This is a genomic window from Brevibacterium ammoniilyticum (assembly GCF_038429965.1).
Classification (GTDB): Bacteria; Actinomycetota; Actinomycetes; order Actinomycetales; family Brevibacteriaceae; genus Brevibacterium; species Brevibacterium ammoniilyticum.
In genome coordinates this window covers 170,768-228,438 of the sequence record NZ_BAABNP010000002.1, presented here as the reverse complement: position 1 = coordinate 228,438, position 57,671 = coordinate 170,768, and the positions used below count along the sequence as shown (strand labels likewise).

The following is a 57,671-nucleotide window of genomic DNA, read 5'->3' as shown; positions in this document are numbered from 1 at the left end:
CAGCTCATGCGCACGAAACCCAAGATCGGTCTCGTCCAGCCTCGAGTCGAGGAGCCGGGCGGACCGGCCTCGCCCAAGCGGTGGATTCCCCGCCTGAAGAAAGGCGAGGCTGATCACTCCTCGAACGTTTTCTCCGTGTGGGAAGGCGCCGTGTGCATGCAGCGCAAGGCGTTCGACGAGTGCGGGGGCTGGCCGGCGACGTTCTGGTACGCCCATGAGGGCATCGAGCTTGCGTGGCGCGTCTGGGACGCCGGATACTCGGTGTGGTACATGGGCGACCTCGCAGTCGCACACCCGGTGATGGACCCGAGCCGCCACGACGAGTACTTCTACATGAATGCCCGCAACAGAGTATGGCTGGCCAGGCGGAATCTGCCGTGGCCGTTCAACTGGATGTACGTCGGGTCCTGGACGCTCATGCAGTGTCTGAAATGGGCGAACAAGCCCGACCAGCTGCAGCCGTGGTTCGAGGGCTGGAGAGCCGGGTGGCGGGACGACCCATGGGACAAGCACGAAACACCGCATAAACTGTCCAACCGTGGAGTTCTGCGGATGGCCAGGCACGGTCGGCCACCGATCGTGTGATCCGGGTCCGGCGGTCTTCGTGAAGTACTCCATAGAGAAGTCGGCGAACCTGCCGACTCGCGAATGTGTACACGGCTGAAGCCGACGGCTTCGAGCCACGATCGGTCATCTGCAACCCACTGAAGGAAGAGAGCGCACGTAGGACATGGTTCCGGACAGAGCTGAGTCGGGAGTACTCGACGTCTCGGTGATCATCCCCGTCTACAACGTCGAAGACTATCTTCGCGAATGCCTCGACTCCTTGGTCAATCAAGCCTTGGGCTCATTCACTGCGGAAGTGATCGCAGTCGACGACGGATCCACTGATGCGAGTGGGTCGATTCTCGACGAGTACGCGGGGAGATATGACTTCGTCCGTGTCATCCACCAGGAGAACTCCGGGTGGCCAGGACGGCCCCGGAACGCCGGCCTCGATGTGGCTCGGGGACGGTACATACTGTTCTGCGATCCGGATGACTACCTTGGTGAGGAGTCGCTACGCAGAATGCTCACCTTCGCAGATGAGTTCGACGTCGACGTGCTGCTGCCGAAGTTGGTCGGAGTCAACGGCAGATACATCCGCGGATCCATCTACCAAGAGACTCAGGTGGACGCAGATCTCTTTCGTGCGTCAAGAAGCACCAACGTCGTCAAATTGATCCGATCACGAATACTGCAGGAGAACGGCATTCGCTTCGATGAGGGAAAAGTCCTCATGGAAGACGCCATGGTCGTGTTCAAAGCCATGACTCATGCTTCACGGGTCTCGATTCTCGCGGACTACGACTACTATCACGTCCGACTTCGGGATGATCGATCGAATATCAGCTTCCAACCCACCGACCCGTACGCGTACGCATCGTCAATGACGAAGGTAATGTCGATTGTTCGAGACGGGTTCGACGATTCCGACCTGGCAACCCGGATCAATCTCGAGATCTTCCGGCGAATCGGCCTCAACAAGTACGAGGGGTGCGTTTCCAAGAACCGAGTCACTGCGCTGGTCGACGCACACTGGCCGGTGATCGACGAGTTCATTCCCAAAGGTGAGGAGCTGGACCTCGGGTTTCCCGCAAGAGAGCGACTTGGGCTGATCAGGGAGCGAAGAGTCGAAGACCTGTTGGAGATGGCAGAGTTGGGCGATGAGCTCGAACTTGCCGCCGTGTTGTCCAGCGCTGAGTCTTCGCCGACGGAACTGCTGCTCGATTTCCGGCTCTCCGTCGAAGGGCAGAGCCGGCGGATCAACAATGCGATCCTGGAGGTTCGTTCACGAGACAATCAGGAGTCCCTTGCGGTCAATTGCGAGTTGATTGAGTCCATCGCGAACGGGGAACTGTCGATCGCACCGAGCAGCGTCGTCCACAGAGCCCGGCTCAATACCGCCGAGCTCCTTCGGCCCGGTATGAAGTACGACTTCTCTGTGTCAGTGTGTCTTGGCGGCGATGTCGCGACTTCTCGACTGCGAGACAGCGATATCGAGGGGGACGCCGTGAAAAGCGCGCCGGGTCTTTTCGTCACCAAGTGGGGCAACCTGAGTTACAAGCGTGCCAGCGGCGATCCTGCGGTTCAGTCGAAGGTGACCGTCCGTGAACGCCTTCTTCGAATCGACCGGAAACGGTTGTTGCGAAGGGCGCGCAGATTGATCGGAGGCAATCGTGAGTGACGTCGTTGTCGAGCGGATCGTTCCCGACGAAAGCGGCCGAGCTGTCGAATTGAACCTGTTGTGGAGCGTCGACGATCTGAGTTCGTCGCCATCAGGATTCGTCCAATTGTCGTCGCGGCGCGGAGACGGAATCTGGGCCTATCCTCTCGTGATCGCGAAAGGCGGGCAGACCGGTGATTTGGAACGATCCACGCTGAGCTTGGACTGCCGTGCCCAGATCGGACTTGCTGCCATTTCCGCTCTCGGTAATGGAACCTATGATGCTCGCTTGGTCGGCGTTATGGCGGGACGTCGAGCCAAGCTCCGCATTGCGAGTCGAATTCAGGGTGACCTATACACGACCCGAATCGGATCATCGATAGTTCGGCTCTACGCGACGGCGTTCGGAAACCTCAGCATTCACTGCCGACCGATCCACTAATTCGGCGACGCGGAAAGAGATCCGCTGTGGATCCGGTCGGTGAACCAGCGCCATGTGGGTCGTGTACGACTCTGCTCACTCGCTTGATTCGGCGTTCGAGCCTGCGTCTCTGAATCCCGCGAGATCGGCCGACCGCTGCGCGATGAGTTCGGAGACCGCGGCAGTGAACAGCCGGGTCGACGTGCCCCTCGCGCCCTCGCCGAAGTAGAAGGTGCGAAGATCGCGGCGTGCTGCCGCCGTCTCATCGTGGTTCATCGCCTGTTCGAGGATGTCCTGCGCATCCTGCACCGTTCTGCCGTCGATGACAGGGGTGGCGCGGCTGATCGGGGCGTCGTCATGCAGCTGCTCGGGATCGTCGCGCCGGTCGGTGAGTACAAGGGGCTTCTCGGGGTGCATGTAGAGGAAGTCGAGGCCGACGCTCGAGATGTCCGTGACCAACAGGTCGACAGTGTCGAACATCCCGAGGATGTCACCCTGCATGAGGATCTGATTCTGCAGTGAGTGGTCGTGGATCGATTCGTTGGCCGCATCGAGCAGTTCCCGGATCCGCGCATCGGCCGCCTGCATGTTCGGATCCTCCGATGTCTCGACCCGCGGGTGTGGTTTGTAGATGACGCGTGTGCCCGGAAGGGCGAGGGCGGCTTCGACGATGGCAGGCCCGTACAGATCCACCGACGTGTAGTTGTTCGCGTCGTTCTCGCCCTCCCACGTCGGGGCGTACATGATCGTGCGCGCCGAGGACGGCTCGAGCTCCGCCTCGCGGTCGATGTCGAGCTGGGGCCGGCCGACCTTGATCAACGAGTCCTCGTCGAAGTCGATGAGCGCCCTCCGGTGCCGTTCGACGGCTGCGTCGCCGGCGACGAACACTCGGTCGTAGGACTTCGCCTGGTTCGACACCATGCTCAGCTTGTCCGACTCGCCGTGATTGACATGGACATGGACCATCGGCGCGAATCCCAGGGACTGGAAATTCGTCATTCCGTTGTTCACGTAGAGGGCGAGCTTGAAGCCGTTGGCGTGATAGAAGGTGTGCAGTGGGTCGAAGCGGCGCTTGAGCACGAGCGGAAGCCTGGTCACCTCCCGCGCTGCGAGCAACGCCGATGGGCGCCTGAGCACGATGACGACTCTGTGCGTGCGATTGAGCTCTTCGAGCACGGGGATCCACTGACTGAGCTGATAGAACTTGGACTTCGCATCGCCGAAGTAGACGACGACCTCAGCGTTGACGTAGTCCCCGTTGTACTCGTCCTCGAGCTGCACCCAGCGTTCGGTTCCGCGGATCCACCTGCTGGTCTTCTTCCAGGCAGGTGAGCGGACTGTGGCCAACGCTGCGGCTTGGAGGGGATTGTTCACGGTAGGGAACCACTTTCAGCGACAAGATCGGTTTTCGGAACTGGTGATGTAAATCGTGTCACCGAATCACGCCCAATCAAAACCGATGTGTCGTCGATCGCGCCGAACGGCGCACGTCATGGGTGTCGACCGCCGGAGACCTGATCGAGACCGACCGAAACTGTATTGTGTCCAAGTAACTCTTGCCATAATCGCAACACTTGTGCAGACTGGGGTGGTGTTCGGCAGCAGAGAGGCAGCGAACGGCGACCGCGCCGGTCTCGGGACTCGTGTGCGCGCTGCCATCAGCCGGGCAGGCATCAACCACAGCGAAGTCGCCCGCAGCATCGGGCTCGAACCGAGCAAGCTCTCGAAGTCACTCGCCGGGACGAGGAAGTTCCGCATCGAGGAGATCACCCGCATCGCCGAACTCACCGACGTCACCACCGACTGGCTCACGCGCGGCAGCGGCCGGATCCCGGGCCGGACACTACCTCGGCGCACGATCAGCGCGGTCTCGAGCGCGCACATGATCTCCGACGGAGAGCTCCCCGCCGGTGCAGGCGGTGCCGCGGACACCCCGTGCAGAGCCGACAACGGGGAGTGGATGTCGAAGGGCACCCGCAACCGGCGACGGATCGTCGCAGCCGCCTGGGAGCTCTACGCCGACCGCGGCATCGACGCCGTGCGCGTCCACGACATCGCCGAGGCGAGCGGTCTGTCGGCCTCGGCGATCACCTACCATTTCCGCACGAAGACCCAGCTGCTCGAAGCGGCACTGCGGTATTCGCTCGAGATCATCGCGACCGCCCGCGACCTCCTCGAACCCGACGATCCCGTCGACGTGCTGCGCCGGTTCGCCCGCGTCCACGCCGGTGTCGACCCCTCGGTGCGGCGCGTGTGGTCGATCTGGATCCAGAGCTGGGCGCGCGCGGTCGTCGACGAGCAATCACGCCTCAACCTCACCGCCGTCTACAGCGAATGGCTCGACCTCATCACCGGCGTCATCGTCGCCGGGCAGCGCTCGGGTCGGGTGCGCGCCGGCGACACGGACCTCATGGTCAAGACCCTGAGCACGTTCATCGACGGCCTCGGCATCGCCCGCAGCGCCCGCCAGATGACGGTCAGCGACGATGACGCCGCGCTGATGATCGAAGCATTCCTCGACGCCCACATCCTCGCCCCCGCAGACTCCGCGGAATCCTCACCCCCTGAGGTCCCAACGCCTCAGCCGTCCAGTCGTCCGCCCCAGGACGAAGCGTCCCAGGAAGAAGGCACATGAGCACACCGAACCGAAGACAAGCACTCGGAGCCGGCCTGTCGCTGACGGCGCTCGCCGGCCTGAGCGCATGCGGCGGGGGAGCCGTCGGCGCGATCAGCGCCGGTGACCCCGTGCGCGGGGGCACCTTACGCGTGGGCGTGACCGGCGGCAACTCCGCCGACACCGTCGACGCCCACATCCCCGTCAACTCCGGCGACATCGCCCGCACCGTCAACCTCTACAACTGCCTGCTCTCACGCACCGACGACTACAAGATCCAGACCGAGCTCGCCGAGAAGTTCGAACCCAACGCCGACGCCACGGTGTGGACGGCGACGCTGCGACCGGGCATCAAGTTCTCCGACGGGCGCGACATCACCCCCGACGACGTCGTCTTCTCGTTCGAGCGGATCAACGACCCCAACGACCCGAAGACCGCGGCGGCGAGCTTCACGATGCTCGACGAGGTCGTCGCCACCGGTGACCGCACCGTCGAGTTCCGGCTCAGCTCACCCAACGGCCTCCTCAACGACTCGGTCTCCGAGTACACGACCGGCATCGTCCCCCGCGACTACGACCCTGCGAAGCCCGTGTCCTCGGGACCGTACAAGCTCAGCTCACACACCCCGGCGGTGTCCACCGTGCTCGAGCGCAACGAGTACTACTGGCGCAAGGACGGCAACTGGCTCGACGCCGTCAACCTCCTCAACTTCAACGACTCGGATGCCCTCATCAACGCCCTCCTCTCCAGCCAGGTCGACGCGATCGGGCAGATCCCGCTCGCCCTCGTCGAGGTCATCGGCGCCGACGAGCGGATGGCGATCCTCAACTCCGAGACCGGCATGTGGCTGCCGTTCACGATGCGCGTCGACCGGCCTCCGTTCGACAACGTCAAGGTCAGGCAGGCGTTCCGGCTCGTCGTCGACCGCGAGCAGATGATCGAGCAGGTGCTCTCCGGCTACGGCACGATCGGCAACGACATGTTCGGGCCCCTGAGTGAGAACTACCCCGACTTCCCGCAGCGCACCCGTGACGTCGAGCAGGCGAAGAAGCTCCTCGCCGAGGCGGGGCACGAGGGCGGCCTCGACGTCGAGCTCGTCACCGCCCCCATCCAGTCGGGAGTCGTCGAGGCCGCGCAGGTCTTCGCCCAGCAGGCTGCCGACGCCGGCATCCGAGTGAAAATCCGCCGCGTCGACGCGACGACGTTCTTCGGGGAGAACTACCTCAAATGGGACTTCGCCCAGGACTTCTGGTACACCCGCGACTTCCTGCCGCAGTGCGTGTCCTGCGTGATGCCGGAGTCGCCGTTCAACGAGACGAACTGGAACGATCCGAACTTCACCTCCATCGTCCAAGAAGCCCGTGCCCTGCCCGATCCGAAGTCCCGGCGGGATCTCGAACACGAAGCCCAGAAGATCCTCTACGACAACGGCGGCTACATCATCTGGGGCTTCGCCAACCAGGTCGACGCCTACCAGAAGTACGTCGGCGGTCTGCGGCCCAACGCCACCGGCCGACCGCTGGGCGGGTGGCGCTTCGACCGTCTCTGGATCGGAGAGGTGTGACATGTTCGCCCAAGTCATCATCCGCAGGCTGATCTTCTCCGCCTTCATCCTCCTCGCCGTCTCCCTCCTCGTCTTCGGCGCCACCCTGCTGCTGCCCGGCGACGCGGCCCGGGCGATCCTCGGCCAGCAGGCCACCCCGGAGCGCATCGCCGCCCTCAACGAACAGCTCGGCCTCAACCTGCCGGCCTGGCAGCGCTACCTCGAATGGCTCGGCGGCCTCTTCGTCGGCGACTTCGGCACCTCGACCGCCACCGGCGGCCCGGTCTCCGACCTCCTCGGCGAACGCATCGGCAACTCCTTCATCCTCATGGCCCTGGCCGCGATCATCTCGGTGCCCCTGGGCATCGGCCTCGGCGTCTACTCCGCCCTGCACCGCGGCACCCGCCGGGACCAGGCGCTGACCGGCATCAGCCTCGTGCTCGCCGCGATGCCCGAGTTCGTCATCGGCATCGGCCTCATCGCGATCTTCGCGACCTCGGTCTTCCAGATCCTGCCCGCCGTCACCCTCGCCCCACCGGGCCAGCCGGTGTGGATGATCCCCGCCCAGCTCGTCCTGCCGACCGCGACCCTCGTCCTCGTCGTCACCCCCTACATCGTGAGGATGATGCGGGCGACGATGATCGAAGTCCTCGACTCCGGGTTCGTCGAGATGGCCCGCCTCAAAGGAGTCCCGGAGCGGCGCGTGATCCTCCGCCACGCCGTGCCCCACGCCCTCGGTCCCGTCGCCCAGGTCATCGCCATCCAGCTCGCCTGGCTCGCCGGCGGCGTGGTCGTCGTCGAGTTCCTCTTCCGCTACCCCGGCATCGGCCAAGCCCTCATCGACGCCGTCACCTACCGCGACGTCCAGGTCGTCCAGGCGATCTCGATGCTCGTCGCCGCCGTCTACGTCGTGGTCAACCTGGCTGCCGACATCGTCGGCATCCTCACCAACCCGAAACTGAGGAGCGCAGCATGAGCAGCAGCCTCGACGACATGAAGTCCTCCGCGATCGAAGCCGCGGAGATCCCCAAGGAATCCCAGACGACCTACGTGCCGTTCCTCCGGCGCGTGATCGCCCAGAAGCAGGGGCGGATCGGGCTGACGCTCACGGCGATCGTCGTCCTCTTCGCCTTCTGCGGACCGCTCCTGCTGCCGTGGGCGACGGGATCGACCGCGACGGAGTTCGTCGGCAAGCCGTTCTCCGCCTACGGCATCTTCGGCACCGACAACCTCGGCCGCAGCGTCCTCTCCCGGTTCCTCGCCGGCGGGTTCACCCTCATCATCTACTCGGTCCTCGCCACCGCCCTGGGCATGGTCCTCGGCGCCGCCGTCGGCATGCTCGCCGCCTACGTCGGCGGTCGCTTCGATGCGATCATCATGCGCCTCAACGACGTCCTGCTCGCGATCCCGCAGCTCGTCTTCGCCCTCCTGGCGATCACGGTCCTCGGTCCGCAGGGCTGGGTGCTCATCACCGTCATCGGCATCACCCACGCCCCGCGCATCGCCCGGGTAGCGCGGTCGGCGACGCTGAACGTCATCAACGAGGACTACATCCTCGCCGCGGAGATGTACGCGATGCCGCGCACGAAGGTCCTCGTCCGCGAACTGCTGCCCAACATCACCGGGCCGCTGAGCGTCGAGGCGGGCCTGCGCCTGACCTACTCGATCGGTGCGATCGCCTCGCTGTCGTTCCTCGGACTCGGCCTGCAGCCGCCCGCCGCCGACTGGGGCCTGATGATCAACGAGAACCGCATCGCCCTGAGCATCCAGCCCTGGGGCGTGCTCCTGCCGGTCATCGCGATCGCCCTGCTCACGATCGGCACCAACCTGCTCGCGGACTCCTTCGCCCGGGCCACCGCTTCGACCACTGTGGAGGAATGATGACGACGACCAACGACACGGTTGCCATCGAGGACCGCGCCCCCAACGAGAGCATCGTCCTGCGCGTCTCGGATCTGCGCATCGACACGTACGCCGGCGACGAGATCCTCCACGGGGTCAGCTTCGCGCTCGCCCGCGGAGAGATCCTCGGCCTCGTCGGCGAGTCCGGGTCCGGCAAGACGACCGCGGGCCTGGCCTGCATGGGCCACTTCCGCTCCGGACTCAAGTACGCCTCGGGGTCGGTGAGCCTGTGGCCGCGCGGTGAGGACACCGCGGTGGAGGTCCTCGACCTCGACGAGGTGGCCGTGCGCTCCCTGCGCGGATCCCGCATCGCCTACATCCCCCAGGACCCGGCGCTCTCCCTCAACCCCGCGATGCGGGTGGGTGAACAGATCCGCGAAGTCCTCGACATCCACGGCTTCGGGTCCTCCGCGGCCGAACGGGAGGCGCGGATCACCCAAGTGCTCGCCGATGTCGGACTGCCGGGCGACAAGGCCTACCAGAACCGGTGGCCGCATCAGCTCTCGGGCGGCCAGCAGCAGCGCATCGGCATCGCCATGGCCTTCGCGATGTACCCCGACGTCCTCATCCTCGATGAGCCGACGACCGGTCTCGACGTCTCCACGCAGGCCGTCGTGCTCGACACCATCCGGCAGATGACCGTGGCCAACGACGTCGCCGGCCTCTACATCACCCACGACCTCGCGGTGATCAAGGACATCTCCGACCGGGTGGCGGTCATGCTGCGCGGCGACCTCGTCGAAGAGGGGCCCGTCGGCGAGGTGCTGACGAACCCGCAGCACGACTACACGAAGATGCTCCTCGCCGCGGTGCCCGACCTCGCCGGGGACAAGAGGATCGGCGACGAATCGAGTGCCGCGACCGACGTCTACCTCGGTCACTCCGCTGACGGCGCCGAGGCGGCCCCCGCCTCGGCGAGCACTGCGGCGGTCCCGGATCCGGCCGAGGATTCCGGTGCGGGACCCGTCCTCCTCGAGGTCGCCGACGTCGCGCTCTCCTATGGGAAGGCGCAGATCCTCGACGGCATCAACCTGCGGCTCGAACCGGGGGAGTGCACGATGCTCCTCGGCGAATCCGGGTCGGGCAAGACGACGCTGTCGCGGTGTGTGGCCGGACTCAACGACGACTACACGGGAGCGGTGCGGCTGCGCGGGGTCGAACTCGCCCGATCGACGCGCAAGCGCACGAACGATCAGCGCATCGGCATCCAGTACGTCTTCCAGTCACCGTTCTCCTCCCTCAATCCGCGCCGCTCGATCGGACAGTCGCTGACGGTGCCGCTCGAGATGAGCGGGGAGGGGACCGCGGCGAGTCGGAAGGCGACCGTCGAGGAGGCGCTCGACGCGGTGCGGCTGGGCCGCAGCTTCTACCACCGGCGCCCGGGAGACCTCTCCGGCGGTGAACGGCAGAGGGCGGCGATCGCCCGAGCGCTCGTCAACGCACCCGACGTCCTCGTCTGCGACGAGATCACCTCGGCGCTCGACGTCAGCGTCCAGGCCTCGATCATCGGGCTGCTGCGCACCCTGCGGGCCGAACGTCAGCTCGCGATGCTCTTCGTCACCCACAACATCGCGCTCTCACGCCATATCGCCGATAACCTCGCGGTGCTCAACAAGGGCAAGATCGTCGACTACGGGTCAGCGGACTCCGTGCTCGAGAACCCGCAGCACGCCTACACGCGGTCCCTCATCGACGACGTGCCGACGTTCTGAGCAACGGGGTCTCCCGTGCCGGACGGCTGCCCGGCATGGGAGATGCCTGCAGTGGCTGTCGATGTCGCCGGGAGCTCAGCTGCTCGTCGAGTAGACCTGCTGGGAGCCTCCGGTACGCGAGCGGTTGCGCTGCCGGGTCTCCGCCGTCGTGCCACGCGCCTCCGAGCTCCGGCGGGCACCTCCCTGGCGCGGAGTGCTCGTGGCCGACTGGCTGCGTCGCGACGCCTCACCGCGGGACCGGCTGCCGTCGGACGAACGGTTCGTACGGCGCTTCGCGCCGCCCGAGCGTGCGCTGCCTGTGCGTCCGCCTCCGGACTGGGCAGCGCCGGAGCGCTCGCCACCGGAACGCGGGTTGTTCGCCTTCGCACCACTGCCTCGGGAACCTGTCGTCTCGCGGGAACCGGCCGCATCCCTCGAGCCGGTCGCCTGGCCACTGCCCGCCTGACCGCTGCCCGACTGGGAGCCGGCCCCGCGCCGTCCGCGGCGGCGACGCGAGGAGCGCTTCTGCGACGGAGACTGCACGGGTGGGACCGCCTCGGTGCCGGGAACCCGCTCCGGATTGCCCGCCTGCGGCTCGACGAACTCGGCGACCTCGCCGACGAGCGGGGTCACCAGCGCGGAGTCGGCGGTGACCTTCTGCGGCTTCACGGAGATCTTCGCCTTGCGCAGCAGGGCGAGCGTGTCCTTGCGCTCCTCGGGCGTCATGATCGTGACGACGTCCCCGGCGCTGCCGGCACGTGCGGTGCGACCCGAACGGTGCAGGTACGCCTTGTGCTCGGTGGGCGGGTCGACGTGGACGACGAGTTCGACGGCGTCGACGTGGACTCCGCGGGCGGCCACATCGGTCGCGACGAGCACCTTGACTCCGCCGTCGGCGAACGCTGAGAGGTGGCGTTCGCGGGCGGACTGGGAGAGATTGCCGTGCATGTCGACGGCAGGGATGCCCTGCTTCGTCAGCAGCCGCGCGAGCCGCTTCGCCCGATGCTTCGTGCGCGTGAAGAGGATCCGGCGCCCGGACCCGGAGGCCAAGCGGTGGACGAGGTCGTTCTTGTCCTCGGGGGTGACTTCGAAGAGGTGGTGCGTCATGGCATCGACGTGCGAACTCGGGTCGTCGACGGAGTGGAGCACCTGATCGTGGAGGAACCGGCGGACCAGTTTGTCCACGTCGTTGTCGAGGGTGGCGGAGAAGAACATCCGCTGACCCCGCTCCGGAGTCTTCGCGAGGATGCGGGTGACACCGGGCAGGAACCCCATGTCGGCCATGTGGTCGGCCTCATCGAGGACGGTGACCTCGATGTCGTCGAGGGAGACGAGACCCTGCTGGAGCAGGTCCTCGAGGCGGCCGGGGCAGGCGACGACGATGTCGACGCCGGAGGCGAGTGCGGTCTCCTGACGCTTCTGCTTGACCCCGCCGAAGATCGTCGTGGTCGTCAGCCGGCTCGCCTTCGCAAGAGGTTCGAGCACAGCGCTGATCTGTGTGGCCAGCTCCCGGGTGGGGGCGAGGACGAGTCCGCGCGGCGCGCGACCGCGGGCCGGACGCTCCGGCTGAGTCGCGGAGAGCCGGGCGACCATCGGGATGGAGAAGGCGAGAGTCTTGCCCGAGCCGGTCTTGCCGCGGCCGAGCACGTCGCGACCGGCAAGGGTGTCGGCGAGGGTGTCCGCCTGGATGGGGAAGGCCTCGGTCTTGCCGTCCTTCGCAAGCTCGTCGACGAGGGTCGTAGGAACGCCGAGGTCGGCGAAGGACAGGGCGGAGGTGGTGGATGCGGTGATGGGGTGGCCTTTCGACGCGCCGGCGCGCACTCCGCATCCGCATTCGAGCGGAGGAGGCTGCACATCCCGGCAGGGTGTCCGAACGCGGGTCCGCGTTCTGGTTCGCCGAGAGGAGAGGATCATGAGCCGTGAGTCGATGCTCGCGAGCACAGAGTGAGAGTGTCCTGACGACGCAGGGATCCCCGCACGGGGATCACAAGGCTTCCCAGGATACACCCCGCGGCCGACCGTCGTTCTCAGGCAACGATTCGGCTCCGGTGACGATCGACTTCGGCGCCGCCCGTCGGCAGGGCTTCAACCTCGTCGATCGAAGTGCGAGGCGGCGAAGTCCGCGGCCGATGCGAGGGCGGCGTTCGCCTCGTCGAGCATCCGACCGAAGTGGAGGAACGAGTGGAGGACGTGCGGGTATTCGACGAACTCGACCTCGGTGCCTGCCCTGCGCAGGAGCGCGGCGAGGGCTCGGGAGTCGTCGCGGAGCGGATCGAGCCCGGCCGCTGCGACGAACGTCGGAGGCAGTCCGCCCAGATCGGCGCCGAGGTGGTCGACGTAGGGGCTCGCTGCATCGGCGGGTGTCGCGTAGTGGAAGGCGGCGATCGAGGTGAGGGCATCGGGGCCCATCCCGTCCCACTCCCCGCCGAAGAGCCTCCGGCTCGTCGAGTCGGTGAGACCGTGAGCGCCGTAGAAGAGCAGCAGGGACGTGATCGAGGAGAAGCCCGGGTCGGCCCGCACGCGTTCGGGTTCGTCACGGAAGATCCGTTCCGGTTCGTCTCTCAGGAGCAGCGCGGCACCGAGGGCGAGCATGGCCCCGGCGGAATCCCCGGCCACGGCCAGGCGGGTCGGATCGATTCCCCACGCCTCGCCGTGGCGGGCAAGGTGGTCGATGACGCTCGCGCATTCGTGGAGAGCCTGCGGGAACACGGCCTCGGGGGAGAGCGAGTAGTCGACGGCGATGACCGCTGCGCGGGAGCCTGCGGCGATCACCCGGGCGATCCGCTCGTGCGTGTCGAGGTCGCCGAGGGAAAAACCGCCGCCGTGGAGGAAGACGATGCCGGGCAGGACAGCCTCGGCGGTGGGCCGGTGGATGCGCACGGGCACGGCGACGTCCCCGACCTCGATGCGCCCGTCAAGGGTCTGCGCCATAGTCGGCCCACCCTCGTTCCAGTGGGCGCGTTCGGCACGGTACTCGGCGCGTGCGGCGACGAACTCCGGCGGCGTGGGGGAGTTCTCGCGCGAAGCCGGACTCGCCTGCGCCTGATCGGCGAGTGCGCTGGCGGCGGCGTCCCGACATTCGGCTGCGCGCGCGGCTTGGACCGCGAGCACGTCGATCATCTGCACCGACAGGGCGCTGCGGATGTCAGTGGGAATCGCAGCGAGGACGGCTGCCTCGTCGCTTCTCGAGTGCGGGGTCTCGTCTGTCATCGCGTCCTTCCCTGCGCGGCCACGGGCTGCGCACCGCTTCAGCGTACCCGCGACCTGCGATGCGGGCCGCAGTGGTTCGGCACCTGGAACCGGGTTCGCCGCTGGGACTACGAGAACGCGAGAAGGCCGCGGTTCGGGAATAAGCGCAGGCTCCCGGCGTTGTCATCACTGGACGCGCGGGACGTGCCGCAGTACCCCGCGACGCAACCGCGACCGGCAGGGTCAGCGGCCGAGAGACGGAGGAACCAGGTGAGCGAGCAGACGCGGATCGAGCAGATGCGCCGACATGAGACCGACCACGAGGTGCCGTGGTCGCTGCCCATCGTCGTCCGGAAGTCCAAGTCGGCGCCGGCCCGTCACATCGACGTCCTCGAATCCACTGCGCGAGCGGTCGTGACGTTCCTCGACGACCCGCGGACCCAGCCGGGAGGCGAATGGTCCGAAGCCGTCGAATACTGGCGTGACGGGGCGATCCGCAAGGTGGTCCGACGCGGCGACGGGAAGAAGCTCGACGATGCGCGTGCCCTCGGCAGCGTGACCGTCTCCTTCGGCGGCACCGCGGACTTCGCCCCGGCCGAGGCCTCGGTCTTCCCTCCCGGCCCCGTCTCCCCGCTGCCCCCGCAGCTGTCGAAGCTGCAGGTCGGAGGCACCGAATTCCCCGATGAGGGTGAGACCTCGGTTCCGGCCGCCGAGGCGGTCGTGACGATCGAACTCTCACCCCTGGTCACGCTGACGACTGGCAAGGCCGCCGCCCAGGTCGCCCACGGTGCGCAGCTCGCCTTCGAGCAGATGCCCGCCGAGGTGCGCGAAGCCTGGCGGGCCGGCGGTTTCGCCCTGCGCGTGGTCACCCCGACGGAGGAGACCTGGGCGGAGAACAACCGCCCGGTCAGCGTCATCGACGCCGGCTTCACCGAAGTGGACGGACCGACCGAGACCGTGCGCGCCTGGTGGTGAGGCTCGGCGCCTGGTACGCCGGCGGGTTCAGCTGCTCTCGGGCAGCTCGTCGTCTTCGCCCTCTTCGAGCGGCCGCGTCTTCGTGCCGTTGCCGAACTCGTCGAGGATGATCCTCCGTTTGACCATCTCGCCGGTCTCTTCGTCGAGCACCTCGATGATGTCGCCCGGGTGGGTCGACGGCTGATAGAAATCCTCATTGACTCCGCTCATCGGAACCACCTCCTGTAGTGTCCTCTGACCGTACTTGAGTGTGACGTGAGTCTCAAGCATTGTTCGCCGAGGTGGTGTCGCCGCCGTGGTCGCTACGATCGGAGGCCATCGGGTCCCCTGACCAGTTGGGATCCGCGACACCGCGAGAGGACGAGCGGCCATGAGTGCGAGGAAGCGACACGCCGTCATCGGTGCCGGCATCATCGGCGCCGCCGTCGCGCGTGAGATCCTCCGCCGCGATGATCGTGCCGAGGTCACCCTGTACGAGAAGGAGGACCGGCCGGCCGCCCATCAGACCGGTCACAACTCCGGGGTCGTCCACGCCGGTCTCTACTACGAACCGGGCAGCCTCAAGGCGACCCTGTGCCGTCGCGGAGTGGCGCTGCTGCGCGAATTCGCCGCCGCCCACGACGTCGCCGTCGACGAATGCGGCAAGGTCGTCGTCGCGACGACCGAGGCCGAAGCGCAGCGCCTCGAAGCGATTGCCGCCCGCGCCCGCGCCAACGGCGTCCCTGACGTCGCGATGCTCGACGCGCACGGCCTGGCCGCCGTGGAACCGGGCGTCACCGGCCTGACGGCGCTCCACTCCCCGCACACGGCGATCATCGACTACCGCGGACTCACCGAGGCCCTCGTCGCCGATGTCCGCCGAGGCGGCGGCCGGGTCCGCTTCTCCACCCTGGTCTCCCGCATCGAGGCCCGCCGAGGACCCGCCGGGGAGCGGGCGATCGTGCGCACCGCCCACGACGCCCACGAATTCGATCGGGTCATCGTCTGCGCCGGTCTCCAATCCGATCGCCTCGCCGCCCGGTCAGGGGAGAGCAGGCAGCCCTCCATCGTCCCGTTCTTCGGCCAGTACTTCATCCTCGACGATGACCACGATGACGCCGTGCGCGGACTCGTGTACCCCGTGCCGGATCCGAAGTACCCCTTCCTCGGCGTCCACGTCACCCGCCGCATCGACGGCGGCCTGATGATCGGACCCAACGCCTTCCTCTCCTTCTCCCGCGAGGGCTACTCGGGTCTCGGCCTCAACGTCCGCGACTCTCTCGCCGTCGCCGCCGACCCCGGGTTCTGGCGGTTCGCGGCCGGGAACCTGCCCATGGCGGTGCGGGAGATCGGGGGAGTGCTCTCGACCGAGCGCTTCGTCGCCGAGGCGGCTCGTTACGTCCCGAGCCTCGCCGGCGCTCGCGGCCGGCGGGCGACCCGCGGAATCCGCGCCCAGGCGATGAACCGGGACGGGTCGCTCGTCGACGACTTCGTCATCGACCGGGCAGGGCCTGCGATGTTCGTCCGCAACGCCCCCTCCCCGGGAGCCACCTCGGCGCTGGCCATCGCCGAACACCTCGTTGCGGCCGCTGCGACGACATCCGGGTAGGGGGCGCTGCATTCAGCGATGCTCAGTGGGCCGCGAAGTTAAGCAAACTTCAGAGTAGGATGCTGACTTCCCAGAGGGTGGCCATCATTCGGATCAGTGAGCTTCGAACACTGTGTGTCGGTTGTCCAGAGCATCCCTCAGCGCGAGCGCGCCATACCCGAGTGGGACGCTCATGATGGACCGGGTGTCTTCATCCGGTTCGATGAGGTCAGCGAGTTCGATCCACCTGGTGCGGCGGGTGTAGTGAGCTTCACTCCGGGAAACCGCCCCACGCCGCTCCTCGATGTTTGCCGCCGAATCGTTGAGCAAGGTCACCGCGAAGAACTCAGGCTTCGCTCCACGCTCCAACCACCTGCCGAATCCAATGAGATGTGAGGTGCGAATCTGGTCATCCGTGATGCCGGTCTCCTCGAGAAGCTCCCGGTTCGCGCCGTTGAGGATGAAAGGCGCGAGACTGACGCTGTGATCCTCCGGCTCCAGGCTCCCTGAGCCGGATGGCGCCAACAGGCCCTGGCTCGAATGGTTGCGGGCAGTCTGTTCGACGATCAGCACCTTGTCGTCGGTGCTCAGGGCGAAGGTTGAGACGCCGATGACATTGGCCAATTCGCTGCTGGCCAGTGGGATCAACCGTCGTTCGGAGTCGTACAAGTACCTCTGCGGCAGATCCCAGGATTCCTCTCCGCGCCGCAGGCGCCACCGCATGAGTTCATTCGAGCAGAGATGGTCGAAGAAGCCGGCTTCTCGAAACGGGATGACGAGCGCCCCGTCGGTCCTCAGATCGCCTGCCATGCCCACGCAAGGACCATTGAAATGCCAGCTTCCGGCGGTGGTCCTGCGTAGGATGTACGGCGCGATCTCCTTGAGATCTCGGGGCAGTCGGTAACGTGAACGATACTGAATCTCTATTTCGAGATCATTCAGAAGCGACGAATTCAGGTCACGGTCGTAGACGATCGACCCACGAGGCGAGAAGAAGCGATCAGGAAGGTCGTCGTCATGGGGCAGGACCTGCCCGAACACAGGATTCCTTTCGACCAGCTCGTGCGCGCGGAATCGACGATTCAGGCTCGAACCCTCCCAGTAGAGGGCGATGATTCCGATGAGAACACCGAGCAGGCTCAACGCGAACAACAGGTATCGCGGAAGCCATGGCACCATCGGCACAAGGCCCGCGATGACTCCCACGACTGCGATGAACAGAGCTCCATGTGATCTTGCCTGCCAGAGCACCTGGTCGCGGATGCTGACCAAGAAGATCTTCATGTGTCACTCACACTTCCCTGACGGCGGCAGCTGTCGACGATTCGCGACCTTCCCGCGAAACCTCCTACGATGGGCTCACCGACGAAGTCTAACCGAGAGGAAATATTGTGAACCTGGTGGTAACCGGTGGTGCCGGATATATCGGTTCGGTGGTCGTCTCTCAGCTGCTCGATGCCGGGCATTCTGTGACGGTGATCGACGATCTGTCCACCGGTCATCGGGACGCGGTCCCTGAGGGAGCTGAATTCGTTGAGATGCGTATTCACGATTGCCTTCCGGTGTTGGCCGAAGGAAACTTCGACGGGGTTCTCCACTTCGCTGCCAAATCTCTTGTAGCAGAGTCCGTCACTTCTCCAGAGGTGTACTGGGAGAACAACGTCGTCGGATCGTACGCCTTGCTGGAAGCCGTTCGGAAGACGAAGATCCCCACCATGGTCTTCTCGTCTACTGCGGCGACGTATGGCCAACCTGACGAGTCTCCGATCACGGAGGACACACCTGCGAACCCGATGAACGCCTATGGAGCCTCCAAGTTGGCGGTGGACCAAATGCTTCGCTTCTATGCTTCAGCTCACGGCATCGGAGCGATCTCACTGCGCTACTTCAACGTGGGCGGGGCCCGCGGTCGCTTCGGGGAGCGCCATGATCCGGAATCCCACCTGATCCCCAATCTCCTCAAGGTGGCGAAAGGTGAGAAGGAGACCGCTCAGATCTTCGGAGTTGATTACGACACGGTCGACGGAACTGCGTTGCGCGACTACCTTCACGTCGTCGATCTCGGACGGGCCCACCTGCTCGCGCTGGAGCGTGCGGAATCCGGTCGCCACAACATCATCAACCTCGGCTCCGGAACCGGCTACACCGTGCGCCAGGTTCTCGAAGCCTGCCGGTCCGTCACCGGACATCCGATTCCTGCTGAGGAGTCACCGCGCCGCGATGGCGACCCGGTCTCACTCGTCGCTTCGAATTCGCGTGGTCTCGAGGAACTGGGGTGGAAGCCGGAGTTGGGCCTCCAAAGCATTGTCTCCGACGCCTGGGACTTCATGCGATCATGACCCTCGGCTCTGCGTCAGTGAAGGCTCGGCGCGGGGTCGCTGACCCTGCCGCCTTGTTGCCGACGTCACCGGTGAGCCGGAAGGCCGAATGCGATCTGCCCGTGATCGCGTGCAGTGCGTTTTCCGCTGCTGGAATGCCGTCTGACTCGAAGTAGGCCTCGCAGCCCCACAATTCGACGGCACGGCCGTCGTCCATTGCACCGCCATGCCGTTCGGCGTGCCCGTCGGCATGCCCTGACCAAGGAGACACCCGCCGTGGATCCCACACAGTTCAGCCCCTACGCCCTGCTCGTCGACTCCGGCCTCATCGGCGGACTCCTCGTCATCGGCACCATCCTGCGCGCCCGGATCAGGGTCCTCCAGACGATGATGGTCCCCGCCGGCGTCATCGCCGGATTCCTCGGACTCGCGATGGGACCCAACGGTCTGGGCTGGCTGCCGTTCTCCGATCAGCTCGGCACGTACTCCTCGCTGCTCATCGTCGTCGTCTTCGCGTGCCTGTCGCTGACGAGCGACTTCAACATCTTCAAGATCGGCCGCTCTGTGGCCGGCTTCGCCAGCTACGGCGTGCTCATCTACGCGACGCAGACGGCACTGGGCATGGGACTCGTGCTTCTGCTCCTGGGCCCCCTCCTCGGCGCCCCCGACTCCGTGGGCCTCCTCCTCTTCGCCGGCTGGGCCGGCGGCTTCGGTTCGGCCGCGGCGATCGGCACGGTCTTCACCGAGGCCGGGGACCCCGCCGTGCAGTCGCTGGCATTCACCGCCGCGACCGTGGGCATGCTCACCGGCATCGTCGGCGGCATCATCCAGGCGAAGTTCGGAGCCAAGAAGGGCTACGCCCGTGAGTTCGTCGGCCTGAGCGAAGTGCCCGCGGAACTGCGCACCGGCGTGCTCGACCACGCCGAGGACAAACCGCGCATCGGCACCCACATGTTCTCCGGCAGCGCGATCGAATCCCTGACCTTCCAGGCCGGCATCGTCGCCACGGTCGCCGCGGGGGCCTTCGGCGTCAACCTCATCCTCGGCGAGGTCATGCCCTCGGTGACGTTCCCGCTCTTCTCGATCGCCTTCATCGTCGGCCTCGTGCTGCGCGGCCTGCTCTCGGCGACGAAGACGACGAAATTCATCGACAAGGAGACGCAGAACTCGATCTCCGGCACCGCCACGGACGTCCTCATCGTCTGCGGCATCGCCTCCGTCGTCCCGAGCTTCGTCGCCGACCAGTGGCTCTCGTTGCTCATCCTCTTCATCGTCGGCCTCGCCCTCTGCCTCTTCCTCGGCCTCTTCGTCGCTCCCCGGGTGATGAACGAGGGCTGGTTCGAACGCCAGCTCTTCACGTGGGGCTGGGCGACCGGCGCCGTGGCCACGGGCATCGCGCTGCTGCGCATCGTCGACCCCAAGCTCAATTCGCGCACCCTCGAGGACTTCTCCCTGGCCTACCTCCCGGTCATCCCGGTCGAAGTCGCCGCCGTGACCTTCGCGCCGCTGCTCGTCCTCGGCGGCGCCGCGTGGGCCGTCGTCGGCATCTGGGGTGCGATCGCCGTCGCCGCCCTCGCCGTGGCCCTGTTCATCATGGCCGCCAACCGCCGGGAGCTCGTGCCCACGGCCTGAGCCGGACTCGCCGCATTCGGGCAACCGGACTAGTCTGAACGACGAGGCTCGTCCCACTCGTCCGGAGGGTTCGCCATGACCGAGCACATCGTCATCGGCGCCGGTCTCGCCGGTGCCGCGACCGCCTATGCGCTGACCATGCGCGGCGAGGACGTCACGGTGCTCGAACAGCACACCCCCGCCAACGCCCACGGCAGCTCGCACGGCTCGGCCCGCATCCTCCGCTTCGCCTACCCGCAGCGCCTCTATCTCGACCTCGTCGTCGCCGCCCGCGCCATGTGGGACGACGTCGAACGCGCCGCCGGCACCGAGCTCATCATCACCACCGGAGCCCTCGACCACGGAGAGGCCAGGCACACCGCTGAGCTCGCCGCCCTCTTCGCCGCCGCCGGCATCGACCACGAGGTCCTCAGCCCCGCACAGGCCGGCGCCCGCTGGCCCCAGTTCGCCTTCGACACCGCAGTCCTCTGGCACCCGGCCGCCGGGGTGATCGACGCGGAGACCGCGGTGAGCGCGATGCTGCGTCTCGCGGTCGCAAGCGGTCGGGCCCGGGTGCTCGAGGACTGGACCGTCGCCGAGGTGGGACGGCGGGCCGGCGGTGGGTTCCGCGTCACCTCGGCGAACGGGGGAGCCGTCGACGGGGAGAGAGTCATCGTCGCCGCCGGCGCCTGGCTGCCGGCCCTGCTCGGCCACCTCGGACTGCCGCGTGGCTTCCTCGAGTCACTGCCCGACTTCGAGGTGCGCGAGGAGCAGGCCTTCCACCTGCCGTACCGGGACGGTGAGAGGCCGGTCCGACGCGACGATCCGTGGCCGACGTTCATCCACAAGACCGGCGAGATCTTCACCTACGGGCTGCCCGGAGGCCGCGACGCCGGTTTCGCGGGACAGAAGCTCGCGCAGTTCAACGGCGGTCGGGTCATCGCCTCGGCGCTCGATGCCGACGGGCAGATCACCACGGCGATGCGGGCACGGATGATCGACTATGCGCAGCGGTACCTGCCCGGGCTCGTGCCCGAGCCGTATGCGGAGACGACGTGCCTGTTCACGAACACCCCGACCGAGGACTTCGTCATCGACGAGGCCGGCGGAGTCGTCGTGGTCTCGGCATGTTCGGGCCACGGGGCGAAGTTCGCCCCGCTGCTCGGCGAACTCGCCGCCGGGCTGGCCGTCGGCGACGGTTCGGTGCCCGAGGAGTTCCGGGTCGCCCACCACCGAGGCTGACAGGCGTCGGGCAGCGCGCTTTGTGAGCGGATACCCCCGCTGGGTACGATGGTCGAGTGTGCGGCTGCGGCCGGTGCACGACCCAGCAGCGAGATGCGGAAGCGGGACTGACGTGAAGAGACTGGCGATCGCCGGAGTGGCCCTGACATTGGCACTGAGCGGGTGCGCATCGACCGGGGCGGACGACCCGAAGGCGGAGGCCTCGGCCTCTGCGAGCGCCGCGGCGGGCTTCCTCTCCGCCTACGGCATGGTCGGTCAGGATGCCGTCGGCATCATCGACACCCTCGACCGGCTCACCGAGGAGCAGCGGCCGACCGCGTTCACGGCCTCGATCGAACCGGACCGGCTCGTCCTCGCCGACGCCGCCGGGAAGGTCGCGCTGCCGCTGCCACAGGACAAGAGCTACGTCGCGATCGCCCCCTACGTCTCGCAGACCCACGACTGCTTCTACCACAGCCTCACGACGTGCCAGGGGGAGATGGCGAACACCCCGGTCGAGGTGACGATCGTCGACGACGCGACGGGGAAGACGCTGGTCAAGGAGTCGACGCGGACGTTCGACAACGGGTTCGTCGGCTTCTGGCTGCCCCGGGATGTCGACGGGACGGTGACGATCAGCGCCGGCGACCGGAGCGGCAGCGCGACGTTTTCGACCCAGCCCGACGGGGCCACCTGCATCACGGATCTCCAGCTGAGCTGAGCCACCCCTTCACCTCGGCGGCGAACGCGGCGGGCGCTTCGAGCACCGCGAGGTGCCCGACCTCGGGGAAGCGGGTGAGGTCGACATCTCCCGGCAGTGCCGCGGCCAGCCGGTCCGCCTGCTCGACCGGGATCCACGGATCAGCCTCACCCCAGCTGATGCGCACCGGGGCGCGCACGGCGCCGAGGCGGGCGGTGATCGGTGCGGTGTGCGCCGGTGAGAGTGCGGCGATCTGGCGGTAGAACGCCGCCTGACCGTGCGGCGTCGACCACGGTCGGGCAAGCTCGTCCACCCAGCCGGCGGGCAGATGCGGGCCGGCCGCCCCGGCGATGTACGCGTGCACGAGCGCCCGATGGAGGGCGAGTGGGAGGGCTGCGAAGACCTCCTCGTTCTCGGCGACGAGGCGGAAGAACGGCGACCCCCACGGTGTCAGGGTGACGATGTCGCTGAGGTGGATGGAGGCGAAGTCGACGCCCTCGAACAGGTGGGCGCCGAGGGCGACCGCCCCGCCGATGTCGTGGGCGATGACGTGCGGGCGCTTGAGGCCGCGATCGTCGATGAGGGCGGCGAGCCGCCGCCGTTGGGCGACGAGGTCGACCGGTGGAGCCGCTTCAGCAGGCGTGATCGAGTCCCCGTAGCCGGGCATGTCCCACAGCAGGACACGGTGGTCTCGCGCGAGCCTTTTCGCCAGCGGAAGCCACATCCGCGACGACCACGGCGTGCCGTGGCAGATGACGACATCGCCGAGGCCGAACCCGGTGCGGGGTCCGAGACTCCAGGTCACCGCCTCGGCGGGAGACTCATCGGTCCCGATGTCGAGGGTGACGGTCGTGCGGGAGATGTCGATGCCCATGCACCGACGGTAGGCCCACAGGTCGAGTCGACGTCAAGAGGCAGCGCTGAGGCGATGGCGATTCCAGGCGCTGCGGCAGTGTGAGGAATGCGCCGAACCCGCGGCAGCGCACCCAGCAGATTCATCGGGTGTCTGCGGTCACAAATCGCCCTATGGCAGGCATGATGGGCACTATGAGCATTGACCTTGACATCGCCCTCGCGGCTGAGCTCGATCCCATCGTCGACGTCGCCGCCTCCCTCGACCTCAACCCCGAGAACATCATCCCCTTCGGCTGGACCAAGGCGAAGGTTCCCATCGACGTCCTCGACGCCGCCGCGCAGAACGCCACACCCGGCAGGCTCATCCTCGTCACCGCGATGAGCCCGACCCCGGCCGGCGAAGGAAAGACGACGACGAGCATCGGACTCACCGACGGGCTCAACGAACTGGCGAAGACGAACCCTGAGATCGGGCGCGCCGTGCTCGCGCTGCGCGAGCCGAGCATGGGACCGGTCTTCGGTATGAAGGGCGGAGCAGCCGGTGGAGGGTACGCGCAGGTCGTGCCGATGGAGGACATCAACCTCCACTTCACCGGTGACTTCGCGGCGATCGCCGCGGCCAACAACCTCGCCGCGACGATGCTCGACAACCACATCCACCACGGCAACGAACTCGACGTCGACCCCCGCCGCATCCACATCCGCCGCGTCGTCGACCTCAACGATCGGGCCCTGCGCAACGTCACGATCGGCCTCGGCGGTCTCAACGGGGGAGTGCCCAGGGAGGACCACTTTGACATCGTCGTCGCCAGCGAGGTCATGGCGGTGTTCTGCCTGGCCACCTCGGTGGCGGACCTCAAGGAGCGGCTGGGACGCATCGTGGTCGCCCACAGCCGTGACCGCAAGCCCATCACCGTCTCCGACATCGGTGCGGCCGGAGCGCTCACCGCGCTTCTGCGCGATGCCCTCGCCCCCAACCTCGTCCAGACCCTCGAACACACTCCGGCGTTCATCCATGGGGGACCGTTCGCGAACATCGCGCACGGCTGCAACAGCCTGCTCGCGACGAAGGCGGCACTCACCCTCGGGGACTGGGTCGTCACGGAGGCGGGCTTCGGCGCCGACCTCGGGGCGGAGAAGTTCCTCGACATCAAATGCCGGGCCGCAGGCATCTGGCCCTCAGCTGTGGTCGTCGTCGCCACCCTGCGCGCGCTGAAGTACCACGGGGGCGTCGAGGTGGCCGACGTCCAGACTCCGAACACCGAGGCGGTGATCGAGGGCATGAGCAACCTCGTCCACCACTGCACGAACCTCCGCGACATCTTCGGGCTCACCCCGGTCGTGTGCGTCAACCGGTTCCCGAGCGACACCGACGAGGAGATGGCGGCGGCGCTCGACCACCTCCACGGGCTCGGCATCGCCGCCGTCGAATCCACGCATTGGGCCGACGGCGGCACCGGTGCGGTCCCCCTCGCCGAGGCGGTCGTCGAGGCCGCCGAGAGTGCCGGGGACGGTGACGCCGCGCAGCGGGCCCGCTACAGCTACGAGCTCGACGCGCCGCTCGAGGACAAGATCCGCACGATCGCCCAGCGCATCTACGGTGCCGCCGATGTCGACATCCCCGCGAAGGTCAGGCGCAAGCTGAAGCAGTTCGCCGACGAAGGCTACGGTGACCTGCCGATCTGCGTGGCCAAGACCCAGTACTCGCTGAGCACGGACCCCACCCTGCGTGGGGCGCCGACCGGTCACATCATCGCAGTGCGCGATGTGCGGCTGTCAGCGGGCGCCGGGTTCGTCGTCGTCATCGCCGGTGACATCATGACGATGCCCGGCCTGCCGAAGGAGCCGTCGGCGCTGAAGATCGACGTCACCGAGGACGGGGACATCACCGGCCTGTTCTGAGCGAACTCGGTGTCGGCCTCACCCGGCCGGCGGTCCTGTGCGGCGCCCGGCTCAGGCGACGGGGTAGCCGGCTGCCTCGGCGACCGTGCGAACATGGTCCCAGTCGGCCTCGGCCCTGATCTGCGCGGCCATCGCCGGCGTCAGCGGTGTCCCGGCGAGGAGGGGGTCGACGTCGCGTGGCGTGAGATCGAGATCGTAGTAGTGGCCGAAGTCCTCGGCGATGTCGGCACCGGTCCTCGCCGCCTTCACCGATCCGAGCATCGAGTCGGTCTCTTCGGGCCTGATTCCCTCGCGGACCTTGGGCGCACCGTGCTGCCACGTCTCTCCGGTGCTCCACAGGGCCAGGGTGATGGACGGCGTGCCGGGCTCGCCGTTGAGCTTTTCACTCTCACAGAGCGGAACGAGCGGCTCGGGCAGTCCCTCGAGGAGGCCCGGCCACACCTCGCCCGTCTCGGCGATGTTCATCGGTGATTCGTGATCGAAGGCCCACAGCAGAACCCCATCATCGGTCCGGGCGATGCCGAACCGATCGCCTCCGCCCTCGTCGAGGCGCGCTATCGTCATCCCGCCTGAACTGGTGCAGGTGAACCGGGGTCGTGTGGTTGTGCAGATGGCATCGAGGACGGCCAGCGCCCGCATCCGCTCGGTCGCCGCAGTTGGGGCGAGGAGTTCACCGGCGAGGGTGTCGAGGGCGGATGCGGCCTTCGCCTCGGCGGCGCTGTCGGCTTCGTCCTGAGAGATGATCTCGGTGCTGTCCAGGCGTGGTCCTCGAGCGGCCAGGGCAGAGAAGCTCTCCGCGAGCTGTCTGCTGCTCTCGGTGATCTTCGACAGGAACATCCTGACGTTGTCCACTCGCAGTGCGATTCCATCGTCCGAGGTTTCGGGGGCGAAGATCCCCAACCATCGGGCGACGTCGTCCCCTGTTGCCTCCGGGTGGAAGGTCACACCCCACGCGGCGCTGCCGACCCGGAAGATCTGTGGGCGGGTGGATGAGTGGGTCGGGCTGTGCGTGAAGACCTGCGCGGCCCCCTTGGGGCGGACCCTGAGGTCGTTCCATCCGGCTCCGATCGACTTCACATCTACACCGAGTGCGGCGACCAAGGGGTCGGTCTCACCCGCAGGGGTCTTCTCCACGGAGATATCGCCGATGTGGGCGATCCAGCCGAACGTCTCAAGCGTCTTCTTCGGCATCGCCACTCTGCCGCCGGTGGCCAAGGCAAGCTGCTGAGCACCGAGTCCGATGGCCAGGGTGGGAAGGGAATCCTCGACGGCCTGGACGAGCAGAGCCCTCACCTGCGGCAGCCACGGCATGGCCTCATCGCCGCCGCGTTCGAGAGCGCAGCCGAAGACGATGAGGGGTTCTGCGACCCGGTCGGGGAGCCGATCACCGGCGAAGGGGCGGATGATCGTGGCGTCGGGAATCCACTCGGCGAAGCGACCGGCGGGAGCAAGCGGTTCGGTCTCGATGAAGAGCATGGGCACAGACTAGCCCAGGCGCCTGCGGGATCGGCTGGGGTTGGGACCCCGCAGCTCAGTTCCGGGGCTTCTGCAGCCACGGGCGCAGCAGCCGGGTGCTCACGGGCAGGAAGATGTAGGTCATCAGCGGAGTGAGGATGCAGATGTTGAGGAGGACCGCGAGCACCGGCGGCCAGCTCTCGAGGTGCGGCATGAGGAGGAACGTCGAGAGCAGGCTGAGGGGGAAGAAGGGCAGGAAGATGCTCACCGCCTGCTTCCACCTCGGCGGGACGACGGTCTCCGGGATCGTCACCGCGTTCTCCCCCTGAGGTTCGAACCAGCCTTCGATGCCCGTGCGGTGTTCGACCTTGGTCGTCTCGACGAGTTCGGCGGCGCTGTCGATCCACCACCGACGGTCGTCGGACTCGTCCCAGGCCTTGAGCGACTTCGCATCGGCGAAGCGGTAGAGGACGTGCCATTCGTCGGAGTCGGGTGCGGTGCGGATCCACCCGGAGCCGAGGTATCCGTTCCTCTCGCGGACCAGTTCCTGGCCGGCTTGGACCCACGCGTTGAAGCGCCGGTGGTGTCCGGGCAGGACGGTGCGGGTGATGGAGACGGTGATGGGAGACGGCTGAGGCATGATTGCGATTATAGGGATCGCCTCGGTGTGATCTGCGTCGGGGTCCGCCGGGTCGGCCGCGGCGTCTCAGGCGATGGGGTAGCCGGCCTTCTCAGCCGCCGCGCGGACCTCATCCCAGTCGGCGTCCGGGTTGATCTTCCGCGCGATCTGTTCGGTGAGGGGGCGGCCGCCGAGGATGGGGGTGAGATGGCGTGCGGTGAGGTCGAGGTCGTAGTAGCGGTTGAGGTCGTCGGCGAGATCGCGGGGTGTCGAGGCCGAGCGGATCGGTCCGAGCATCCAGTCGGTGACGGTGGGGGCCTGACCGTCGTGGAGGCGCGGCGTGCCGTGCTGCCAGGTGCCGTCGGTGCTCCACAGTGCAAGGGTGATGAAGGGCTCGCCGGGTTCGTCGTCGAACTCCGGACTCTCGGACCACGGGGCGAGGGCCGCGGGCAGGCCGTCGAGGAGTCCGGGCCACACCGCGCCGACCTCGGCGGGGCTCGTCGCGGATTCGTGGTCGAAGGCACGCAGCAGAGTCTCGGCGCCGGTGCCGACGACGGCGAAGGAGTCGCCGCCGCCGTTGTCCCACTGTGCGACCGTGGTGTCACCGGTGGTGGTGCAGGTGACGCGGGGCCATTCGGGGTCGCAGAGGAACTCGATGACGGCCAATGCCCGCATGCGGTCGAGTGCGGCCTCGGGGGCGAGGAGTTCGGCGGCGAGGGTGTCGAGGGCCACGGTGATCTCGGCGGCGGACTCCACTTCCGTATTCGCCTCCGGGGCGGGGGAGGTGAGTCGCGGGCCGTTGTCGGCCAGCGCGGCGAACGCTTCGGCGAGCTGCTGACCGTACTTCGCGAGCGTGGGGTAGAAGGCGTTGATCACCGTCGTCCGCAAGCTCACCGAGGACTCCGAAGCGTCGGGGGCGAACACCGTTCCCCACGTGAGGAAATCGGGAATCGTCGCCTCGGGGTGGAAGGTCACACCCCAGGCCGAGGTGCCGGCGCGGAAGATCTGGGGACGGGACGCTTTCGACTTCGACTGTGGTCTGACGACTTGGACGGCACCTTTGGGCTTCGCTTCGAGTTCGGCCCATCCGGCGCCGACGGACGACCAATCGGCAGGCATCTGGGAGACGAGGGGATCGGTCTCGCCGTCGGGTGTGCGGACCACCAAGACATTGCCGAACACGGTGCGCTCCGTCTTCGGAGCCTTGATCGTGCCGCCGGTGGCCAGAGCGAGCTGGTGGGCGCCGAGGCCGATGGCGAGAGTGAGGATGGAATCCGCGACGGCCTGGGCGAGCAGAGCCCTCACCTGCGGCAGCCACGGCATGGCCTCATCGCCGCCGCGGTCGAGCTCGGTGCCGAAGACGATGAGAGGTTCTGTGACCCGGTCGGGGAGCGGATCGCCGGCGAAGGGGCGGACGATCGTGGCGTCGGGAATCCACTCGGCGAAACGGCCGGCGGGAGCATGCGGTTCGGTCTCGATGAAGAGCATGAGCACAGAGTAGCCCAGGCACCGGCAGGTTCTGCTGGGGAGGCGACCCGGTTCAACCGGTGACCCGGTCGAGGACCGCAGTGAGCGCGGCCGCAAGCCGAGCCCTGTTGCCGTCATCCATCCAGGTGCTGCGCAGCTGAGCGTTGAGTCCGCCCGGCGTCTCGTGGGCGGCGACGAGTTCGGAGACGGGAGTGTCCGTTTCGGCCAGTGTCGAGCCCAGACCGACGAACTGACCGCGGACGATCGCCTCGGCATCGGTGCGCGACCAGCCCTGAGTGATGAGCCAGTCGGTGATGACCTCGAGGTAGGCGAAGTGCGCGGACATCGTCGCCGTCGTCGCCGACAGGGTGCTGAAGAGCACCTCGGTCGCAGCGACGACGGTTCCTCCGAGCTCGGCGAACAGAGCCTCGACGGTCTCGTCGGCGGGGAAGACCGCGGTGACTCCGCGGCGTTCGCGCACGGCAGGCAAGGGGATGACCCGGACGATCCTCGGCCCGTGCGGCAGCAGTTCGGAGAGAACATCGACGGCGACTCCGGCGACGGCGCTGATCAGCGTCCGGTCGGCGGGGACATCGAGGTCGGCGAGCACCTCGGCGACCTGACCGGGAAGGACTGAGAGGACGATGAGGTCGCTGCGATCGATGACCTCCTGGTTGCTCTGCTCCACCTCGACGGCCTCGTACCTCGCGGCCAGCCCAGCCGAGCGATCCGTACTGCGCGGGGAGAGGACGATCACCGGCGAACTCGTTGCCGGGCCCGGCGCGGGACCGTTCGCCTGCTCGGAGCGGAGACCGTCGACGATCGCCGAGGCGATCTCCCCGACGCCGATGAAGCCGATGGTGGTCATGGAGCCTCCTGCGCTGGCGAGCGTTCGGGACTTACCCTCGCATTGTGCCATCCCGGCTCAGGCGGGTATGAGGCGCACGGGCAGGGACTTCCACCCGAGAAGCGTGTTGTTGATCTTGCGTTCGGGTTCGGCGGTGAACTCGATGCGTTCGACCGCCGGCAGCAGAGCCCTCACCATCGAGGCCGCTTCGAGCCGGGCGACGTGCTGGCCCACGCATTGGTGGATGCCGGATCCGAACGCGACATGACCGGAAGGGTCACGGTCGAGATCGAACTCGTCGGGGTGCTCCCACCGGCGTGGATCCCGGTTCGCCGCCCCGAGGAACATGAGCACCTTCGCATCGGCTGGGATCGCGTGACCGCCGATGGTCACGTCCTTGGACGTCGTGCGGAAGAACGTCTGGACGGGGGATTCGAGGCGCAGCGCCTCCTCGATGGCGGCAGGGACGAGGCTCGGTTCGGACCGCAGTCGTGCGTACTGCTCGGGGTTGGCCGCCAGATGGCAGAGAGTCGCGGCGATCCCGTAGACGGTGGTGTCGACGCCCGCGGTGAGCAGGGAGCGGACGAGCAGCGGGGCCTGGGCCTCGGTGATGTCCGCATCGTCGCTGGTCGACCAGATGTCCGCGCCGAGGCTGGGCTCGGCCAGCGCTTCCCGGGGGCACTGCTGAGACACCCAGTCGACGACGGGACCGATGCGCTCCTCATCCTCGGTGACGAGCCGGTTGCGCGGCCCGAAGGCGTTGAACGCGAAGTTCCCGTACGGCAGGAGGTTCTCCAGACCGTCTCCGCCGAGGCCGAGAGCGGCGGGGAAGACCGACAGCGGGAACGCCTCGGCGATCGTCGGCACGGCATCGAGGACGACCGCGGATTCGTCGTCGCGTTCGCCGTGCCTGAGCAGACAGGCAACGAGCTGCTCGGCGGTCTGCGCCCAGTCCTCCTCGAACCGGCGGACCCGGCGGGGTCCGAGGATGCGCTGGAGCACGGACCGGGGCGCGTCGTGGAGTGGGGGATCCGCCTCGAGGAGCAGCGAGGGCGGCCGCCACGGCTCCTCGTAGCGGAAGTTCGCCAGGCCCACACCCGCGGCGCTCGAGAAGTCCTGCCAGTTCTCCAGGGTCTCCTTCACCGGCTGGTAGCGGGCGACCGCGTAGACGCCGTAGGCGGGGATCCAGACGACGTCGCCGGCGTCGCGGATGCGGGCGTGCATGGGGTGGGGAGCGGCGAGGACCTCCTCGGCGAAGGGATCGACGTCGACGGTGGGGATCGTGGGGTCGACGGGGGCCTGGGTCGCGGTGGGTGGGGCGGTCATCAGCGGTTCCTTCCTGGGCGGGGTCTCAGAGGTCGAGGACGAGGCGGGGTCCGGCGGCCCGGGAGACGCAGGGGAGCATGCAGGCGCCGGCGGCGCGTTCGGTGTCGTCGAGGAGCGCGTCCCGATGGTCGACGGCACCGTCGAGCACGCCGACCTCGCAGGTTCCGCAGACCCCGCGCGAGCACGAGGTGATGACTCCGACGCCGTTGCGGCCGAGCGCCTCGGCGACGCTCTCGTGACCGTCCGCGCGGATGACACGGCCGGAGCTCTCGAGGACGATGTCGTAGGGGTCCGTGTTCACGGGAGCCGTGTTCAGGGCGTCGTTGGTGAACTTCTCGACCCGGATCCGCGTCCGCGGCAGCTGCCCGCATTCGCTCGGCAGAGCGTCGAGGAGGGCCTGCGGACCGCACGCGTAGACCATCGCGGAGTGGTCGAGGTCGCCGAGCCAGTCGCAGATGCTTGCCCGACGCCCGCCCGTCGTCGTGTGGATCCGCACCCGGTCGGGGTGGCGTTCGGCCAGCTCGCGGTAGGCCATGCGCTCCGGTGCCCGGCACAGGTAGAGGAGCTGCCAGGGAATGCCGAGGCGTTCGGCCTGGTCGACCATCGGCATGATCGCGGTGATGCCGATGCCCCCGGCGATGAAGCGGTACTCGCTCGCCGGGGCGAGGCGGAAGTTGTTGCGGGGCCCGCCGAAGCGCACGCGGCTGCCGGGGTGGGCTGCCGCGTGGATCTCCCGGGAGCCGCCGTCGCCCGCGGCTTCGCGTTGGATCGCGATGCGGTAGCTGTGCGGATCCCACCGGTCCCCGCACAGGGAGTACTGGCGGATGGTGCCGCTGTCGAGGATGAGGTCGATGTGGGCGCCGGGTGACCAGTCGGGCAGTCTCCCACCGTCGGGCCGTGCCAGTCGGAGTTCGATGACCTCGGCCGCGACGTCCTGTCGGTGGGTGACGATGAGTTCGTCTGTGGTCGCCGTCATCGGTGTCTCCTTCACGCAGCGTCGTTGCCCGTGGCATCAGTGTGCCGGTGACCGGGTATACCCTGGATGCGAGGTTTCCACTCATCGGAAAAGATGGGCGGGGAGTGTTCTCGACGGAGGTGAGGGCCGATGAGCGGTACGCGCACCGGTGAGTCGATGCTCTCCCGCCACCTGCGCATCCTCGACGTCTTCGGCGTGGACTCCGCGTTCCTCACGCTCTCGCAGATCTCCCGGCGCAGCGGACTGCCCGTCTCGACGGCGCACCGTCTCCTCGACGAACTCGAACGCGAACGCCTCGTCGAACGCCTGCCCGATCGCAGCTACCGTCTGGGCCTGCGCCTGTGGGAGCTTGCGGCGCGCACTCCCGGCGCCCTGGGGCTGCGGGAGATCGCCCTGCCGATGATGCAGGGCGTGCAGGGTGCGATCCGGCAGCACACGCAGCTCGGTGTCCGGGACGGCCGCGACGTCGTCTACCTCGAACGGCTCTCGCACCGCGATGCCGTCGTCAGTGCCACCGTCGTGGGCGGGCGGATCAGCCTCGCCGCCTCGGCGATCGGGCACGTGCTCCTCTCTGCTCTGCCCGAGGAGGCGCTCGCTGACTTGTTCGCCTCCGGGATTCCCCGGTACACGAAGCGGACTCCGCAGACCCTCGCCGAGGTGGCTGCCGCAGTCACCGAGGTGCGGGCGCGGGGGCGTGCGGTCGCCGATGGGCTCGTCCACCCCGATGCCCGGGGGATCGCCGTGCCGGTGCGCGGGCCCGAGGGGGAGATCGTCGCAGGCCTCGGCGTCGTCGTGCCCAACGACGGACGGGACCCGGGGCCGGTGGTCGCGGTGCTGCGCAGAGCCGCGACAGGGATCGAGGAGTCCCTGCGCCGCGCCTACGTCGCCCCCGGCCACCCGCACGCGCTCGCCGGCGCGCGCTACCGCCCGCTCATCAACTCCTCGACCTCCTCGATGGAGTACTTCGACGAGCGGGGACGGGCAGGGCAGGACCGTGAGTAGGAGGCGAGGGTACGCCTCGACAAGGTGACAGGACTGCGTCAGTCCTCGCGGACGCTCTGTGCCTGCGTGTCCGCCGGCCCGGGACCATAGGCCGCGACGAGCTCGGCGCCGATGCGGGCGAGTTCGGTGCGCAGCTCGGATGGATCGAGGACCTCGACGGTCCGTCCCCAGCCGGCGAGCTGCTCGGCGAGGGCGGAGACGAGGTTGGCACCCACCGTCGCAATGACGGTGTCGTCGCCCTCTGTGACGACCGTGAGGTACCGACCGAACTGGCCCTGAAGGATCGGCAGTGCCAGGCCGGACAGCTGATCCGTGCCGTGACCGAGGAGCGCAGGGATTCGACCTCGGCGACGTGGCTGGCCCAGAACCCGGCGAGGTCGAAATCGCGCGGGCGACCGGGCCTCTGCGCGGCACCGGGTCCGCCGGGACTCGGGGATTCGACGACGACCTCGCCGAGGCGGTCGACCCTGTACGCCCGAACCCGGTCACCGGTGTCCGCGGCGTCCGCAGGGTCGGCGACGAGGTACCAGACGCCGGCCTTCGCGACGAGTCCGAGCGGCCGCAGGGCCGTGTGCCGGCCGGTGCCGTCGCGTGAGGTGTGATCGGCCTCGATGAGGCGGTCGCCGATGAGGGCGGTACGCAGAGCCTCGAGTCTGTCCCGAACGGCGTCGTCGGTCGTCGGCGTCCGACTCCACGGTGTGTGGTCGTAGTGGATGGTCGTGGCGAGGACCTCCGCCTCGGCGCGCAGGCTCTCGGGAAGCGCGCGGATGAGCTTGCGCGTGGCGAGACGGGTGTCCGGGTCGGAGAGCCCGGCAGTCCCCAGCATCCAGAAGAGCGAGCGCGCTTCGGGGCCGCCGAGCCCGGTGAGGTTCGTGCGCGCACCGCCGAGCAGCCCCCACCCGCCGCCGCGCCCGGGCCGGACGTGGACCGGAACTCCGGCAGCCGACAGTGCCTCGAGGTCGCGCCGGGCGGTGGCGAGGGAGACCTCGAGTTCGGCGGCCACCTCGGCGGCCGTGACCTGATCCCGGCTCTGGAGGAAGAGGAGGAGGGCGAGAAGCCTGTCTGCGCGCATGGTCCGAGTCTTCCAGTAAAAGTAGTCAGAAGGTGAGCACTTTGGGTGGAATCGTTGACGATGACCCCAACACCTGCGTCGTTGCGACGCCGATCAAGGAGAACGACATGAGCACTCTGACAGGTCTGACGACGATGGTCCTCACTGCCGATGACGTCGCCGCGGCGGCCGACTGGTACGCCGACGTCCTCGGCATCGCCCCGTACTTCCGACAGCCTCCCGAGGGCGAACCGGCCTACATCGAGTTCCGCATCGGACCCGACGAGGACGAACTGGGCATCATGAGCCGGGGCTTCGCACCGGAGGGCACAGCACCCGGCGGCAGCTCGGTGACGTACTGGCACGTCGACGACGTCGACGCGACGCTCGGCGATCTCGTCTCACGGGGCGCTGCCGTGCATGCCCCGGTGACGCCACGCGGGGAGGAGTTCGTCACCGCCTCGGTGATCGACCCCTTCGGCAACGTCCTCGGGCTCATGCACAGCCCGCATTGGGCAAGGCGGCACTGAAGTCCCGTTCCCGGACGCGGGAAAGCGCCCGCCTCGGCGGCGGATTCCACACGGGAATCTCCGTCGGGCGGGCGCTCTCTCGGTGCGATATGCGCGCGAGGCGCTCAGGTGCTCAGAAGCTCGGGAGCACCGAACCGTCGGACCACTTCTCCTCGATGAACTTCTTCACCTCGGGGGAGTGGAGCAGGTCGTTGAGCTTCCGCACGTTCTCATCGTCCTTGTTCGCGGTGCGCACGGCGAGGAAGTTGCCGTACGGGTTGTTCTCCGCCGATTCGATGAGGATGCCATCCTTGGCGGGGCTGAGTCCGGCCTCGAGCGCATTGTTGCCGTTGATCACCGAGGCGTCGACGTCCTGGAGGGTGCGCGCGAGCTGGGCGGCGTCGGCCTCGACGAACTCGAGGTTCTTCGGGTTCTCACGCACGTCGGAGAGCTTCGCACTCACCGCGTCGACGCCGTCGTTGAGAGTGATGAGATCGGCCTCTTCGAGCATCTTCAGCGCCCGACCCTGGTTCGCGGGGTCGTTGTTGATGCCGATCTTCGCGCCCTCGGGCAGGTCCGCAACATCCTTGACCTTGTTCGAGAACAGCGCGAACGGTTCGAGGTTGATCGGTTCGAACCCGGTGATCTCATAGCCCTGGCCCTTGACTTCGGAGTCGAGGTAGGGCTTGTGCTGGAAGTAGTTTGCGTCGATGTCGCCGTCGGACAGCGCCTTGTTCGGCAGCGTGTAGTCCGTGTACTCCTTGACGTCGATGTCGAGGCCTGCGTCGGCGGCGAGGTTCTCGTCGACGAAGCGGAGGATGTCGCCCTGCGGCACGGGGGTGGCGCCGACTGTGAGCTTGGTGACGTCTCCCTCCTTCTGTCCGACAGTGTCCGTGCCGCCGCCGACGAGGCCGCAGCCGGTCAGGGCCAGGGTCGCGGCGGTGGCGACGGCGATGAGCGTGGTCTTCATGACTCTCCTAATGGTGACGATATGGATGTGATGGTGCTGTCGGGCAGGCGCGGATCGCCGCACCTCGGGCTGGGCCCCTATCGGCCTCAGCGGTGGTCGACGAGTCGGGAGACCCGATCGCCGATGAACTGGATGGCGGCGACGATGAGGACGAGGACGACGATGCACGCGATCATCGTGTCCGACTGGTAGCGCTGGTAGCCGTACGAGATCGCCAGCGCACCGAGTCCGCCGCCGCCGACGGCGCCGGCCATCGCGGTGTAGGACACGAGCGTCACCGAGGTGACCGTGGCGGCTCCGATGAGTCCGGGCAGGGCCTCGGGAATGTAGACCTGCCGGATCACCTGGCCGTTCGAGGCACCCATCATCAGCGCTGCCTCGACCTTGCCCTCGGAGACCTCGCGCAGCGCGTTCTCGACGAGGCGCGCGTAGAACGGGATCGCCCCGACCGTGAGCGCCACGACCGTGGCCTGCCAACCCAGCGCCGTGCCCACCATGAAACGGGTGAACGGGATGAGCGCGATCATGAGGATGATGAACGGGATCGACCGGGTGATGTCGACGATGAGCGAGAGCACCCGATAGAGCACGGGGTGCGGGCTCAGTCCGCCCTTCGAGGTTGTGAACAGCCAGATCCCCAACGGCAGGCCGAAGAGGACGGCCAGGCCCGTCGACCATGCGGTCATGAGCAGGGTCTCGATCGTCGCCGGCCACATCTGGTCGGTGATCGCCGGGTTGTCGAACCACATCGGATCGTTCATGCTCCCGCCACCTCCTCGGCGTGGATGCCCTCCGAGGCGAAGGCGATGATGAGCTCCCTCACCCGGGCGGGCTCGCCGACGGAGAAGCGGATGCGTCCGACTTGACGGTTCTCCACCGTTTCGACGGCGCCGGCGAGGATGGCGTCGGCATCGAGTCCGACGGTGCCCGCGCAGCGGAGCACGGCCGGCAGGGTCGTGCCGGCGAGCGCCACTTCGACGATTCCCCGCTCACTCTCGCCGAGGCTGACCGGGGGAAGGGGGACGAGATCCTTGGCCAGGGTCGACCCGGGTTCGGCGATCACCTCGGCGAGCTTGCCCGTCTTCGCCACCCGGCCGTCGGCGAGCAGTGTCACGGAGTCGCAGATCTCGCGGACGACGGACATCTCGTGGGTGATGATGAGGACCGTGATGCCCAGGCGGTCGCGCAGGGAGCGGATGAGGCCGAGGATCTGCTCGGTCGTCGAGGCGTCGAGAGCCGAGGTCGGTTCGTCGCACAGGAGCACCTTGGGCTCGGCGGCCAGGGCGCGGGCGATGCCCACACGCTGGCGCTGCCCGCCGGAGAGCTGCGCGGGATGGTTGTCGACGCGGTCACCGAGGCCGACGAACTCGAGCAGCTCCCGGGCCTTCGCGGTGCGCTCAGCCTTGCCGATACCGGCGATCTGCAGCGGATGGGCAACGTTGTCCAGGGCGGTGCGCGAGTCGAGGAGATTGACGTGCTGGAAGACCATGCCGATGTTGCGGCGGGTCCGGCGCAGACCGGCGCCCGTCTGCTCGGTGAGGTCGGTGCCGTCGATCGAGACGGTGCCCGAGGTCGGCTTCTCGAGGCCGGTGAGGCAGCGGATGAGCGTGGATTTGCCGGCGCCGGAGCGACCGACGATGCCGTGGATCTCTCCCGCGGGCACGCTGAGGTCGATCTCCTCGAGCGCGACGGTGCCTCCGAACTCCTTCCGCAGACCGCGCAGTTCGATCACAGGCCTCTCCTCCTCGGATGATTCTGGGATGGGATTCCGACGGTGGCCGGGTCCCGCAGTTGGGCACAGCAGTACCCGGTGAGGGCATGTGTGCGGACGATTCAGCATGCCAAGGGACTCGCTTGCCCGGTGTCGGCCATGACACAAAAGGACGCATAGGGTGCAGAACGTGACGAAGGCCTCACAGTAGGGGGCGGTGGGATCGGAGAGTCGAACCGAAATCGCCTCGCACATCTGGGTGAACAGCAGGGGTCGCTGCTTCGTCTGCGGACGTTGCCCTGCGGTTCAACCCGATGCCATCCGCCGTCCATAGTGTCGGTCCCTGTGGCTGCGCGCACCACCGCGCGAGAGCCGACAGCGACCGAAAGGCGGAGAATGAACGACGACACAGCGACCGGAGACGGGGAGACTCGGACGGGAGCAGGTGCCTGGAATCGGCGCGGCATGCTCCAGGCCGCCGGGGTGACGGCCCTCGGCGCCGGACTGGCCGGCCTCGGGGCCGCCCCGGCAGCGGCCAAGCCGGGCAAGGAGAAGAACCCGAAGAAGCCGAAGAAGACCAAGGTCACCGACGACGACGGGATCGTGCGCGGTGAGTTGGCGTTCAACGGCTCCGGGGCCTTCACGATCGTTCAGTTCAACGACACCCAGGATTCGCACCGCACCGATGTGCGCACGACGGAGCTGCAGAACGCCGTCCTCGACGAGGCGAAGCCGGACTTCGTCGTCATCAACGGCGACGTCATCGACGGCGGCCCGAAGACGGTCACCGAGGTCAAGCAGGCCATCAACAACGTCGTGCTGCCGATGGAGCAGCGCCAGATCCCGTGGGCGCTGACCTTCGGCAACCACGACGAGGACAGCACCGGGGCGACCGGATTCGACGAAGCCGACATGATCGACTTCATCGGTCAGTACCGTTACAACCTCAACACCCCCGGCGCCGACGTCACCGGCACCTCGAACCAGGTGCTCACGGTCTCAGCCTCCGGCAGCAAGGACGACGCCTTCGCCATCTGGCTGCTCGACTCGGGACGGTACGCACCGAAGGAGATCGCCGGGCAGAACTTCGAGGGCTACCCCGACTGGGACTGGCTGCGCTTCGATCAGGTCGAATGGTACGCCGAGGCCTCGCGGGAGCTCGAGAAGCGGGCGGGTGCCAAGGTGCCCGGACTCGTCTTCCAGCACATCGCCCTCCACGAGCATCGGTCGATGTGGTTCTCGAGCATCGACTCGCGCACCGAGGCGGACCACACCCGTGCGAAGGCGAAGCACTCGATCATCGGTGAGCGCAACGAGGCCGAATGCCCTGGACCCTTCAACTCGGGGATGTTCAATGCGATGCTCGCCCGCGGCGACGTCCGTGGCCTGTTCGTCGGCCACGACCACATCAACACGTACTCGGGCAACTACTACGGCATCGAACTCGGGTACTCCCCGTCGACCGGATTCGCCCCCTACGGTCTCGACGGTGCGGAGCGCAACCGCCTGCGCGGGGCGCGCGTCTTCACCCTCAAGGAGGGCGCCGACGGCGTCTACACCGGGTCCGAGATCAAGTACGCCCGCGACTACGGCATCGATGTCGGCCCGGCCGCCCAGCGCGGCGAGCCCGCGGAGTTCCCCGACTATGTGAAGTGAGTGCGGCACTGAGCTCGGATGGGAAGGCCTGGCGAGTTCAGGAAGTCTGCGAATGCATGCCCGCTGGTCTCTTTCAATGCTGACGATGACCAGCGGGCAGCGGCCGTCCTCGCTTGCGCCGCATGGTCCGCGCGACGTCGACTCGCCCGGGGGCATTCAGCGAGTCCGGAATCTGGCCCCCTAGAGTAGTGCTGTCATGAAAGAGTCAGTCTCGGCCCGACTACGGCGCCTCGCGGTGGAAGCCTTCAAATTCCTCACTGTCGGCGGGGTGGGCTTCGTCGTCGACGTCGGACTCTCCAACGTCCTGGCCTACGGGCTCGGTCCGGTGCCCGCGCTGCTCGACGGCAGCCCCATCAAGGCGAAGATCATCTCGACGATCGCGGCGATGATCGTCGTGTGGATCGGCAACAAACTGTGGACCTACGGGGACCGGACGACCGATTCGAACCTGCGCGGCATCGTCCTCTTCATCGTCGTCAACGTCGTCGGCATGATCATCTCCGTCATCCCGCTCGGCGTCACGTGGTATCTGCTCGACATGCGCGACCAGCTGACGTACAACATCTCGACGAACATCATCGGCATCGCCCTGGCCATGGCCTTCCGCTTCTACGCCTACCGCACGTGGGTGTTCAAGGACCAGGCCCCCGCCGCCGAGGTGGTCGTCGAGCTCGACGACTCCAGCACCGTTCCCGGCGATCGGGCTTAGGGCCGGTCAGCGGCCGCTGCCTGATGACGAGCCCGGTGTGGTGGTGTCTCAGCGCCCGTAGCGGATTCGCCGGTAGACGCGGATGACCGGAGTCGGCGTGAACGTTCGGACCTCGGCACGCATGAGCATCCGCTTCTGCTTCCAGATCGACCGACGGCGGTCCGGCAGCTGCCGAGTGCGAGCGCGGAGCGCGAGCAGTCCGAGGCTGCGGCGCAGACTTCCGTCGTCGTCGTGGAAGTAGTTCTCCGCCAACCACGCTCGGTTCGGGAAGCCGATTCGACCCGCAGCGACGTCAGCAAGCGTGCCTTCAGCGCCGGAGTCGGCATAGACCTCGTTGAGAAGCTCTCTGTCGAACCCGAAATCGGAGATGAGCAGGGTCGGGATGCTGCGGTCGATCGATTCGAGTGCGGCCGTCGAGGAGACGGTGACGAGGGCGGCGCCGGGGGTGAGGAAGGCTGTGAGCGGACCGTATCCGATCTCGACCCGTTCCGCTCCCGGAACTCCTTGGGCCTTGAGGCTCGCGATGATGTCGAAGTACGAGTGCTGTTCGTGGTGGGTCTCGTGCTCGCCAGGACGGGAGCGCATCTTGACGATGGCCCATGACTCGGGATGCCTGTCGGCGAACTCGGCGAGCGCCGTGATGATCGCCTCGCGGTCCTCGGCGGCCGCCGGCACTTTCGCCTGTGGCGCGAAGACGAGCGACCGGGGGGCAGTGGACAGCTCTCGCGGTGAGGGCGGCTGAGGCACCGATTCCGAGCGGAGCATCGGCAGCCGGCCGAGGAGGATCTCTGCCGGTACCCGACGCATCGCGCTCACAGCCCGGTATTCGCCCACCTCGGTGAAGGAATGGGCGAGGAAAGCGTCCATGAGTCGGCGGTAGTTCATCCCTTTGCCGCTCGCCGGCAACCCCATTCCCGGCAGTCCGGATACGAGCGCGGGACGGGGGTCGAGTGCGCTTGCGGTGAGGAAGAGCTGGGCGACGATCGGCCCCGTTGCGGCACCGAGGACGATGTCCGGTCGGTGACGGGAGAGGACGGCGCCGAGTTCGCTGCGGGGAACGACAGGGATGTCGTGGCCCTCCCAGGCGGTCTCGGCGACGGCGTTGGCGATCTGCTCGTCGGTGGGCAGGATCGGGTTGTCGAGGAGATAGACGTGCGCTTCGACGTCGGGCAGAGTGCTCAGCAGCTGTGTCGCCCACTTGAGGTAGGACTCGCTGTCGGAGACGGAGACGATGCTGATCGGCTCGTGTGCAGGTTCGTCTGCGCCGACCGGGTGTGCCGCCCCCGACGGGCTTTCGGCAGGTGATGGGACGACGGTGTCGGCGACCTCGACTGCGGTCGCCGCGAACTCTGGCTGGTGGGCGGGGGATTCAGGTTTCGTCATCACCGGTGACCGTTTGGGCGTTGAGGGACGTTCGCAGACTATCGGGTGAGGCGCCGGTCCACCATTCGGCGGGGATCTCGGTGACCTCGATGCGCACATCCGGGTTGAGCACCGCCAGGGACACGGCCGCGGTGCTCGGGAGGCTGCGGATGACGGAATCGGCGGGCAGGTTGATCAGCCGCAGTTCGATGGGCAGGCCGACGTGCTTGATCCGCACCCGTTCGTCGCGGCCGAGCTCGGTGAGGAACTCATCGGTCTCCCGCCGGTGCGGATAATAGGTGATGGGGCCGCCTGAGATGATGCCCTGCAGCCAGCCCAGATAGTCGGCTTCGCGAATGAGGCCGTCGGCGGCGAGCGAGGACCCGATGACCGGGGTGTCCCGCGAATGGCTGCCGCCGGTGGGCAGGGACTGAAGGTGTTCGAACCGGTGGCGGGTGATCTGGCCGCCGGTGCGCAGGAACGCGTTGCGCAGGGACTTCGGCACCGGCAGCGCCGTGTGCCAGCGCAGCCGACCGGCGTTGGCCAGTCCGCGCAGCCGGTCGGCGACGTAGGCGGCCATGACCTCGCGGGAGGGTTTGAGCTTCTGCCGGGGGCGCACGAGCGGTCCGCGCTTGGCGGTGAGGGTCTCGATCGTCGAATAGGTCGCCAACCCGTCGTCGAGGACGACGATCTCAGGCATGCGCCTCTCCAGGTAGGCCATCGACAGGGCCTTGTGCACCTGCCCTGAACAGGCATCGCCTACGTAGATCCGCTGCGGGGAGACCTTTCGGAGGATGCCGGGCTTCGCCCCCTCACGGTCGAGGCGGACGCGCTCGGGCAGCCAGGCCGGGTCGAACGCGTCGAGGAACGAGGTCATCCCCTTCGCGTTCGCTCGGGCCCGGATGAGCAGCTCTTCGTCCGGCTCATGGGCTTCGAGTGCGGAGAGGAACTGCAGGGGCGATTCGACGAAGGCGATCGCGGTCCGCTTCGACGTCTTCTTCGCCATGCTCAGGCGCGCCGCCCGGTCAGCTTGGCGACGTCAATCTTGATTCCGCGCTTGTCGAGCTTCGTCAGCGCCGTCTTCGCATTCCTGCGCAGAATCCGCTTTCCCGTCCTCATCACGCGTCCGCGAGCCGAGGCCTCGAGACTGCCCGGCAGTTCGAGTCGGGTGAGTCGTTTGCGCTTGAAGTACACCATGTCGTCCGTCCCGAGAGCGTCGGTGAGGAACCGAGCGGCCGGCTCTCGCAGATGCCACATGATGTTCGCCTGCATGCAGTAGGTCACGGCGTCGATGAGGGCATTGAATTCGCGCAGTCCTCGACCGTCGGCGCTGTCTTCGAGTGCGTAACCACCGCGGTGGAGCGCGTCGACGATGGTCAGGGGGATGCGGTTGCTGTTCTGATACGGGGCGATCCGTTCGAGGAGCAGCTTCGTGCCCACTGCGGCGGTCTCGGTTCCGAACAGCGCCTGCGTGGTCACCAGCCCCGTCGAGAAGCACGATACGACGAGGCGGGGCTGCGTCCTCGACGCCACCACCTCGGCGAGGACGGGCACATCGGCGAGGACGAACCGCAGTCCCAGGGTCTCCGCGCGCCGTCTGAGCGGCTCGGCGACGGTTCGGGCGGATGTCGGATGCGGCTTGAAGATCACCGTGCTCAGCCCGCGGCGCTTCACCTCATCGAGCATGTCGAGGTGGAGTTGGATCTCCTCTTCTTCGGTGATGAGTTCGATTTCCGCGAGATACTGTCCGAGGACAAGAGCGCTGTCGTCGATCGGGTTCGCCAGGCCCGCGGCTGCGAGTGCGCCATCGGATTCGCGTGCCATCTCCTCGACGACCGGTCGGAGCTCATCAACGGTCAGGGCGACGCGATTCGGAGCATGTTCGGCGAGCTGACGTGGCATGACCCCTGGCAGTAGATCGGTGTAGTGAACGTTCTCGAGCCGCTGCCACAGCGGGCGTCCGAGCGGGTTCCGGACCGGTCCGTAGCTCATGAGGCCGTCGGAGTGCACGGAGATGGGAGCGTCGGCGAAGATCTGCGTAAGGGCGTGGGCAGGGTGGCCGGGCAGCGATTCGACGACAAGGGAGATGGCCTCGTCGGGCGACAGCGACCACAGCCTCTCGAGCAGGGTGCGCATGATCGGGGCACGAGTGGGCGAGACTCCGAACTGCTTGGGGTGGCTCGGCCAGATGGCCGCGTTCCAGTCGACGACGGAATCGAAGCGGCTGAGCAGGGTCGAGGAACCGAGCAGCTCTGGTGCCGCCGGTGTGATTTCAGGCGCGTAGGCATTGTTGGCCACAACCAGGATGCGGCGTTCGTCGGCCGCTCCGAAATGGCCGGCATCGATGTTCGCGGCGACGTTGGCGAGCTGGTACAGGGTCGAGATCTGGATGAGCTGTGTCATGCGTGTGCCCTCCTCAGGACCGGGGCGATGACCGGTACTCGGTCGTCGCCGAATCTTTCGACCACTCGATCGACCAGCTCGGGTTTGATCATCTTCACGTTCGTGGTGGCACCGGCGAACAGCTTCTGCTTCACCTCTGAGCTCATCTGATCTGATCGTTTGACGAGCTGGTGGTAGAGGATCGACAGGAAGTTCCTCACGGCTTTCGTCTCGAATTCGTCGACCTCGGGGTCGTTCTCGAGCATCGCGAACACGGTCCGGAATGCCGGGATGAAGTCGAGCTGACGTTCGTCGTAGATCGAGGTCAGCGATGTCGACATTCCCTTGCGGTAGCACAGTCCCGCCGAGTTGATGACGGCGAACGAATCGGATTCGAGGTGCTGTCGCCAGGTCCATGGCCGGTCCTCGCAGGTCCGCAGCGCAGGATCGAAGGTGAGCAGGCCGCGATCGGCCATGCTGCGAGTGAAGATGCCTGTCCAGCACGCTGGGTAGTCGACCATCGTCGGCATGTTCGCGGGCATGATGTAGTCGCGTGGGTTCAGCGGCCGGTTTCGGACGGCGCAGGGTGCCTGATTGAGGCTGCGTTTGGTGCCTTCGACAAGGACATAGTCGATCTTGACGAAGTCGACGCCGAGTCCGTTGATTGCGTCAGTCATCTTCCGCAGGTGTCCGGGCGCATACCAGTCGTCGCCGTCGAGATAGGTGATCGTCTGCCCGGTCGACGCCTCGAGCGCAAGGTTGCGCGAAGCCGAAACTCCGAGCGAGGCGGGGTTCTCGATGGTCACCAGGTTGAGTTTGTCGTCGAATTCGGCGATGACCTCGGCCGAATGATCATCCGAGCCGTCGTTGACGACGATGACTTCGAGTTCATCGGGGGTGAACCCCTGCATGGTCAAGCTCTTGAGACTGCTCCCAATGGTGTGTTCGGCGTTCTTCGCCGCGATGATGACACTGGTCAGGGGAGTGGTCATGGGGTCCTTTCACTGCTGACACGTGGGCGACCACCGCACGTGCATGGGCTCAGATGATGGTAGACACGGCCGAGTAACAGCAGGTGACGACGAGGTTAACGGGGTAGGCCGGAGTGTTCACCGAAGGTTGTCCTCGCTCGTCCTGGGGCTGCAGGTGAGAGGCATGGACACAGAACCGCCCCGACAGACTTCTGCACGTCGGGGCGAGAGATCGCAGACGAGAGCCACCTCGGCGCGCTCGCCCCTCGCTTTGAAGATCGTGCGCGCCGAGGTGGCTCAGCCGTCAGCTCAGACCGTGACCTTGCGCAGGGAGTCGATCTTCGACTCCTCACCGGGCATGATGCGCTTGACGCCGTCGCCCATGGCCTTCTCGAGGACGCGCACGCCCTTGACGAGGGAGGCGAACTCGCGCGGCTCCATCGACGCGGACTGGTCCGAGCCCCACATCGAGGAGTCGAGCGTGATGTGACGTTCGATCGTCACCGCACCGAGTGCCGCGGCGGCGAAGGAGATCTCGAGGCCGAGCTCGTGGCCCGAGTAGCCCACGGGCACGCCGTAGCGTTCGATCATCGCCGGGATCGCCCGGAGGTTGACCTCCTCCGGAGGCAGCGGGTAGGTGGAGGTGGCGTGCATGAGGACGAGCTTGTCGCGGTCGAAGACCTCGACGGCGGCATCGAGGGTGGCCCAGTCGGACATGCCCGAGGAGCAGAGGACGGGCTTGCCGGTCGCAGCGATCGCGCGCAGCAGCTCGAAGTCGGTCAGGGACGCCGAGGCGACCTTGTAGGTGAGGGCGTCGAACTCGTTCTCGAGGAAGTCCACCGAGTCGGTGTCCCACGGGGAAGCGAACCACTGCAGACCGAGTTCCTTCGCGTAGCGGTCGATCTCCGCGTACTCCTCGCGTTCGAACTCGACGCGGAACTTGTAGTCGAGGTAGGTCATCTCGCCCCACGGGGTCTGCCGCATCTTCGACTTCTGGTGCTCGGGCACGGCGACGTCGGGGTTGCGCTTCTGGAACTTCACGGCCTGAGCGCCGGCCGTGGCAGCGGCATCCATGAGCTGCTTGGCGATCTCGACGTCACCGTTGTGGTTGATGCCGATCTCACCGATCATGTATACGGGCTGATCGGGGCCGACGAGCTGGTCGCCGATGGCCACGGGGGTGATGTGATCCGTCATGAGTCCTGCTTTCGTTTCAGACGCGGGATGGTGTGTCCGCGCCAGGTGGGGTGGTGCGCTTGCATGTGAGGTTGTGTGGTCGTCGGGGGCGGGTCCGCCTCGCCGAGGCGGCAGAGGCCCTGTCGTGGTCGTGTCGGCTCGCCGAGGCTGGGTGCCGGTCGGTGCTGTTCAGCTGCGGACCGGGATGAGGTCGCAGACCTCTCGGACTGCCCCTCGCCCGCCCGGCCGGTCGAGGACCACCCGGGCTGCCGCGAGCACCTTGGGATGGGCGTCGGCGACGGCGATCGGCCATCCGACGACGTCGAAGGCTTCGAGGTCGTTGATGTCGTTGCCGACATAGGCCACGCGTGCTGCGTCAAGGCCCTGCTCGTCGATCCACGACCGCAGGACCTCCGATTTATTGTCCACACCCTGGGTTACGTGAACGTGAAGTTTCTCCGCCCTGCGGGTGACGACTGGGTTGCGTTCCTTTGAGAGGATCATGACAGGCAGACCTGAGCGGACGAGGCGGGAGACGCCCATGCCGTCACCGCGGTGGACGCGGACGTGTTCGTTGCCGTCCTCGTCGACGTAGGCCCCGTCGTCGGTGTGGACGCCGTCGAAGTCGGTGACCAGGGCGTCGACGTCGATGACCTGCGCGGTCTCCTGCGTCGAGGCGATCGCACGGACCAGGGTGAGGTCGGACATGTCGTCGATCTCGCGGGCGTGTTCGGGCGGGACCTCTTCGATGCCGACCCGGCCGAAGAACCGGTGCCCATGCTCGAGGAGGCCTGTGGTGCGCATGACGTAGAACGCTCCGGTCTCGTTGTAGTGCTGCGGCCGGTCCTGGCGGCGGGGGCGGAACGACTGGTCGTGGCCGACGGCGACCGCTTCCCCGTCGCCGCCGAGACGCCAGAGGAACGAATGGTCGGCGACGGCGGAGAAGACGACGTCCTCCGTCTCGTCGCGGACCCGGCACACCGCGTTGTCGATCGACGCGGAGTCGATGAACGGGGAGGTGCATTGGAGGAAGACGGTGATGCCGTAGTCGGCGTCGAGGGTGCCCAGGGTGTGGATGATCGCGGATTCGCTCGTCGCGGTGTCCCCGGCGATCTCCGCGGGACGGTGGGACACCTCGGCGCCGGCCCGGATCGCCTCCGCGGCGATGCCGTCATGGTCGGTGGAGACGATGACCCGGTCGATGCTCGGGGTGGCCTTGGCCGCGTTGATCGCCCTGGCCAGGAGGGAGACACCGGCGACCTTCTGCAGGTTCTTCAGAGGGATCCCCTTGGATCCTCCGCGGGCCGGGATGATGGCGACGACCCCGGGTCGGGGGTGCGGATCCGTGCCGGTTCCGGTGGCGTTCGCCGAGGTGGGAGCTGGGTGGTTCAGTGTCGCTTCGTCAGTCACAATGCCACGACGCTAACGACGGGCCGTGTCCGGGAGGTGAACGATCGGTGTCGCCGAGGCGACCGCGTCATGTCCGGTTCAGGTCAGCGCCAGGTGACGTTCCACATCCGGTTGTTCCAGGCCTCGAACGGGATGACCTCGCCGGTGTAGATCGGCCAGAAGTAGGCGAAGGCGAGGACGGCCGCGACGAGGACGAGGCCGACGGTGAGGCGGCGGGCGAGCAGCGGCCACGGGGGTCGGCGGAGCCTGCGGCGGGCACCGGACGAGGCACCGGTCGGGGCGGTAGGTGACTGCGCGGTCGGCGGAGTCGGGGCGGTCGCCTCGGCGGGGGTCGCGGTGGTCGGTGACGTTGCGGTGGTCGCGGTCGCCTCGGCGGAGGTGGCGGTTGCGGAGGGCGGTGACGCTGCGGTGGTCGCCGGGATGCGCGGGGTGAACGCGGGGTACGGCGTCCGGCGACCCCACAGCAGGGCGAGGCAGTAGACGAGGGCGAGGACGACGAAGGGGATCATGACGATCGTGTAGAAGGTGAAGATCGTCCGCTGCTGGTAGGCGAACCACGGCAGCCAGGTCGCGGCGAGGCCTGCGAGGATGACGCCGGCGCGGGCGTCTCGGCGCAGGATCCAGGCGGCGAGGACGATGAGGAGAGCGACGGGGGCGAGTCCCCAGATGATGGGGTTGCCCACCGAGGTGATCGCCGAGGAGCACTTGACCGTGGTGCAGCCGAGATCGCCCTGGCTCAGCGACTCGTAGTAGAACGAGGTCGGCCGCCACTGGACGATCCAGCCCCACGGGTTCGACATGTACGGGTGTTCGGAGTCGAGGCCGACGTGGAAGGAGTACGCGGTGTAGTGGTACTGCGCGAGCGAGGGGATCCAGTCGAGCCAGGACGGCAGGGCCTGCCACCAGCCGGGGGTCTCGGCGGCCCATTGGCGGTTCCAGCCGCCGTCGGTGACGATCCAGCCCGTCCATGTCGCGACGTAGGTGACCAGGGCGGTAGGGACGAGCTTGAGGAAGTCGGGGACGATGTCGCGCAGGAACGATCCCAGCCAGGGGTGGACGACGCCGGCGCGGAAGCGGGAGTGCACGTCCCACGCGACGACGAGGATGCCGAAGGCCGCGAGTGCGTAGAGGCCCGACCATTTGACCCCGGTGGCCAGGCCCAGACTGATGCCGGCGGCGATGAGCCAGGGACGCGCGCCGAGGCGGGGCCCGAAGTTGATGAGGTCGGCGCGCCGGGCGGCGGGGGACTTGCGGCCGCGGGTCGGGGCGGTGGCAGTGGTCGCGGTGGTCGTTGTCGCTGATTCGGCGGTGGAGGCGGACGCGGAATCCGGGTCGGGCGCGGAGGCGGCGGTCGCCTCGGCGGGGGGATGGTCGACGTCGGCGGCCCAGCGGGCGAGGCGCTTCGTCACCTGTTCCCGGTCGAGGAGGAGGAGGTAGAAGGCGAGGAGGATGAAGGCCATGAGCACGATGTCGAGGAGGCTCGTGCGGGAGTGGACGAAGTGCTCGCCGTCGATGGACAGCAGGCCCGCGGCGACGCAGGCGAAGAACGCGGAGCGGAAGAGCTTCCAGGCGACGAGGCCCATGAGGAAGACGGTGAGGGTGCCGACGATGGCGACGGAGAAGCGCCAGCCGAACGAGTCGTCGGCGCCGAAGAGGTCGATGCCGAGGCCGATGATCCACTTGCCGAGCGGGGGATGGACGACGTACTCGGGGGCGGACTCGATGACGCTGGGGTCGCCGGCGTTGAAGGAGGCGTCGGCGTTCTCGGGCCAGGCACGCTCGTAGCCGAAGTTGACCACCGAGTACGCGTCCTTGACGTAGTACGTCTCGTCGAAGATGAGGCGGCCGGGGAAGCCGAGGCGGAAGAGGCGCAGCACCAGGCTGATGAGGGTGATGATGATGAGGGCGGGCCACATCCAGACCGGGGCCTTGGTCGCCCACATGCCGGCGGCGAAGGACTGTCGGCGCAGGGCCGCGGCACCGGCGAGGACGGTTTCGCGCTTGCGGGCTCGGTCCTCGCGGGCACGGGCGCGCTCGTCCTTGGTGGGGCGGCCGGTGGAGCGCCCGGTGGAGTTCTTGGGGGCGCCAGGGGTCGCGTTCTCGGGGGAGCGCGGCGACGCGGGAGTTGCCGTTGCGGTGCGGGTCGACGCGGAGCCGTCGGGCTGCTCGGGGTCGGGGGTCGACGCTGGGTCCGAGCTCGAGTCCGGGACGGACGGTCGCCTCGGCGATGGGGGATCTGCGGGTGCTGTCATCAGGGCCAAGTCTAGGGCGCGAACCCAGGTGGGACGCTCAGCCTGGGCGGGACCGTGTCTCCGGCAGGTGACGCAGTACCGTGCGAGGCCGGTGGCGGCTAGGCTTGGGGGACAGCAGGTCCGTGCACGAGCGAAGACGGTGATGAAAGTGTCGTACGACCGCCCGAGCGACCCTCCGCGGGTCGGCTCACAGCACTTCGGTCAGTCTCAGCCGCCCCTCGAATACGGTCCCGTGCACGACGACGGGCAGGTGAGCTACGGCGGCGGCCAGTACACGGACTACGGACAGTACCTCGATTCCGTCGGCCAGCCGGATCCGCTGCAGTCGGGTGCGGCGTACTCGGGTGGGCAGTACTCGGGTGCGCAGCACGGCCAGATGGTGCCCGCGCAGCCCGTCTACAGCCAACCGGTCACGTACGGCACCTACGGGGCGCCGATGATCGTGATGACGAAGACCAACGGATTGGCGAACTGGTCGATGATCATGGGGATCGTGGGATTGGGCGGCGGCTTCGTCGTCCTGATCCTCTCGCTCATTCCCATCATCCAGTACTTCGCGAGTCTGCTGTCGATGGTCCTCTGGATCGCTCCGATCCTCGCGGTGATCTTCGGCCATGTGGCGAAGAGTCAGATCAAGCGCACCGGGGAGAACGGCAGCGGGCAGGCCACGGCCGGTCTCATCATGGGCTACATCAGCATCGGGCTGGGCCTGTTGCTGATCGTCTTCCTCTTCTTCGTGGTCGCGCTCGTCGGGGTCAGTTTCTTCGGGTCGACGGTCTTCTGACAGCTTCGGCCGGCGGGCCTCGGTCGGCCGCCTCGACTGATGGCCTCGACCGGCGGCCTCGACCGGCGGCCTCTGCCCGCGGTCTCGGACGGCCGCCTCGGTCGGCGGCTTCGACCGACGGCCTTGACCAACGGCCTTGACCGACGGCTTCGGTCCGAGGTGGGCCGTGGCACCACTGCTGACGGCACGTTGCGATGCCCGCCTGTCGAGGCTGGGAGTCGGAGATGCAGGATTGCAACACTCTCGCCTTTCTCGGGGATGATTGTCTGAGTACCGTTGGTGGTGAACCGCACCGTTGGTGGTGAACCCGAGGAGAAGAAGACATGAGCAGCCAGAACAACTGGAACAATCCGGACATGTACTACCAGCAGCCGCAGTCCGGCCCGCCTGCGAACAGCTACCAGCCTGCGAACGCCGGCAGCGGCTATGCCGCGTCGAGCTACGGCAGCGCCGGACCCGGCTACCAGCCGCTGCCTCCGAACAACACTCTGGCGATCATCGCGCTCGTCGCCTCGATCTTCGGCGTCGTCTCGAGCTTCTTCATCGCAGGCATCGCCGGCATCGTCATGGGCCACATTGCGCGCAAGCAGATCCGTGAACGCGGCGAACGCGGAGACGGCATGGCAGTCGCCGCCCTCTGGGTCGGCTACATCGGCACCGCCCTGTGGATCCTGTTCTGGGTCGTCTACGTGCTCATCTTCGTCGTGATCTTCGGCGCCGCGTTCTTCACCACTGGTACGTCCTACAGTTGAGCAGTCGACTCCACCCGCGCTCGAGCGATGAGGGCCACGCGGACGCATCGACTGATTCAGGCGTGAACGCTGCGAGCTTTGACGGCTCAACCCTGGCGAGCGCAGACGACACGGCCCCGGCGAACGCTGACGGCGCGACCTCAGCGAGTGCAGACGGCAACGGCTCAACCCCGACGAGCGTCGACGACGCAACCCCGGAGAGCGCTGACGGCGCGACCTATGCAAGCCCGGACGGCGCGACCGACGAGTCACGCGCGACCGCCGACGGCTCGATCGCTCCGGCAGGCGAGCCGTCGACGGCTGCCGACGCGACTGCGGCAGGCATCGACGCTGACGGCGCCCCGAGCGCAGAGCACTCCGCCGGCCCCCGCCTCCTCGCCGGCGCCGGCGGGAAGCTCATCCTCGTCGGGACTCCGATCGGCAACCTCGGCGATGCGGGCCCCCGGATGATGGAGGCGATCGAATCCGCCGACGTCATCGCCGCCGAGGACACGCGCCGGTTCCTTTCGCTGGCACAGCGGCTCGGGCTGACCCACACGAAGCGCGTCATCAGCGTCTTCGACCACAACGAACAGGGTCGCGCCCCCGAGATCGTCGACCTCATCCGTGCAGGTCAGACCGTCGTCCTGCTCAGCGACGCGGGAATGCCGGCCGTCTCCGATCCCGGCTACCGGGTGGTCAGAGCCTGCGCCGAGGCGGACCTCCCGGTCAGCGCGACCCCTGGGCCCTCGGCGGTGCTCATGGCGCTCGCCGTCTCCGGGCTGCCGAGTGATCGCTTCAGCTTCGAGGGATTCATCCCGCGCAAGCCGGGGGCGAGGACGTCGCTGTTCGAGGAGCTCAGGACCGAGAAGCGCACGATGGTCTTCTTCGAAAGCCCCCATCGGATCGCCGACACCATGGACGATCTGCTCGCCGTCATCGGGCCGGATCGGCCGATGAGCATCAGTCGGGAGCTGACGAAGACCTTCGAGGAGACGCTGCGGGGGACCGTCGGTTCGCTCCGCGACGCCGCTGCCGAGGGTCTGCGCGGCGAGCTCACCCTCGTCCTCGCCGGAGCCACAGCAGTCGAGACGGAGCCGGAGGACCACCTCGGCGAGATGGAGGCCCTCGTCGAATCCGGCGTGCGGGCGAAAGAGGCGGCCGGTCAGATCGCCAAGCGCTTCGGCCTGTCCAAGCGCGAGATCTACGAGGCCTGGCTCCACCGCGCCTGAAGCGCGAGGCCCGACTCGAACGTGACCCGGGCACAAGCTCGGCTCGAATGTGACCCGGGCACAAGCTCTGCTCGAATGTGACCCGGAAGCGAGACCTGATTCTGCGCGACCGAGGCGCGAGACCTGACTCTGCGCAACTGATGCGCGGGGCCCGGCTCCACTGCGACCCCGGCACAAGCCCGGATTCAACGTGACCCAGGCGCGAGAGCGCGTGTTCCCGGCACCCACTTGTACGTTCTGCCCTGTGGACGGTCACAGCTCAGGTGAGTGTGGAGAGCTCAGTTCGTGAACTGGGCTGTGAAGATTCATGTGAGCTGCACATGCGTCGTATGGCTGTGACGCCGGGTGCCGGTGGGCGTGAGCGGGCAATGTCCTGCCCCCGGTTCGAGATTTTGCAGACGGATGAGCCTGTGGATGGTCGCGTCGACTCGTGTGCGATTCGCCTGTGGAGGCCCGGGGACTGTCAACAGCTCGGAAAATCAGCAGTGCGCTCGACGACCGAGGTGATCACAGTGGAGGGATGAATGCCCGAATCGAACTCAGATACAACGTCGTCACCAATCGAGACCTCAGAGCGGTGGGCGTGTCCGGCACCGAGATCAGCCGTGCGGTCAACTGCTGCCTGATCAGGTTGTGTGCCGGTGTCTACTCGATTGCCGCCGCATGCGGCAAGCCGCAGCACAAGCGGATCGGTTCGCTGATCACCGACACCGAATGGACGGACTACTTCCGAACGACAACGGGAGACGAGCGCGCGAGAGATCCCAAGTTCACCTCTTTGCTGGCCCGTCTCGCAGCGATCCATTACAGGAGCTACCGGTCTGCCGACGTCGTGGCCGGTGCGTCCGCGGCGCTGGTCCACGACCTGCCGATATTCGACCTGGCCCTGCGGCCGTTGACCGTCATGCATCCGACGGCGAGCACGAGAAGCACGGCCGTTCGCCGGCTGCGGCGCGCGGTGCCAGACGAGGATCGGGAGGCCATCGGACGTCTGATGGTGACCAGTGCGGTGCGCACCGGTCTCGATCTCATCGAGTTCGGTGGCCCGGTGTCGGGGTTCGCGGCACTTGAAACCGCTCTGCGCCGAAGTGTCACGGCGGCGAACGGAGGCAGAGCGCTCGCCTTCTCTGACTCTCGGAAGGTGCGAGAACTCGGTTCGACGGCGGTCGAAGCCGAGGTGATGCCCGCCGTGCGGCGAATGTCTCGGGGGTCGACCCGGGCGCAGAGGATCGTGGAGCGGATCTCGCCGATGTCGGAGAGCTATGCGGAGAGTCGCTGCTCATTCAACCTGCATACCCTGGGCCTGCACGACTTCGTCCAGCAGTGGAACGTCGCCGCCGACGGAGAGCTTCTCACCCGTCTCGACTTCCTGCACAGGGCGACCATGACTGCTCTCGCCGTCGATGGCAGCGGCAAGTACGAGGACGCCGGACGCGGTCGCCTCCGACACGAGAGCTATCAGCACAACATGCTGCTGAAGATGGGCTACACCGTCGTGCACTTCACCTTTCGCGACGTCCTCAATCCGCAGGCCTTCGGCCTCAAGCTGTTCGAACAGGCGCCTCGCCTCCTCGAGTTCCGAGCCGACCCGCTCGTGCTCTGAGTGTCTCGGGTTCTGAGTGTCTCCGGGCCCCCACGATCCTGCGGCATCGGCTGTTCCTGCCAACCCGGTTCCGCGCACCGACGGTGGCCACGCGGCCGATCCGCGTTGCAGCTCACTTGAGTCTCCACGGCACAGTTCGTGAACTGGGCTCTCGAGATCCAAGTGAGCTCAAACCCGGTATGGCTCGCCTCGCCCGCCCGGCCGTGGACTGCGCCCGGCCGGCCCGCGCGCTCTCCCGCCCGCCCGGCCGTGGACTGCGCCCGGCCGGCCGCCCGGACGCACCGCCGCCCCGCCCCCGCGCCGACTGCGTCCACGCCACCCCACACCTCCACCCGCCCCCTCCCCGGACCCCGTCGGCCCTGCCGCCGCGCGTCCTTTAGACTGAGTGGCCTATGGGTTACTACGTGACAACAGCCATCGCCTACCCCAATGGGGCCATCCACATCGGGCACGCGTACGAGTACATCGCCGCCGACACGATCGCGCGGTTCAAGCGCCTCGACAACCACGAGGTCTTCTTCGCCACCGGCACCGACGAACACGGTCTCAAGATGCTCCAGGCGGCGAACAGGCTGGGCATCACCCCGAAGGAGCTCGCCGACGACAACGCGAAGAGCTTCCGCGACACGCAGCTGGCCCTGGGCTCGACGTTCGACCGGTTCATCCGGACCACCGATCCCGACCACTACGCCGCCTCGCAGGCGATCTGGCGCAGGCTCGAGGAGGCCGGTGACATCTACCTCGACTCGTACTCGGGCTGGTACTCGGTGCGCGACGAGGCGTTCTACACCGAGGACGAGACCGAGGTCGTCGACGGCGTGCGGCTGTCGAAGGAGACCCGCACCGAGGTGACCTGGACGGAGGAGGAGTCCTACTTCTTCCGCCTCTCGAAGTACCAGGAGCCCCTCCTCGATCTCTACCGTGACCACCCGGAGTTCATCGGCCCCGACTCCCGCCGCAACGAGGTCGCGTCGTTCGTCGCCTCCGGACTCAAGGATCTCTCGATCTCGCGCACGACCTTCGACTGGGGCGTGCCCGTGCCCGGCAACGACAAGCACGTGATGTACGTGTGGATCGACGCGCTGACGAACTACCTCACTGCCGCGGGCTACCCCGACGACCTCGAGCGGCTCGAGAAGTGGTGGCCGGCCGACGTCCACATCATCGGCAAGGACATCATCCGCTTCCACAGCGTCTACTGGCCGGCGTTCCTCATGTCCGCCGGCATCGAGCTGCCCCGCCGCGTCCACGCCCACGGCTTCCTCTTCAACGCCGGTGAGAAGATGTCGAAGTCCGTCGGCAACGTCGTCGACCCCATCGACCTCGTCGACGCGTTCGGCCTCGATACGCTGCGCTTCTTCCTCCTGCGCGAGTTCTCCTACGGCCAGGACGGCTCGTACACGAAGGACTCGATCATCACGCGCAAGAACGCCGACCTCGCCAACGAATACGGCAACCTCGCCCAGCGCTCGCTGTCGATGATCGCGAAGAACTGCGACGGCCAGGTCCCGCAGCCCGGTGACCTCACCGAGGCGGACGAAACCCTGCTCGCGCTCGCCCGCGACACTCTCGCCACGGCGCGCAAGCACATCGACACCCAGAGCCTCCACCTCTACGTCGACGCGTGCTGGAAGGTGCTCACCGAGGCCAACCGCTACTTCTCCGCGCAGGAGCCGTGGAAGCTCAAGAAGACCGATCCCGAGCGCATGGCCACCGTGCTGTGGGTGACGATCGAGGTCGTGCGCATCGTCTCGATCCTCATCCAGCCCGTCATGCCCGAATCCGCAGGCCGGATCCTCGACCTCCTCGGTGTTCCCGCCGGAGTCGCCGAGGCGGGGGCAACGGTCCTGCCGACCGCGACGGAATCCGGTTCCGGCGCCGAGGTGATGGACACCGTGACCGCGAGTGCCGCCGTCGGCGTCGCCGCAGGTGCGGCCTTCGCCGGTGCCGGCATCGCGCCGGCCGCCGCCGAGGCCACCGAAGGCGGGATCGCCGCCGCCGAGGTGGATCCCCGCTCGTTCGCCGCCATCGACTTCCCGCTCGTGCCCGGCACCCCGCTGCCCACGCCGGTACCGGTGTTCCCGAAGTTCGTGGAGGAGGCGGAGTAATGGCGTCGCGTGCCGCTGGAACCTATCCTCCGGTGCCCGAGCCCCTGCCGCACCCGATCGTCGACACCCACACCCACCTCGACATCTGCACGGGTGTGCGGCTGCCGCTCGGCGCGGGCGAACCCGCCCCCGAGGTCGCCCCGGCCGAGACCGAGGAGTTCCCCGACCTCGACTTCTTCTTCGACACCGCCGAGGCGGCCGGAGTGACGCGGATCGTCCAGATCGGCTGCGACCTTCCCGCCGCCCGGTGGACGACTGCGCTCGTGGCCTCGCAGTATGCCGGTGCCGCAGCGCTCACCGAAGTCACCCCCGAGGTGGCCGCGCGGGTTCCGACGCCGCCGACTCCCGGGCGGACGTGGATGCTCGGGGGAGCGGCGCTCCACCCGAACGAGGCGCCGCGGCTCGCGCAGCGCGGCCTCCTCGACGATGCGCTCACCGAGATCGAGACGCTCGTGGTCAGCAGCGATCGGATGCGCGTGGTGGGGGAGACCGGGCTCGACTACTTCCGCACGGGAGAGGACGGCATCGCCGAACAACAGCGGTCCTTCCGCGCTCACATCGAGATCGCCAAGCGCACCGGTCGGGCACTGCAGATCCACGATCGTGAGGCCCACGCCGACGTCCTGCGCATCCTCCGCGAGGAGGGTGCGCCCGAGGTGACGATCTTCCACTGCTTCTCCGGCGACGAGGCGATGGCCCGCGAGTGCGCCGAGCACGGCTACTTCATGTCCTTCGCCGGCAACATCACGTTCAAGAACGCCGACGAGCTGCGCCGGGCCGCCGCCTCTGCACCGCTCGAGCTCCTGCTCACCGAGACCGACGCACCCTTCCTCACCCCGCACCCGTACCGGGGGAAGCCCGGAGGCCCCTACCTCACCCCGATCACCGCGAGGATGCTCGCCGGGGTGCGGGGGATGAATGCAGGCGACCTCGCCGAGGCGGTGTGGGCCAACGCCGAGACCGCGCTCGGCGGCTGGGACTGAGCGACCGCCTCGGCTGGGACTGAGCGATAACCTCGGCGGCTGGGACTGAGCGACCGCCTCGGCGAGGATCCGGGAATCCGGGAGTCTGTGAGATTCCTGTTACGGTTTCGTGATCTTTTGCAAGCGATGTAACGAATCGGTTACAGTGGATGAGTCGCAAACAGCTGATCAACTCTGCTCGGGGATATTTCTGTGATTGATTTTCTCAAGAACCGCAAGGTGCAGATCGCCGCACAGGCGGTCGTCATCACCGGACTCGTCGGTGGTACGGGTGCCGTGCTCACCATGAACAAGCCGGTCACCCTCGAGGTGAACGGCAAGGCCGAGGAGATCCGCACCTTCGGCGGCACTGTCGGTGAGATCCTCGACAGTCAGAACATCGACATCGACAAGCGCGACCAGGTCAAGCCCGGCGTCGACGCGAAGATCAACCGCGATACGACGGTCACGGTCAACACGGCCAAGGACGTCTCGCTCACCGTCGACGGCAAGAAGACCGACGAGTGGACCAACGCGAACACCGTCGGCCAGGCGCTGGCAGACCTCGGCGTCGACGCCAAGGACGCGCAGCTGAGCGCCGAGGCGAGCGACAAGCTCAAGGTCGACGCCCCCACGAACATCGACGTCACCACGGCGAAGGCGCTCACCGTCGTCGCCGACGGCAAGGACGTCAAGGTCACCGCGCCCGTCGGCACCGCCGGCGATGCCCTCGAAGAGGCCAAGGTGACCCTCGACAAGGACGACTTCCTCTCCGTGCCCATGAACGCAGCCGTCACCGACGGACAGGTTCTCACCGTCAACCGGGTGGAGAACAAGACCGTCACGGAGAAGGAAGACATCAAGCCCAAGGTCGAGAAGAAGAAGTCCGACTCCCTCTACGTCGGCGAGACCAAGGTCGAGGACAAGGGCAAGACCGGTCAGAAGGAAGTCCAGTACCAGGTCAAGACCGTCAACGGCGATGAGGTCGAGAAGGAGAAGAAGGGCGAGAAGGTCCTCACCGAACCTCAGGCCAAGGTCGTCATCGAAGGCACGAAGAAGAAGGAGTCCTCCTCGGGCGGCTCCGACTCCGGTTCGGGCGACAGCGGCTCCGGCTCCGGTTCCGGAGATGGCGGTTCGAGCTCCGGTGGAGGCGGATCGATGTCGACCGAGGAGATCAAGGCGATGCTCGGCGGACCCGGCTCGAAGTGGTACCAGGTCGCCAAGTGCGAGTCGAACTTCAACCCGCGGGCGGTGAACAAGCAGAACAACGCGCACTTCGGTCTCTTCCAGTTCAAGCTCGCCACTTGGCGCAGCGTGGGCGGCTCGGGCAACCCGATCGACGCCAGCCCGCGTGAGCAGTTCGACCGTGCGAAGACGCTCCAGGCCAAGGCCGGCTGGGGACAGTGGTCCTGCGCCTGACCTGACCCCGCCGAGGCGGCTGATGCTTCCCGACGGGAGCTCACCTCCCGACGAGAGCAGAAGCGACGAGGGACTCCGGAATTCCGGGGTCCCTCGTCGCATCTCTGCGCCCGCACTCGGCGCCCCGAGACTGAGCTTTCGCCGAGAGCGTGAGGTTTTCCTGGCACTCGAGTTGACCGAGTGCTAAAGGAGTCATAGAGTCGAATTAGCACTGACGCTCAGTGAGTGCCAGTTTCATGAGACGGTCGAACACCTCGGCACCCGC

At 67.3% G+C, this 57,671-nt stretch carries 48 protein-coding genes (1 of these 48 cut by a window edge); 25 read left to right on the top strand and 23 right to left on the bottom strand.

Annotated elements, in window-relative coordinates; all coding sequences use genetic code 11:
- Together AAHA49_RS03045 and AAHA49_RS03040 are read left to right on the top strand one after the other, a co-directional pair.
- Positions 1–585 carry the 3' portion of a glycosyltransferase family 2 protein gene (locus AAHA49_RS03045; protein WP_342037168.1) on the top strand. The gene continues 339 nt to the left of window position 1, outside the view, so the window shows 585 of its 924 coding nt (coding positions 340–924); its start codon lies beyond the left edge, outside the window; it ends in the stop codon at positions 583–585.
- 145 nt (positions 586–730) lie between these two features.
- Entirely contained in the window at positions 731–2,227 is a 1,497-nt protein-coding gene (locus AAHA49_RS03040) for a glycosyltransferase family 2 protein (protein ID WP_342037167.1), read from the top strand.
- A 496-nt stretch (positions 2,228–2,723) separates the two neighbouring features.
- Here the strand turns inward: AAHA49_RS03040 and AAHA49_RS03035 are convergent, their stop codons facing one another.
- On the bottom strand, positions 2,724–4,001 hold the full coding sequence (locus AAHA49_RS03035) for a CDP-glycerol glycerophosphotransferase family protein (protein WP_342037166.1): 1,278 nt from the start codon (positions 3,999–4,001) through the stop codon (positions 2,724–2,726).
- A gap of 217 nt (positions 4,002–4,218) precedes the next feature.
- Here AAHA49_RS03035 and AAHA49_RS03030 point away from each other — a divergent pair, with 217 nt between their 5' ends.
- The 5 genes from AAHA49_RS03030 to AAHA49_RS03010 are packed head-to-tail and all read left to right on the top strand — an operon-like array spanning position 4,219 to position 10,399.
- The gene (locus AAHA49_RS03030) at positions 4,219–5,262 is read left to right on the top strand and encodes a TetR/AcrR family transcriptional regulator (RefSeq protein ID WP_342037165.1); all 1,044 of its coding nucleotides are present in this window, start codon (positions 4,219–4,221) and stop codon (positions 5,260–5,262) included.
- Positions 5,259–6,806 (top strand): ABC transporter substrate-binding protein, encoded by a 1,548-nt coding sequence (locus AAHA49_RS03025; RefSeq protein ID WP_342037164.1) that lies wholly within the window; start codon positions 5,259–5,261, stop codon positions 6,804–6,806. Before AAHA49_RS03030 ends, AAHA49_RS03025 begins: the two co-directional genes overlap by 4 nt.
- A 1-nt stretch (position 6,807) precedes the next feature.
- The gene (locus AAHA49_RS03020; protein WP_167560483.1) at positions 6,808–7,761 is read left to right on the top strand and encodes an ABC transporter permease subunit; all 954 of its coding nucleotides are present in this window, start codon (positions 6,808–6,810) and stop codon (positions 7,759–7,761) included.
- Complete coding sequence (locus tag AAHA49_RS03015; RefSeq protein ID WP_205772207.1) at positions 7,758–8,666, top strand: ABC transporter permease subunit; 909 nt, start codon at positions 7,758–7,760, stop codon at positions 8,664–8,666. Before AAHA49_RS03020 ends, AAHA49_RS03015 begins: the two co-directional genes overlap by 4 nt.
- Positions 8,666–10,399, top strand: coding sequence for an ABC transporter ATP-binding protein (locus AAHA49_RS03010; RefSeq protein ID WP_342037163.1), 1,734 nt, complete (start codon positions 8,666–8,668; stop codon positions 10,397–10,399). Before AAHA49_RS03015 ends, AAHA49_RS03010 begins: the two co-directional genes overlap by 1 nt.
- 75 nt (positions 10,400–10,474) lie before the next feature.
- Here AAHA49_RS03010 and AAHA49_RS03005 read toward each other — a convergent pair whose 3' ends face one another.
- Both AAHA49_RS03005 and AAHA49_RS03000 read right to left on the bottom strand, forming a co-directional pair.
- Entirely contained in the window at positions 10,475–12,199 is a 1,725-nt protein-coding gene (locus AAHA49_RS03005) for a DEAD/DEAH box helicase (protein ID WP_342037162.1), read from the bottom strand.
- A 264-nt stretch (positions 12,200–12,463) separates the two neighbouring features.
- A complete protein-coding gene (locus AAHA49_RS03000; protein ID WP_342037161.1) occupies positions 12,464–13,588 on the bottom strand; it encodes an alpha/beta hydrolase fold domain-containing protein in 1,125 nt (374 codons plus the stop codon).
- 249 nt (positions 13,589–13,837) lie between these two features.
- Here AAHA49_RS03000 and AAHA49_RS02995 point away from each other — a divergent pair, with 249 nt between their 5' ends.
- The gene (locus tag AAHA49_RS02995) at positions 13,838–14,542 is read left to right on the top strand and encodes a peptidyl-tRNA hydrolase (protein WP_342037160.1); all 705 of its coding nucleotides are present in this window, start codon (positions 13,838–13,840) and stop codon (positions 14,540–14,542) included.
- A 27-nt stretch (positions 14,543–14,569) separates the two neighbouring features.
- Here AAHA49_RS02995 and AAHA49_RS02990 read toward each other — a convergent pair whose 3' ends face one another.
- Complete coding sequence (locus tag AAHA49_RS02990; protein ID WP_167560477.1) at positions 14,570–14,752, bottom strand: hypothetical protein; 183 nt, start codon at positions 14,750–14,752, stop codon at positions 14,570–14,572.
- A gap of 160 nt (positions 14,753–14,912) precedes the next feature.
- On the opposite strand from AAHA49_RS02990, the gene lhgO reads away from it, so the two are divergent.
- Complete coding sequence (lhgO, locus tag AAHA49_RS02985; RefSeq protein ID WP_342037159.1) at positions 14,913–16,130, top strand: L-2-hydroxyglutarate oxidase; 1,218 nt, start codon at positions 14,913–14,915, stop codon at positions 16,128–16,130.
- 93 nt (positions 16,131–16,223) lie between these two features.
- On the opposite strand, the gene AAHA49_RS02980 is transcribed toward lhgO, so the two are convergent.
- Positions 16,224–17,393 (bottom strand): hypothetical protein, encoded by a 1,170-nt coding sequence (locus tag AAHA49_RS02980; RefSeq protein ID WP_342037158.1) that lies wholly within the window; start codon positions 17,391–17,393, stop codon positions 16,224–16,226.
- Between the two features lie 107 nt (positions 17,394–17,500).
- Between AAHA49_RS02980 and galE the strand changes: the two genes are divergently transcribed.
- The 4 genes from galE to AAHA49_RS02960 all read left to right on the top strand — a co-directional run bounded on the left by galE (position 17,501) and on the right by AAHA49_RS02960 (position 21,980).
- The gene (gene galE / locus AAHA49_RS02975) at positions 17,501–18,448 is read left to right on the top strand and encodes a UDP-glucose 4-epimerase GalE (RefSeq protein ID WP_342037157.1); all 948 of its coding nucleotides are present in this window, start codon (positions 17,501–17,503) and stop codon (positions 18,446–18,448) included.
- 255 nt (positions 18,449–18,703) lie between these two features.
- The gene (locus AAHA49_RS02970; protein ID WP_339392060.1) at positions 18,704–20,059 is read left to right on the top strand and encodes a sodium/glutamate symporter; all 1,356 of its coding nucleotides are present in this window, start codon (positions 18,704–18,706) and stop codon (positions 20,057–20,059) included.
- A gap of 75 nt (positions 20,060–20,134) precedes the next feature.
- Positions 20,135–21,280 (top strand): FAD-dependent oxidoreductase, encoded by a 1,146-nt coding sequence (locus AAHA49_RS02965; RefSeq protein WP_342037156.1) that lies wholly within the window; start codon positions 20,135–20,137, stop codon positions 21,278–21,280.
- A 112-nt stretch (positions 21,281–21,392) separates the two neighbouring features.
- A complete protein-coding gene (locus tag AAHA49_RS02960; RefSeq protein ID WP_342037155.1) occupies positions 21,393–21,980 on the top strand; it encodes a CueP family metal-binding protein in 588 nt (195 codons plus the stop codon).
- Here the strand turns inward: AAHA49_RS02960 and AAHA49_RS02955 are convergent.
- Entirely contained in the window at positions 21,958–22,833 is an 876-nt protein-coding gene (locus AAHA49_RS02955; RefSeq protein WP_342037154.1) for an alpha/beta fold hydrolase, read from the bottom strand. The genes AAHA49_RS02960 and AAHA49_RS02955 overlap by 23 nt on opposite strands.
- Before the next feature lie 173 nt (positions 22,834–23,006).
- On the opposite strand from AAHA49_RS02955, the gene AAHA49_RS02950 reads away from it, so the two are divergent.
- Entirely contained in the window at positions 23,007–24,716 is a 1,710-nt protein-coding gene (locus AAHA49_RS02950) for a formate--tetrahydrofolate ligase (RefSeq protein WP_342037153.1), read from the top strand.
- Positions 24,717–24,767: 51 nt separating this feature from the next.
- Here AAHA49_RS02950 and AAHA49_RS02945 read toward each other — a convergent pair whose 3' ends face one another.
- The 6 genes from AAHA49_RS02945 to AAHA49_RS02920 all read right to left on the bottom strand — a co-directional run bounded on the left by AAHA49_RS02945 (position 24,768) and on the right by AAHA49_RS02920 (position 31,406).
- Entirely contained in the window at positions 24,768–26,192 is a 1,425-nt protein-coding gene (locus AAHA49_RS02945) for a hypothetical protein (protein WP_342037152.1), read from the bottom strand.
- 55 nt (positions 26,193–26,247) lie between these two features.
- The gene (locus tag AAHA49_RS02940) at positions 26,248–26,811 is read right to left on the bottom strand and encodes an antibiotic biosynthesis monooxygenase (protein WP_009376284.1); all 564 of its coding nucleotides are present in this window, start codon (positions 26,809–26,811) and stop codon (positions 26,248–26,250) included.
- Between the two features lie 66 nt (positions 26,812–26,877).
- Positions 26,878–28,278: a hypothetical protein gene (locus AAHA49_RS02935; protein WP_342037151.1), complete on the bottom strand. Its 1,401-nt coding sequence runs from the start codon at positions 28,276–28,278 to the stop codon at positions 26,878–26,880.
- 52 nt (positions 28,279–28,330) lie between these two features.
- On the bottom strand, positions 28,331–29,125 hold the full coding sequence (locus AAHA49_RS02930) for an NAD(P)-binding domain-containing protein (protein ID WP_342037150.1): 795 nt from the start codon (positions 29,123–29,125) through the stop codon (positions 28,331–28,333).
- 57 nt (positions 29,126–29,182) lie between these two features.
- Positions 29,183–30,430: a cytochrome P450 gene (locus AAHA49_RS02925; RefSeq protein ID WP_342037149.1), complete on the bottom strand. Its 1,248-nt coding sequence runs from the start codon at positions 30,428–30,430 to the stop codon at positions 29,183–29,185.
- A 25-nt stretch (positions 30,431–30,455) separates the two neighbouring features.
- The gene (locus AAHA49_RS02920; RefSeq protein ID WP_342037148.1) at positions 30,456–31,406 is read right to left on the bottom strand and encodes a PDR/VanB family oxidoreductase; all 951 of its coding nucleotides are present in this window, start codon (positions 31,404–31,406) and stop codon (positions 30,456–30,458) included.
- Positions 31,407–31,535: 129 nt separating this feature from the next.
- Between AAHA49_RS02920 and AAHA49_RS02915 the strand changes: the two genes are divergently transcribed.
- A complete protein-coding gene (locus AAHA49_RS02915; protein WP_342037147.1) occupies positions 31,536–32,408 on the top strand; it encodes an IclR family transcriptional regulator in 873 nt (290 codons plus the stop codon).
- On the opposite strand, the gene AAHA49_RS17830 is transcribed toward AAHA49_RS02915, so the two are convergent.
- Positions 32,341–33,480, bottom strand: coding sequence for a helix-turn-helix transcriptional regulator (locus AAHA49_RS17830; protein ID WP_425286495.1), 1,140 nt, complete (start codon positions 33,478–33,480; stop codon positions 32,341–32,343). The two genes, AAHA49_RS02915 and AAHA49_RS17830, sit on opposite strands and share 68 nt — an antisense overlap.
- Positions 33,481–33,587: 107 nt before the next feature.
- On the opposite strand from AAHA49_RS17830, the gene AAHA49_RS02900 reads away from it, so the two are divergent.
- A complete protein-coding gene (locus tag AAHA49_RS02900) occupies positions 33,588–33,989 on the top strand; it encodes a VOC family protein (RefSeq protein WP_342037146.1) in 402 nt (133 codons plus the stop codon).
- A 112-nt stretch (positions 33,990–34,101) separates the two neighbouring features.
- Here AAHA49_RS02900 and AAHA49_RS02895 read toward each other — a convergent pair whose 3' ends face one another.
- The 3 genes from AAHA49_RS02895 to AAHA49_RS02885 all read right to left on the bottom strand — a co-directional run bounded on the left by AAHA49_RS02895 (position 34,102) and on the right by AAHA49_RS02885 (position 36,670).
- Complete coding sequence (locus AAHA49_RS02895; protein WP_342037145.1) at positions 34,102–34,938, bottom strand: MetQ/NlpA family ABC transporter substrate-binding protein; 837 nt, start codon at positions 34,936–34,938, stop codon at positions 34,102–34,104.
- A gap of 86 nt (positions 34,939–35,024) precedes the next feature.
- Positions 35,025–35,699 carry a methionine ABC transporter permease gene (locus tag AAHA49_RS02890; protein ID WP_339392067.1) on the bottom strand — a complete coding sequence of 225 codons (675 nt, stop codon included), beginning with the start codon at positions 35,697–35,699 and terminating at the stop codon, positions 35,025–35,027.
- A complete protein-coding gene (locus tag AAHA49_RS02885; RefSeq protein WP_342037144.1) occupies positions 35,696–36,670 on the bottom strand; it encodes a methionine ABC transporter ATP-binding protein in 975 nt (324 codons plus the stop codon). The genes AAHA49_RS02890 and AAHA49_RS02885 overlap by 4 nt, the downstream gene beginning before the upstream one ends.
- A 375-nt stretch (positions 36,671–37,045) precedes the next feature.
- Between AAHA49_RS02885 and AAHA49_RS02880 the strand changes: the two genes are divergently transcribed.
- On the top strand, positions 37,046–38,305 hold the full coding sequence (locus tag AAHA49_RS02880; protein WP_342037143.1) for a metallophosphoesterase family protein: 1,260 nt from the start codon (positions 37,046–37,048) through the stop codon (positions 38,303–38,305).
- Positions 38,306–38,501: 196 nt separating this feature from the next.
- Positions 38,502–39,014: a GtrA family protein gene (locus AAHA49_RS02875; protein WP_342037142.1), complete on the top strand. Its 513-nt coding sequence runs from the start codon at positions 38,502–38,504 to the stop codon at positions 39,012–39,014.
- A 48-nt stretch (positions 39,015–39,062) separates the two neighbouring features.
- Here the strand turns inward: AAHA49_RS02875 and AAHA49_RS02870 are convergent, their stop codons facing one another.
- The 7 genes from AAHA49_RS02870 to AAHA49_RS02840 form a co-directional block, all read right to left on the bottom strand.
- Positions 39,063–40,397 carry a DUF6716 putative glycosyltransferase gene (locus tag AAHA49_RS02870; protein ID WP_342037141.1) on the bottom strand — a complete coding sequence of 445 codons (1,335 nt, stop codon included), beginning with the start codon at positions 40,395–40,397 and terminating at the stop codon, positions 39,063–39,065.
- Positions 40,384–41,382: a polysialyltransferase family glycosyltransferase gene (locus tag AAHA49_RS02865; RefSeq protein ID WP_342037140.1), complete on the bottom strand. Its 999-nt coding sequence runs from the start codon at positions 41,380–41,382 to the stop codon at positions 40,384–40,386. Before AAHA49_RS02865 ends, AAHA49_RS02870 begins: the two co-directional genes overlap by 14 nt.
- Positions 41,383–41,384: 2 nt before the next feature.
- Positions 41,385–42,779, bottom strand: coding sequence for a polysialyltransferase family glycosyltransferase (locus AAHA49_RS02860; RefSeq protein WP_342037139.1), 1,395 nt, complete (start codon positions 42,777–42,779; stop codon positions 41,385–41,387).
- Complete coding sequence (locus AAHA49_RS02855; protein ID WP_339392074.1) at positions 42,776–43,750, bottom strand: glycosyltransferase family 2 protein; 975 nt, start codon at positions 43,748–43,750, stop codon at positions 42,776–42,778. Before AAHA49_RS02855 ends, AAHA49_RS02860 begins: the two co-directional genes overlap by 4 nt.
- 288 nt (positions 43,751–44,038) lie before the next feature.
- Positions 44,039–44,926, bottom strand: coding sequence for an N-acetylneuraminate synthase family protein (locus AAHA49_RS02850; RefSeq protein WP_342037138.1), 888 nt, complete (start codon positions 44,924–44,926; stop codon positions 44,039–44,041).
- A gap of 168 nt (positions 44,927–45,094) precedes the next feature.
- Entirely contained in the window at positions 45,095–46,315 is a 1,221-nt protein-coding gene (locus AAHA49_RS02845) for a cytidylyltransferase domain-containing protein (RefSeq protein WP_342037137.1), read from the bottom strand.
- Between the two features lie 83 nt (positions 46,316–46,398).
- On the bottom strand, positions 46,399–48,567 hold the full coding sequence (locus tag AAHA49_RS02840) for a dolichyl-phosphate-mannose--protein mannosyltransferase (RefSeq protein ID WP_342037136.1): 2,169 nt from the start codon (positions 48,565–48,567) through the stop codon (positions 46,399–46,401).
- 142 nt (positions 48,568–48,709) lie between these two features.
- Here AAHA49_RS02840 and AAHA49_RS02835 point away from each other — a divergent pair, with 142 nt between their 5' ends.
- From AAHA49_RS02835 to AAHA49_RS02805, 7 genes are all read left to right on the top strand, one after another.
- Entirely contained in the window at positions 48,710–49,351 is a 642-nt protein-coding gene (locus tag AAHA49_RS02835; RefSeq protein WP_342037135.1) for a DUF4190 domain-containing protein, read from the top strand.
- Positions 49,352–49,674: 323 nt separating this feature from the next.
- The gene (locus AAHA49_RS02830; RefSeq protein WP_342037134.1) at positions 49,675–50,103 is read left to right on the top strand and encodes a DUF4190 domain-containing protein; all 429 of its coding nucleotides are present in this window, start codon (positions 49,675–49,677) and stop codon (positions 50,101–50,103) included.
- Positions 50,104–50,501: 398 nt separating this feature from the next.
- Positions 50,502–51,314 (top strand): 16S rRNA (cytidine(1402)-2'-O)-methyltransferase, encoded by an 813-nt coding sequence (gene rsmI / locus AAHA49_RS02825; RefSeq protein WP_425286497.1) that lies wholly within the window; start codon positions 50,502–50,504, stop codon positions 51,312–51,314.
- A gap of 583 nt (positions 51,315–51,897) precedes the next feature.
- On the top strand, positions 51,898–52,917 hold the full coding sequence (locus tag AAHA49_RS02820) for a hypothetical protein (RefSeq protein ID WP_342037132.1): 1,020 nt from the start codon (positions 51,898–51,900) through the stop codon (positions 52,915–52,917).
- A gap of 392 nt (positions 52,918–53,309) precedes the next feature.
- A complete protein-coding gene (gene metG, locus AAHA49_RS02815; RefSeq protein WP_342037131.1) occupies positions 53,310–55,025 on the top strand; it encodes a methionine--tRNA ligase in 1,716 nt (571 codons plus the stop codon).
- Positions 55,025–56,008, top strand: coding sequence for a TatD family hydrolase (locus tag AAHA49_RS02810; protein ID WP_339392082.1), 984 nt, complete (start codon positions 55,025–55,027; stop codon positions 56,006–56,008). Before metG ends, AAHA49_RS02810 begins: the two co-directional genes overlap by 1 nt.
- A 192-nt stretch (positions 56,009–56,200) precedes the next feature.
- On the top strand, positions 56,201–57,406 hold the full coding sequence (locus AAHA49_RS02805) for a ubiquitin-like domain-containing protein (RefSeq protein WP_342037130.1): 1,206 nt from the start codon (positions 56,201–56,203) through the stop codon (positions 57,404–57,406).
- The last annotated feature ends 265 nt before the right edge of the window (positions 57,407–57,671 follow it).

Excerpts from the sequence above, each read along its gene's own strand:
- AAHA49_RS03040 (WP_342037167.1), top strand. The coding sequence starts at position 731 with ATGGTTCCGGACAGAGCTGAGTCGGGAGTACTCGACGTCTCGGTGATC.
- AAHA49_RS03025 (WP_342037164.1), top strand. The coding sequence starts at position 5,259 with ATGAGCACACCGAACCGAAGACAAGCACTCGGAGCCGGCCTGTCGCTG.
- AAHA49_RS03020 (WP_167560483.1), top strand. The coding sequence starts at position 6,808 with ATGTTCGCCCAAGTCATCATCCGCAGGCTGATCTTCTCCGCCTTCATC.
- AAHA49_RS03015 (WP_205772207.1), top strand. The coding sequence starts at position 7,758 with ATGAGCAGCAGCCTCGACGACATGAAGTCCTCCGCGATCGAAGCCGCG.
- AAHA49_RS03010 (WP_342037163.1), top strand. The coding sequence starts at position 8,666 with ATGACGACGACCAACGACACGGTTGCCATCGAGGACCGCGCCCCCAAC.
- AAHA49_RS03000 (WP_342037161.1), bottom strand. The coding sequence starts at position 13,588 with ATGACAGACGAGACCCCGCACTCGAGAAGCGACGAGGCAGCCGTCCTC.
- AAHA49_RS02990 (WP_167560477.1), bottom strand. The coding sequence starts at position 14,752 with ATGAGCGGAGTCAATGAGGATTTCTATCAGCCGTCGACCCACCCGGGC.
- lhgO (WP_342037159.1), top strand. The coding sequence starts at position 14,913 with ATGAGTGCGAGGAAGCGACACGCCGTCATCGGTGCCGGCATCATCGGC.
- AAHA49_RS02980 (WP_342037158.1), bottom strand. The coding sequence starts at position 17,393 with ATGAAGATCTTCTTGGTCAGCATCCGCGACCAGGTGCTCTGGCAGGCA.
- AAHA49_RS02965 (WP_342037156.1), top strand. The coding sequence starts at position 20,135 with ATGACCGAGCACATCGTCATCGGCGCCGGTCTCGCCGGTGCCGCGACC.
- AAHA49_RS02955 (WP_342037154.1), bottom strand. The coding sequence starts at position 22,833 with ATGGGCATCGACATCTCCCGCACGACCGTCACCCTCGACATCGGGACC.
- AAHA49_RS02950 (WP_342037153.1), top strand. The coding sequence starts at position 23,007 with ATGAGCATTGACCTTGACATCGCCCTCGCGGCTGAGCTCGATCCCATC.
- AAHA49_RS02945 (WP_342037152.1), bottom strand. The coding sequence starts at position 26,192 with ATGCTCTTCATCGAGACCGAACCGCTTGCTCCCGCCGGTCGCTTCGCC.
- AAHA49_RS02940 (WP_009376284.1), bottom strand. The coding sequence starts at position 26,811 with ATGCCTCAGCCGTCTCCCATCACCGTCTCCATCACCCGCACCGTCCTG.
- AAHA49_RS02935 (WP_342037151.1), bottom strand. The coding sequence starts at position 28,278 with ATGCTCTTCATCGAGACCGAACCGCATGCTCCCGCCGGCCGTTTCGCC.
- AAHA49_RS02930 (WP_342037150.1), bottom strand. The coding sequence starts at position 29,125 with ATGACCACCATCGGCTTCATCGGCGTCGGGGAGATCGCCTCGGCGATC.
- AAHA49_RS02925 (WP_342037149.1), bottom strand. The coding sequence starts at position 30,430 with ATGACCGCCCCACCCACCGCGACCCAGGCCCCCGTCGACCCCACGATC.
- AAHA49_RS02920 (WP_342037148.1), bottom strand. The coding sequence starts at position 31,406 with ATGACGGCGACCACAGACGAACTCATCGTCACCCACCGACAGGACGTC.
- AAHA49_RS02915 (WP_342037147.1), top strand. The coding sequence starts at position 31,536 with ATGAGCGGTACGCGCACCGGTGAGTCGATGCTCTCCCGCCACCTGCGC.
- AAHA49_RS17830 (WP_425286495.1), bottom strand. The coding sequence starts at position 33,480 with ATGCGCGCAGACAGGCTTCTCGCCCTCCTCCTCTTCCTCCAGAGCCGG.
- AAHA49_RS02900 (WP_342037146.1), top strand. The coding sequence starts at position 33,588 with ATGAGCACTCTGACAGGTCTGACGACGATGGTCCTCACTGCCGATGAC.
- AAHA49_RS02895 (WP_342037145.1), bottom strand. The coding sequence starts at position 34,938 with ATGAAGACCACGCTCATCGCCGTCGCCACCGCCGCGACCCTGGCCCTG.
- AAHA49_RS02890 (WP_339392067.1), bottom strand. The coding sequence starts at position 35,699 with ATGAACGATCCGATGTGGTTCGACAACCCGGCGATCACCGACCAGATG.
- AAHA49_RS02880 (WP_342037143.1), top strand. The coding sequence starts at position 37,046 with ATGAACGACGACACAGCGACCGGAGACGGGGAGACTCGGACGGGAGCA.
- AAHA49_RS02875 (WP_342037142.1), top strand. The coding sequence starts at position 38,502 with ATGAAAGAGTCAGTCTCGGCCCGACTACGGCGCCTCGCGGTGGAAGCC.
- AAHA49_RS02870 (WP_342037141.1), bottom strand. The coding sequence starts at position 40,397 with ATGACGAAACCTGAATCCCCCGCCCACCAGCCAGAGTTCGCGGCGACC.
- AAHA49_RS02865 (WP_342037140.1), bottom strand. The coding sequence starts at position 41,382 with ATGGCGAAGAAGACGTCGAAGCGGACCGCGATCGCCTTCGTCGAATCG.
- AAHA49_RS02860 (WP_342037139.1), bottom strand. The coding sequence starts at position 42,779 with ATGACACAGCTCATCCAGATCTCGACCCTGTACCAGCTCGCCAACGTC.
- AAHA49_RS02855 (WP_339392074.1), bottom strand. The coding sequence starts at position 43,750 with ATGACCACTCCCCTGACCAGTGTCATCATCGCGGCGAAGAACGCCGAA.
- AAHA49_RS02850 (WP_342037138.1), bottom strand. The coding sequence starts at position 44,926 with ATGACGGATCACATCACCCCCGTGGCCATCGGCGACCAGCTCGTCGGC.
- AAHA49_RS02840 (WP_342037136.1), bottom strand. The coding sequence starts at position 48,567 with ATGACAGCACCCGCAGATCCCCCATCGCCGAGGCGACCGTCCGTCCCG.
- AAHA49_RS02835 (WP_342037135.1), top strand. The coding sequence starts at position 48,710 with ATGAAAGTGTCGTACGACCGCCCGAGCGACCCTCCGCGGGTCGGCTCA.
- AAHA49_RS02830 (WP_342037134.1), top strand. The coding sequence starts at position 49,675 with ATGAGCAGCCAGAACAACTGGAACAATCCGGACATGTACTACCAGCAG.
- metG (WP_342037131.1), top strand. The coding sequence starts at position 53,310 with ATGGGTTACTACGTGACAACAGCCATCGCCTACCCCAATGGGGCCATC.
- AAHA49_RS02810 (WP_339392082.1), top strand. The coding sequence starts at position 55,025 with ATGGCGTCGCGTGCCGCTGGAACCTATCCTCCGGTGCCCGAGCCCCTG.